Annotated in this window: 54 protein-coding genes (1 of these 54 running past the window's edge); 47 read left to right on the top strand and 7 right to left on the bottom strand. The window is 42.4% G+C overall.

The genetic code is table 11. From position 1 onward, the window contains the following. The 6 genes in view from AB5Z12_RS00270 to AB5Z12_RS00245 are tightly spaced (at most 23 nt apart) and all read left to right on the top strand, a layout consistent with a single transcriptional unit that may run on beyond the window. Positions 1 to 268, top strand: partial view of a DUF6075 family protein gene (locus tag AB5Z12_RS00270; protein WP_002596299.1) — the 3' portion only. 206 nt of this gene lie to the left of the window's left edge; 268 of the gene's 474 nt are visible here — the last part of the coding sequence; its start codon lies beyond the left edge, outside the window; its stop codon occupies positions 266 to 268. Next, complete coding sequence (locus tag AB5Z12_RS00265; RefSeq protein WP_002596300.1) at positions 268 to 444, top strand: hypothetical protein; 177 nt, start codon at positions 268 to 270, stop codon at positions 442 to 444. The genes AB5Z12_RS00270 and AB5Z12_RS00265 overlap by 1 nt, the downstream gene beginning before the upstream one ends. A 23-nt stretch (positions 445 to 467) precedes the next feature. Next, on the top strand, positions 468 to 1,250 hold the full coding sequence (locus tag AB5Z12_RS00260; protein WP_002596301.1) for a ParA family protein: 783 nt from the start codon (positions 468 to 470) through the stop codon (positions 1,248 to 1,250). After that, positions 1,243 to 2,124, top strand: coding sequence for a ParB/RepB/Spo0J family partition protein (locus tag AB5Z12_RS00255; protein WP_002596302.1), 882 nt, complete (start codon positions 1,243 to 1,245; stop codon positions 2,122 to 2,124). Before AB5Z12_RS00260 ends, AB5Z12_RS00255 begins: the two co-directional genes overlap by 8 nt. A 15-nt stretch (positions 2,125 to 2,139) precedes the next feature. Then, positions 2,140 to 3,204 (top strand): DUF6017 domain-containing protein, encoded by a 1,065-nt coding sequence (locus AB5Z12_RS00250; protein ID WP_014081158.1) that lies wholly within the window; start codon positions 2,140 to 2,142, stop codon positions 3,202 to 3,204. Next, positions 3,185 to 3,517, top strand: coding sequence for a DUF6050 family protein (locus tag AB5Z12_RS00245; protein ID WP_038259775.1), 333 nt, complete (start codon positions 3,185 to 3,187; stop codon positions 3,515 to 3,517). The genes AB5Z12_RS00250 and AB5Z12_RS00245 overlap by 20 nt, the downstream gene beginning before the upstream one ends. A 46-nt stretch (positions 3,518 to 3,563) precedes the next feature. Here AB5Z12_RS00245 and AB5Z12_RS00240 read toward each other — a convergent pair whose 3' ends face one another. Then, positions 3,564 to 3,770, bottom strand: coding sequence for a helix-turn-helix transcriptional regulator (locus AB5Z12_RS00240; protein WP_002596305.1), 207 nt, complete (start codon positions 3,768 to 3,770; stop codon positions 3,564 to 3,566). 100 nt (positions 3,771 to 3,870) lie between these two features. Between AB5Z12_RS00240 and AB5Z12_RS00235 the strand changes: the two genes are divergently transcribed. The 35 genes from AB5Z12_RS00235 to AB5Z12_RS00065 all read left to right on the top strand — a co-directional run bounded on the left by AB5Z12_RS00235 (position 3,871) and on the right by AB5Z12_RS00065 (position 48,726). Next, on the top strand, positions 3,871 to 4,032 hold the full coding sequence (locus tag AB5Z12_RS00235) for a hypothetical protein (RefSeq protein WP_002596306.1): 162 nt from the start codon (positions 3,871 to 3,873) through the stop codon (positions 4,030 to 4,032). Positions 4,033 to 4,070: 38 nt separating this feature from the next. Continuing rightward, entirely contained in the window at positions 4,071 to 4,439 is a 369-nt protein-coding gene (locus tag AB5Z12_RS00230) for a hypothetical protein (protein ID WP_014081156.1), read from the top strand. Positions 4,440 to 4,531: 92 nt separating this feature from the next. Beyond that, positions 4,532 to 5,188 carry a hypothetical protein gene (locus tag AB5Z12_RS00225; protein WP_044024707.1) on the top strand — a complete coding sequence of 219 codons (657 nt, stop codon included), beginning with the start codon at positions 4,532 to 4,534 and terminating at the stop codon, positions 5,186 to 5,188. A gap of 78 nt (positions 5,189 to 5,266) precedes the next feature. After that, on the top strand, positions 5,267 to 5,815 hold the full coding sequence (locus AB5Z12_RS00220) for a hypothetical protein (protein WP_002596309.1): 549 nt from the start codon (positions 5,267 to 5,269) through the stop codon (positions 5,813 to 5,815). Between the two features lie 114 nt (positions 5,816 to 5,929). Then, positions 5,930 to 6,355, top strand: a complete 426-nt coding sequence (locus AB5Z12_RS00215) for a hypothetical protein (protein ID WP_002596310.1) — start codon at positions 5,930 to 5,932, stop codon at positions 6,353 to 6,355. Between the two features lie 119 nt (positions 6,356 to 6,474). After that, the gene (locus AB5Z12_RS00210) at positions 6,475 to 6,951 is read left to right on the top strand and encodes a PcfB family protein (RefSeq protein ID WP_002596311.1); all 477 of its coding nucleotides are present in this window, start codon (positions 6,475 to 6,477) and stop codon (positions 6,949 to 6,951) included. Continuing rightward, a complete protein-coding gene (locus AB5Z12_RS00205; protein ID WP_083382899.1) occupies positions 6,948 to 8,801 on the top strand; it encodes a VirD4-like conjugal transfer protein, CD1115 family in 1,854 nt (617 codons plus the stop codon). Before AB5Z12_RS00210 ends, AB5Z12_RS00205 begins: the two co-directional genes overlap by 4 nt. A gap of 107 nt (positions 8,802 to 8,908) precedes the next feature. Further along, complete coding sequence (locus AB5Z12_RS00200; protein ID WP_071144656.1) at positions 8,909 to 9,124, top strand: Maff2 family mobile element protein; 216 nt, start codon at positions 8,909 to 8,911, stop codon at positions 9,122 to 9,124. A 3-nt stretch (positions 9,125 to 9,127) separates the two neighbouring features. Continuing rightward, the gene (locus AB5Z12_RS00195) at positions 9,128 to 10,000 is read left to right on the top strand and encodes a VirB6/TrbL-like conjugal transfer protein, CD1112 family (protein ID WP_038259682.1); all 873 of its coding nucleotides are present in this window, start codon (positions 9,128 to 9,130) and stop codon (positions 9,998 to 10,000) included. A 63-nt stretch (positions 10,001 to 10,063) separates the two neighbouring features. Next, entirely contained in the window at positions 10,064 to 10,459 is a 396-nt protein-coding gene (locus AB5Z12_RS00190; protein ID WP_002596354.1) for a PrgI family protein, read from the top strand. Beyond that, on the top strand, positions 10,419 to 12,869 hold the full coding sequence (locus AB5Z12_RS00185) for a VirB4-like conjugal transfer ATPase, CD1110 family (RefSeq protein ID WP_002596355.1): 2,451 nt from the start codon (positions 10,419 to 10,421) through the stop codon (positions 12,867 to 12,869). The genes AB5Z12_RS00190 and AB5Z12_RS00185 overlap by 41 nt, the downstream gene beginning before the upstream one ends. Further along, positions 12,869 to 15,457, top strand: a complete 2,589-nt coding sequence (locus AB5Z12_RS00180; protein WP_002596356.1) for a CD1108 family mobile element protein — start codon at positions 12,869 to 12,871, stop codon at positions 15,455 to 15,457. The genes AB5Z12_RS00185 and AB5Z12_RS00180 overlap by 1 nt, the downstream gene beginning before the upstream one ends. A gap of 21 nt (positions 15,458 to 15,478) precedes the next feature. Beyond that, positions 15,479 to 15,763, top strand: coding sequence for a hypothetical protein (locus tag AB5Z12_RS00175; RefSeq protein WP_002596357.1), 285 nt, complete (start codon positions 15,479 to 15,481; stop codon positions 15,761 to 15,763). After that, a complete protein-coding gene (locus AB5Z12_RS00170; RefSeq protein WP_002596358.1) occupies positions 15,738 to 17,462 on the top strand; it encodes a CD1107 family mobile element protein in 1,725 nt (574 codons plus the stop codon). Before AB5Z12_RS00175 ends, AB5Z12_RS00170 begins: the two co-directional genes overlap by 26 nt. 3 nt (positions 17,463 to 17,465) lie before the next feature. Then, on the top strand, positions 17,466 to 19,565 hold the full coding sequence (locus tag AB5Z12_RS00165) for a type IA DNA topoisomerase (RefSeq protein ID WP_014081130.1): 2,100 nt from the start codon (positions 17,466 to 17,468) through the stop codon (positions 19,563 to 19,565). 15 nt (positions 19,566 to 19,580) lie between these two features. After that, on the top strand, positions 19,581 to 19,943 hold the full coding sequence (locus AB5Z12_RS00160; RefSeq protein WP_002596360.1) for a helix-turn-helix transcriptional regulator: 363 nt from the start codon (positions 19,581 to 19,583) through the stop codon (positions 19,941 to 19,943). Positions 19,944 to 20,916: 973 nt separating this feature from the next. Further along, positions 20,917 to 21,276: a TnpV protein gene (locus tag AB5Z12_RS00155; protein WP_306467766.1), complete on the top strand. Its 360-nt coding sequence runs from the start codon at positions 20,917 to 20,919 to the stop codon at positions 21,274 to 21,276. 227 nt (positions 21,277 to 21,503) lie between these two features. After that, positions 21,504 to 26,900, top strand: a complete 5,397-nt coding sequence (locus AB5Z12_RS00150) for a DUF3849 domain-containing protein (RefSeq protein ID WP_368366377.1) — start codon at positions 21,504 to 21,506, stop codon at positions 26,898 to 26,900. Positions 26,901 to 26,947: 47 nt separating this feature from the next. Next, on the top strand, positions 26,948 to 29,068 hold the full coding sequence (locus AB5Z12_RS00145) for a recombinase family protein (protein WP_368356816.1): 2,121 nt from the start codon (positions 26,948 to 26,950) through the stop codon (positions 29,066 to 29,068). Beyond that, on the top strand, positions 29,005 to 29,364 hold the full coding sequence (locus AB5Z12_RS00140; protein WP_368368529.1) for a TnpV protein: 360 nt from the start codon (positions 29,005 to 29,007) through the stop codon (positions 29,362 to 29,364). The genes AB5Z12_RS00145 and AB5Z12_RS00140 overlap by 64 nt, the downstream gene beginning before the upstream one ends. 179 nt (positions 29,365 to 29,543) lie before the next feature. Beyond that, positions 29,544 to 30,068 (top strand): hypothetical protein, encoded by a 525-nt coding sequence (locus AB5Z12_RS00135; RefSeq protein ID WP_118662133.1) that lies wholly within the window; start codon positions 29,544 to 29,546, stop codon positions 30,066 to 30,068. Between the two features lie 250 nt (positions 30,069 to 30,318). Then, a complete protein-coding gene (locus tag AB5Z12_RS00130; protein ID WP_199589890.1) occupies positions 30,319 to 30,498 on the top strand; it encodes a hypothetical protein in 180 nt (59 codons plus the stop codon). Next, positions 30,416 to 31,507, top strand: a complete 1,092-nt coding sequence (locus AB5Z12_RS00125) for an AAA family ATPase (RefSeq protein ID WP_368368525.1) — start codon at positions 30,416 to 30,418, stop codon at positions 31,505 to 31,507. Before AB5Z12_RS00130 ends, AB5Z12_RS00125 begins: the two co-directional genes overlap by 83 nt. Positions 31,508 to 31,687: 180 nt before the next feature. Then, positions 31,688 to 32,953, top strand: a complete 1,266-nt coding sequence (locus AB5Z12_RS00120) for a plasmid recombination protein (protein ID WP_368356817.1) — start codon at positions 31,688 to 31,690, stop codon at positions 32,951 to 32,953. Positions 32,954 to 33,071: 118 nt separating this feature from the next. Further along, positions 33,072 to 33,260: a transposase gene (locus AB5Z12_RS00115; protein WP_055228440.1), complete on the top strand. Its 189-nt coding sequence runs from the start codon at positions 33,072 to 33,074 to the stop codon at positions 33,258 to 33,260. 115 nt (positions 33,261 to 33,375) lie between these two features. Next, on the top strand, positions 33,376 to 35,085 hold the full coding sequence (locus tag AB5Z12_RS00110) for a helicase (protein ID WP_195588096.1): 1,710 nt from the start codon (positions 33,376 to 33,378) through the stop codon (positions 35,083 to 35,085). A gap of 205 nt (positions 35,086 to 35,290) precedes the next feature. Continuing rightward, positions 35,291 to 36,280, top strand: a complete 990-nt coding sequence (locus tag AB5Z12_RS00105) for a YhcG family protein (RefSeq protein WP_368356819.1) — start codon at positions 35,291 to 35,293, stop codon at positions 36,278 to 36,280. Positions 36,281 to 36,357: 77 nt separating this feature from the next. Further along, a complete protein-coding gene (locus AB5Z12_RS00100) occupies positions 36,358 to 40,413 on the top strand; it encodes a YodL domain-containing protein (RefSeq protein ID WP_368368524.1) in 4,056 nt (1,351 codons plus the stop codon). A gap of 3 nt (positions 40,414 to 40,416) precedes the next feature. Continuing rightward, a complete protein-coding gene (locus tag AB5Z12_RS00095; protein WP_014081125.1) occupies positions 40,417 to 40,644 on the top strand; it encodes a transposon-transfer assisting family protein in 228 nt (75 codons plus the stop codon). 185 nt (positions 40,645 to 40,829) lie between these two features. Further along, complete coding sequence (locus AB5Z12_RS00090) at positions 40,830 to 42,944, top strand: penicillin-binding transpeptidase domain-containing protein (RefSeq protein WP_014081124.1); 2,115 nt, start codon at positions 40,830 to 40,832, stop codon at positions 42,942 to 42,944. Next, on the top strand, positions 42,892 to 44,133 hold the full coding sequence (locus AB5Z12_RS00085) for a DUF6070 family protein (protein WP_014081123.1): 1,242 nt from the start codon (positions 42,892 to 42,894) through the stop codon (positions 44,131 to 44,133). Before AB5Z12_RS00090 ends, AB5Z12_RS00085 begins: the two co-directional genes overlap by 53 nt. Next, positions 44,133 to 45,404 carry a DUF6070 family protein gene (locus AB5Z12_RS00080; RefSeq protein ID WP_014081122.1) on the top strand — a complete coding sequence of 424 codons (1,272 nt, stop codon included), beginning with the start codon at positions 44,133 to 44,135 and terminating at the stop codon, positions 45,402 to 45,404. The genes AB5Z12_RS00085 and AB5Z12_RS00080 overlap by 1 nt, the downstream gene beginning before the upstream one ends. Positions 45,405 to 45,431: 27 nt before the next feature. After that, on the top strand, positions 45,432 to 46,697 hold the full coding sequence (locus AB5Z12_RS00075; protein WP_014081121.1) for a DUF6070 family protein: 1,266 nt from the start codon (positions 45,432 to 45,434) through the stop codon (positions 46,695 to 46,697). 59 nt (positions 46,698 to 46,756) lie between these two features. Next, a complete protein-coding gene (locus tag AB5Z12_RS00070; RefSeq protein WP_014081120.1) occupies positions 46,757 to 47,197 on the top strand; it encodes a hypothetical protein in 441 nt (146 codons plus the stop codon). 20 nt (positions 47,198 to 47,217) lie between these two features. Next, the gene (locus AB5Z12_RS00065; protein WP_014081119.1) at positions 47,218 to 48,726 is read left to right on the top strand and encodes a hypothetical protein; all 1,509 of its coding nucleotides are present in this window, start codon (positions 47,218 to 47,220) and stop codon (positions 48,724 to 48,726) included. 90 nt (positions 48,727 to 48,816) lie between these two features. Here AB5Z12_RS00065 and AB5Z12_RS00060 read toward each other — a convergent pair whose 3' ends face one another. The 5 genes from AB5Z12_RS00060 to AB5Z12_RS00040 form a co-directional block, all read right to left on the bottom strand. Continuing rightward, complete coding sequence (locus tag AB5Z12_RS00060) at positions 48,817 to 50,613, bottom strand: BlaR1 family beta-lactam sensor/signal transducer (RefSeq protein ID WP_014081118.1); 1,797 nt, start codon at positions 50,611 to 50,613, stop codon at positions 48,817 to 48,819. Position 50,614: 1 nt separating this feature from the next. Continuing rightward, a complete protein-coding gene (locus AB5Z12_RS00055; RefSeq protein WP_014081117.1) occupies positions 50,615 to 51,001 on the bottom strand; it encodes a BlaI/MecI/CopY family transcriptional regulator in 387 nt (128 codons plus the stop codon). A gap of 231 nt (positions 51,002 to 51,232) precedes the next feature. Further along, the gene (locus tag AB5Z12_RS00050) at positions 51,233 to 51,580 is read right to left on the bottom strand and encodes a helix-turn-helix domain-containing protein (protein WP_014081116.1); all 348 of its coding nucleotides are present in this window, start codon (positions 51,578 to 51,580) and stop codon (positions 51,233 to 51,235) included. Positions 51,581 to 51,797: 217 nt separating this feature from the next. Continuing rightward, entirely contained in the window at positions 51,798 to 53,201 is a 1,404-nt protein-coding gene (locus AB5Z12_RS00045) for a relaxase/mobilization nuclease domain-containing protein (protein ID WP_014081115.1), read from the bottom strand. Continuing rightward, positions 53,150 to 53,827, bottom strand: a complete 678-nt coding sequence (locus AB5Z12_RS00040; protein WP_330582779.1) for a MobC family plasmid mobilization relaxosome protein — start codon at positions 53,825 to 53,827, stop codon at positions 53,150 to 53,152. The genes AB5Z12_RS00045 and AB5Z12_RS00040 overlap by 52 nt, the downstream gene beginning before the upstream one ends. A 50-nt stretch (positions 53,828 to 53,877) precedes the next feature. Between AB5Z12_RS00040 and AB5Z12_RS00035 the strand changes: the two genes are divergently transcribed. Together AB5Z12_RS00035 and AB5Z12_RS00030 are read left to right on the top strand one after the other, a co-directional pair. Beyond that, positions 53,878 to 54,039, top strand: coding sequence for a hypothetical protein (locus AB5Z12_RS00035; protein WP_014081113.1), 162 nt, complete (start codon positions 53,878 to 53,880; stop codon positions 54,037 to 54,039). A 3-nt stretch (positions 54,040 to 54,042) separates the two neighbouring features. After that, on the top strand, positions 54,043 to 54,372 hold the full coding sequence (locus tag AB5Z12_RS00030) for a YafY family protein (protein ID WP_002596376.1): 330 nt from the start codon (positions 54,043 to 54,045) through the stop codon (positions 54,370 to 54,372). A 267-nt stretch (positions 54,373 to 54,639) separates the two neighbouring features. Here AB5Z12_RS00030 and AB5Z12_RS00025 read toward each other — a convergent pair whose 3' ends face one another. After that, positions 54,640 to 54,825, bottom strand: coding sequence for a hypothetical protein (locus AB5Z12_RS00025; protein WP_136017837.1), 186 nt, complete (start codon positions 54,823 to 54,825; stop codon positions 54,640 to 54,642). Positions 54,826 to 54,913: 88 nt separating this feature from the next. On the opposite strand from AB5Z12_RS00025, the gene AB5Z12_RS00020 reads away from it, so the two are divergent. From AB5Z12_RS00020 to AB5Z12_RS00005, 4 genes are all read left to right on the top strand, one after another. Beyond that, on the top strand, positions 54,914 to 55,096 hold the full coding sequence (locus AB5Z12_RS00020) for a DUF6462 family protein (RefSeq protein WP_002596377.1): 183 nt from the start codon (positions 54,914 to 54,916) through the stop codon (positions 55,094 to 55,096). Positions 55,097 to 55,203: 107 nt separating this feature from the next. Further along, on the top strand, positions 55,204 to 55,386 hold the full coding sequence (locus AB5Z12_RS00015; protein WP_002596378.1) for a hypothetical protein: 183 nt from the start codon (positions 55,204 to 55,206) through the stop codon (positions 55,384 to 55,386). 46 nt (positions 55,387 to 55,432) lie between these two features. Next, positions 55,433 to 56,665, top strand: a complete 1,233-nt coding sequence (locus AB5Z12_RS00010) for a site-specific integrase (protein ID WP_002596379.1) — start codon at positions 55,433 to 55,435, stop codon at positions 56,663 to 56,665. Between the two features lie 68 nt (positions 56,666 to 56,733). Further along, positions 56,734 to 57,324, top strand: coding sequence for a methionine--tRNA ligase subunit beta (locus AB5Z12_RS00005; protein ID WP_368356821.1), 591 nt, complete (start codon positions 56,734 to 56,736; stop codon positions 57,322 to 57,324). Positions 57,325 to 57,671: the final 347 nt, after the last annotated feature.

The raw sequence follows: 57,671 nt of genomic DNA, 5'->3' as shown, positions 1-57,671 counted from the left end.
AATAACAGAGTGTTTACACGAAGGCTGGCAGACCAGTGGAAGTGTGAGAGTGATCAGAATGGCATTCAATCTGTATTGCAATGGAACACCAAGTGTTTCCGATTATGAAGATGCAGAAGAACAGGTGGACGAGTGCAGGCAGTACACGGTGGAGGAAATATTCTGCTGTGCTTATGCACCATATTTCTGGCAGGCAATTCAGATTCGGTATCCGGAATATGCCACATACAACCATAAGCTGTATGCCTTATTGGGAGGAACAGACTAATGTTAAAAGTCAGATTGATGGGAACAAAGAATGATATTAAGTGGTTCGGAAAGATTTTGCAGAGGAATCCGAAAGTGGAAGTAACGGAGTTTTCCGAGATGTATCCGAATAAGGGAACGAAGAAATTTTACAGGGCGTATGTAGAAGTAAAGAAAAGAAACGTAGCAGAAAAATAGCAGAAAACAAAGGAGAATCTATCATGTGTAAAATAATCGCAATCGCAAACCAAAAAGGTGGTGTGGGCAAGACCACCACAACCAGTAATTTAGGCATAGGATTGGCAAAACAGGGCAAGAAAGTCCTGCTGATTGATGCCGATGCACAGGGCAGTCTGACAGACAGTCTTGGCTTCACAGAGCCGGACAAGCTAGAGGAAACACTTGCAACAGCACTTGGCAATATCATCAATGATGAAGATATGGAAGCGGATTATGGTATCCTGAAACACAAAGAGGGAATTGACCTGATGCCGGGAAACATTGAGCTTTCCGGTCTGGAAGTATCACTTGTAAATGTGATGAGCAGAGAGCTTGTGATGCGTTCCTACATAGAGCTGGTAAAGGATAATTATGATTATATTCTGATTGACTGTATGCCCTCTCTCGGCATGATTACTATAAACGCTTTTGCCTGTGCGGACAGTATTCTGATTCCAGTGCAGGCGGCATATCTTCCGGCAAAAGGGTTGCAGCAGCTTATTAAGACCATAGGAAAGGTCAGGAGACAGATTAACCCGAAGCTGATGATTGAGGGGATTCTGCTGACAATGGTGGATGCTCGAACCAATTATGCAAAGGACATTACTGCATTACTGGTGGAGAATTACGGTAGCAAGGTGCGGATATTTGAAAACAGTATTCCCATTTCCGTCCGTGCGGCAGAGATTTCCGCAGAGGGTGTCAGTATCTACGAACATGATCCGAAAGGCAAAGTAGCCGCTGCTTATCAGTCTTTGACGGAGGAGGTGCTTGGGAATGAGTAAAGCAGGAAGTGCCGCAAAGGTAAAATTAAGCAGTTATGATGATTTATTTGGAAATGCAGAAGAAAAGACAGGGAGCGAAGAGCAGATTATCAGAGCCAAGCTCACGGATTTGCATGAGTTTAGAAATCATCCGTTCCGTGTACTGGACGATGAAAAAATGGAAGAAACAACGGAAAGCATCAGTAAGTATGGGGTGCTCGTACCGGGAATTGCAAGACCGAGGGCAGAGGGTGGCTATGAAATCATAGCCGGACACCGCAGAAAACGAGGTTCAGAACGGGCAGGAAAAGAGGATATGCCTGTGATAGTCCGCAATTATACAGACGATGAAGCTACGATTATCATGGTGGATTCCAACATTCAGCGTGAGGACATTCTGCCAAGTGAGAAGGCGAAAGCTTATGCCATGAAATACGAGGCTATGAAGCATCAGGGCAGAAAAGGAAACGGAAATACGCTTGACGAGGTAGGAGAAGCTGCCGGAGAAAGCGGAAAGACGGTGCAACGGTATATCTGGCTTGCAAGGCTGTCCGATGAGCTGCTAGAGTTGGTTGACAGAAAGAAAATCGGTCTGGTACAGGGTGTTGACATTTCCTTTCTGTCGGAAGATGCACAACAGTGGGTGCTGGTAATCCTTGAGGAAAGCGGAGCAAATATTTCCACAGTACAGTCTGCCAAGCTGAAGGAATATGGGAAAAGCGGCGAACTGACGCTGCCGATGGTGCGTCTGATACTGACCGAGGAAAAGCCGAAAGAGAGGAAAGTTACAATCAAGTCTGAAAAAATCAGCCAGTTTTTTTCAGAGGAATACTCCAGCGAAGAGATTGAGGGGATTATCCTGCAATTATTGGAGGAATGGCAGAAGAAACAGTAAAGGGGGTGCGGTAAAATGGGTAAACAGATACAGTTTGATTATTACTATGGGATTGAAGCAGAACAGTTTTCCTTTTATCGTGTTCCTCGGTTGCTGATTAAAGACGAGCGTTTCAAGGGGCTTAGCAGCGATGCCAAGCTCCTGTACGGTCTGATGCTTGACCGTATGTCACTGTCTATGAAAAATGGCTGGTTGGATGAAGAAAACAGAGCCTATATCATTTATACTCTTGATAATGTCATGGAGGATTTGGGATGTGCAAAAGCAACCTGTGTTAAGATTATGAAAGAGTTGGACAGTGATAATGGGATAGGATTGATCGAAAAGAAACGCAGGGGACTTGGAAAACCGGATATTATTTATGTAAAGAATTTTGCCACAATAGGAGAAGCAGAAGAAGAAACGCCTGCAAATGCTGATGTTTCCACAGAAGTTCAGGATTTGAACCTCAAGAGTTCTAAAAGTTATACTTCCAGAAGTTCAGAAACTGAACTTCAAGAGGTTCAAAAAGCAGACTTCCAGAAGTCTAAAAATTTTACTTCAAGAAGTACAATATCTGAACTTGCGGAAGTTCAAAAAGCAGACCCTAATTATACTAACTATAATCATACTAACCAGAGTAATATTGATAGGAATTATATCAATCCTATCAATCAATCCGGCAGTGAGTTGGAAGGGGAGATTGATGTGATGGAAGATGTCAATGCTTACATGGAAATCATCAAAGAGAATATTGAGTACGAACATCACATGAAATATGGCAGATGGCAGGACAAAGGGCTGTATGAGGAATTGTATGAGGTAATCTGCGAGATTGTATGTGTGAAGCATAAGACTGTTAAAATCGGTGGAAATGATTATCCATATGAGCTTGTAAAATCAAAGTTCCTCAAACTGAATAGCTCCCATTTGGAATATGTGATAGGATGTATGCAGGAAACAACTACGAAAATTGCAAATATCAAGGCATATATGGTAACAGCTCTTTATAATGCACCCTCAACGATGAATCATTATTATCAGCAGGAGGTACAGCATGATATGTACGGAGGTGGCTGGAATGAAAAGAATATTGGTTAAAATTGTGCTTCCGGTATCGTTGCTGGCAGTTTGGATGATAACCTGTTATCCGATTTGCAGAAAAGCAGAAGGATTTGATTTTTTCCTGTATTGGGTACTGGTCGGCTGTCCTTATGGGATCAGAAAAATGTGTATGATTCTCATACCAAAAAATTTCGGAATTGCAGGAAGTATAGGAATACTGGCACTGAACTGTATTGTAGGTGGTCTGATTGGCGGTGTGGTTGTAATTCTGAGAATGGTTATGGTGCTGATGGAGATAATAAAGATAATCAGTGATACTTCTGGACACGATGTCCAAAGGTGCAGATGAAAAGCGAAAATGAAAAAGGCATTGTTCATCAATCAGAACAACACCTTTAATTATCATCCGGGACGTATTCCATAATCTCTTCAATCCGGCAGTTAAGTATCTGGCAAAGCCTGTTTAAAATAAGCGTTTTTACAACAAGGTTCTGCCGAAGCCGCTGAAGCTGTGCTTTATCAATGCCATAATCTTTGATAAGCTGGTACTGGCTGATTCCTTTTTCCTTTAGCGTACGCCAAAGCGGATCGTATTTAATCATACTGAAAGCTCCTTTCCACACTTGTATTCTAAGTGCATGAAACATATAATAATATGGTGCGTGTACGCACCATAAAACATACAAGGAGAGTAAAAAAGTTATGGAACATAATGAGTTTAAGGATCAGCTATACGAAGTATTAGATGAAAATGATGTGGCTTTAGGGATTGAGGATATAGATACCTCTGATGCCGCAAATATTTTTACAATAAAAACAAGGGACGGAAGTGTTTTTGAAATAGAAACACGGAAGATTGAATAAGAGGCAGCACGATGCCTCGAAACAGGAGGTTTGCAACTGTGGAGAAAAGTTACATTACAGACATAGAACGGGAACGGTGCAAAAAGGTTGCCGCAGCCTATGCAGAACTGTATGAGCTGGAAAGCATTTTGGTATTGGATGTAGGACGGTACGGTTTTGTGAAGCTGCAATATTACACACCGGAGTATGGATTTAATGATGTTATAACCTATACAGACAGTGAGAGTATGTTTGAGGACTTATGGCAGGAATGGCTTGATACCCGGCTCTATCTCTTCGCAAAGGGAACGCCGATGCTGGAAATGGGATATGAGGAAATCTTCAAATGTCTGCCGGAGGAAAAACAGAAAGAGCTTTTAGAGCAAAAAGCAGTATTTGCAAAAATGGCAGAAATAGAACTGAAATAAAACAGCGTCAGGGCAGTTATGAATTGAAAGATTTGTAGCTGCCCTTTTTTTATTGCTTTTGGACACGATGTCCAGAAGCGGAAAGGAGCAAAATGGAATCATTACGAGATGTAAAAAGAGTTATGGAACGGGAGATAGAGAAAGGGAGCTGCCCATTACAGTTTGAATATCTGGAATTTGGAGAAAAACCGTTTCAGTTCATAGAATCAGAGGAAAAGCTGAATGAGGTGCTTTCGTATTTGTTGCGGTTGGGGGAATATAGAGGATATACGGAGCATCTTGTAGGAAATAACGTGTATATGGATTTGGATATGTTGTGCCGGAAAATTCAGTTTAAGCGTACCCATTCCCCTGTGGAGCGTAGTGAAATCCAGTGGAAAATACAACGCTATAAAAATAAACTGAAACCGGACTATGCAGGTAAGGTTTGTTTAGAAATAGTGCAGTGCGTTTTCAGTCTGCCGGAAGGAGCAGCGGAGAAGGACCAGATTGTATATGATGGACAGAAAACCTATGCTTTTGCCATGTCAAATAAGTATATTCTGGGACTTTTTACTCATTGTGAAGCCGCAAGAAAATCTGCTGTGGAGGACGGTGTGGAGTTTGTACATCTGCCGGAGAATGAACAGAAAATCGTCAGTCTTGAAAATGTGAGGAATGTGTTGTTTCAGGCATTGCTGCTTGATAATGTTACGGTGGAGAATGGTCTGTTCCATGCACAGATGTGTACGGTTATGCTGTTGAAATAAATGTACCGGAAATATTTGATACAGGCATAAATTTTGTTATAATGGCTTTGAACAGAATTTGTCCGAAAGAGGGATTGTATGAAACCAAATCATCATTCACTGGCATATAAACAGCAGAAACAGCCGAATAAGACCTATAAGGATTTAAAACAGAAGCAGAAGATGAAAATAGCAGACTGGATGTTTCGGGAAACCTGCATTTTCTATAAGGAAAATGGAGAGATACCAAATGAGGAGGTAGCAAAGCAGATTATTGACCGGATTTATGAAAAACTGAAATCTCTTGCAATCTGGGTTCCGTATGAAGAGGTTTACCGAGCATATCTTTTAAAATTGCCACGATATGAGCTTCGTATTGCGGAAAATGGGATACCGGAAGAAAAGCCGCCGAAGGAGAAAAAGGAGGATGTGCCGAAAAAGAAAAAGGGAAGCAGTAATAAGCGGTGTCCGGTATGCGGCAGGAGAATGAAACAGCAGTTTATTGGTTTGCAGCATTGCAAATGTGGAATGAGCTGGAAAAAGGACATCGGCTTTTTTGAGCGAACCGGAGATATGGTGTTTGCCTTGGAGCGGAGAAAAATAGGAAATAAACAAAAACAGTGCCCTGTCATTCGATATAAGGAATAGGGCATGGAAAAACAGAAAACAGCGTCAGGGCAGTTATGAGTCGAAAGATTTGTAGCTGCCCTTTTTTATTGCTTTTGGACACGATGTCCAGAAGCCGGATGGAGGTCAGATGAAATGAAAAAGAGAGAATTTCAGAAAAAAGCAGCCGCAGCGTTATTGGGAAAACTGGCAGATGTTGTGATGGAACTGGAAGAAAATCCAAACATCACAATAACGTCGGAGTATCATAGTAGCTATTTTAAATTGAGAAAGAATTACAATCTGATTCAGATTTCGGTCAAGCAGACAGGAGAGCTGACGTATCAGTTGACGGATATGCTGGGAAACACAGGCAGAAGTCAGATTTATGTACAATATCATGCTGGAGATGATCCGGAACATTTGATAAAGAAGTTTGTTGAGGATTTTGGGCGGCTTTATAAGGATTTTCTTTTAGCGGGAACGCTGCATGATTTTGTTCGTATCCAGTTATCTGTGGATGCAGATACAGAGGAAGCATTAAGGGAGTACGAGGACTGTATCAGAGCAGGCTGCCTGTAAATCAGAATTTTTGGACACGATGTCCAGAAGCGGAAAGGAGAGAACATGAAATATTTACTACATCGGCTGCTTGTTCCGCCCTGAAGGAACAGCAGTAAAAAGGAAAGAAGGAGGTACAGATGCAGGAAGAAGTAACGCAGAAAACAATCGCCCTTGTGATTAAGGCTGCAAAGCTGGATGCCAATATCCTGAAATCTGCCATGAGAATGTATCTGAATCATTGCAGAAAACAGGCACAGAAAACGCATGGGAAAGTGTCGGTTAAGGAACTGGTGGGCGAGGGTGCAGGTGCTTCATCCATTGAAATCACAGATGGCAATATCAAATCCTTTGAGCGGGTAGCTCGTAAATACAATGTTGATTTTGCTGTGAAAAAGGATAAGACCACCGAGCCACCGAAGTATCTGGTATTTTTCAAGGGCAGGGATGCCGATGCTGTGGCACAGGCATTTAAGGAATTTGTTTATGGAAATGAGAAAAAGAACAGTAGGACTTCTGTAAGGCAGAAATTAAAGCATTTCCGGGATGTGGTATCAAAGGATCAGAACAAAGAACGGAGCCGGGAAAAGAATAAGGACAGGGGGCAGAGCCTATGACTAATATCATAGCAGGCATTACCAAAGATTTAAAAGCTGTCCCCAAAAAGCTGAAGGAAAAAGCAAAAAGTGCAGATGTTAAAAAGCTGATACTGCTGAATCTTCCCTATGTGCTTGCCGGGTACTTCTGTAATAAGGCAGCATTTTTATGGAGAGTGGCAGAGGGCAGTAATGCGTCTGACAAGATGATGGTAGTAATGAGCCAAATGGACAGGATGTTTTCCAATCCGTTCCCCAGTTTTTTTCTGAGTGATTTGCTGATTGGAATCGCCGGAGGCGTTGCCTTAAAATTCATTGTTTATTATAAGGCGAAGAATGCCAAGAAATTCCGGCAGGGTGTGGAATACGGTTCTGCACGGTGGGGGAATGCCAAAGATATAGAGCCATATATGGATTCTGTATTTGAAAATAATATTCTTCTGACCGCTACGGAGCGTCTGATGATGTCCGGCAGACCGAAAGAACCGAAGTATGCAAGAAATAAAAATATTCTTGTGATTGGCGGTTCCGGCTCCGGTAAAACAAGATTTTTCGTGAAGCCGAACCTGATGCAGATGCACTCGTCCTATTGCGTCACTGACCCGAAAGGCACAATCTTAGTGGAATGTGGGAAGATGCTGAAGCGGGGCAAGTATAAGATTAAAGTCCTCAACACCATAAACTTTGCAAAATCCATGCATTATAATCCATTTGCTTATCTGCGGAGCGAAAAGGACATTTTGAAACTCGTCAACACAATCATAGTCAACACAAAAGGAGAGGGGCAGCAATCCGGTGAGGACTTTTGGGTCAAAGCAGAAAAACTCTATTATACAGCATTGATTGCATACATCTGGTACGAAGCACCGGAGGAAGAACAGAATTTTGCCATGCTGATTGATATGATTGATGCAAGTGAAGCAAGAGAGGACGATGAAAACTTCAAAAATGCTGTTGATCTGCTCTTTGAGGAGCTGGAGGAAAAAGACCCGAACCATTTTGCTGTAAGGCAGTATAAGAAATATAAGCTTGCGGCAGGAAAAACAGCGAAGTCGATTCTGATTAGCTGCGGTGCGAGGTTAGCACCATTTGATATAAAAGAGCTGCGTGACCTGATGGAATATGATGAACTGGAGCTTGACACGCTGGGAGAGGAAAAAACAGCGTTGTTCGTTATTATTTCTGATACAGATGCTACGTTTAACTTTGTGGTGTCTATCATGTATTCCCAGCTCTTTAATTTGCTTTGCGACAAGGCAGACGATGTTTATAACGGAAGGCTCCCGGTTCATGTGCGTATGCTCCTTGATGAGTTTGCGAACATCGGGCAGATTCCACAGTTTGAGAAGCTGATTGCTACGATCCGAAGCAGGGAAATATCAGCTTCTATTATTTTGCAGTCAAAATCACAGCTCAAAGCGATTTACAGGGACAATGCCGATACCATAGAGGGCAACTGCGACACTACGCTGTTTCTCGGAGGAAAGGAAAAGACCACCCTAAAGGAATTAGCAGAGGTATTGGGGAAAGAAACCATTGACCTGTACAACACCTCGGATACGAGGGGGACGAGCCAGTCCTACGGTCTGAATTACCAAAAGACCGGAAAGGAACTGATGAGCCAAGATGAGATTGCTGTCATGGATGGCGGGAAATGTATTATGCAGCTTAGAGGTGTCAGACCATTTTTCTCGGATAAATTCGATATAACGAAGCACAAGCGGTACAAAGAGCTGTCCGATTATGACAAGAAAAATGCCTTTGATATGGAACAGTATGTGAAACATCTGCACCACTTGAAGGTCACAGAAAAGACAAAGGTAGATGAAGCCTTTGAATGCGGGGAGATTTCCCCGGATACAACTGAATAGGAACATTTGGACACGATGTCCAGAGGTACAGGAGTTTTGCGGATAGAAAGCAATGCTCCTTATTTTTTGCAAAAAATAAATTTTCGGAAAGAACGAGGTAACTGAATATGGCATTTTTTACATCAGCAGTAACAGGATTAAAGACCGTTGTAACCGCAATCGGAGCAGGCGTGGCAGTATGGGGCGTTATCAATCTTCTTGAGGGATACGGAAATGATAACCCAGGGGCAAAATCACAAGGGGTCAAGCAGCTCATGGCGGGTGGCGGTATTGTAATTGTGGCACAGACGGTAATTCCGCAGCTTACAAGCCTGTTTTCCTAAGTCATGGGAGCGATTCTCGACAAGATAACTGAATTTATAAAGGAAATACTGCAAGGGTGGGTCATGGACAACCTTACTACGATGTTTACAGATGTGAATGATAAGGTCGGAACAATCGCAGGGGAAGTCGGCAGGACACCCAGTTCATGGAACAGCGGAGTGTTTTCTATGATAGAGAACCTTTCGGAAAATGTGATGATACCCATAGCGGGCATGATCATCAGTGCGATACTCTGCTATGAGCTGATTACAATGGTCATGGATAAGAACAATATGCATGAAGTAGGAAGCGAGTTCTTTTTCCGTTACCTTATCAAAGCCTGTATCGCTGTGCTGCTTCTCAGCTACACCTTTGACATCACAATGGCGATTTTTGATGTGGGAAACCATATCGTGACCAGAGCAGGCGGTATTGTTTCGGGTTCCACTACCATTGATGTGACGGATACCCTAAAAACCATGTTTGACAGTCAGATTGATACAATGGGCATCGGCGAGCTGATCGGGCTTGGTATCGAAACTATGATTGTCAGCTTATGTATGAAAATCATCTCCCTGCTTATTACCGTCATGCTTTTCGGGAGAATGATTGAAATCTACCTTTATATTTCAGTAGCTCCGGTTCCCTTTGCCACATTCAGTAACCGGGAATGGGGCGGTATCGGCAACAATTATATCAAGGGACTGTGTTCACTGGCGTTTCAGGGATTTTTCATTATGGTATGCGTGGCAATCTATGCGGTGCTGGTATCCGGCATTGCGGTTGCGGACAATCTGCACACAGCACTGTGGTCGGTGGCAGCTTATACCGTTGTTCTGTGTTTCAGCCTGTTCAAGACAGGTTCCCTTGCGAAATCAATCTGGAATGCTCATTAGAACACATTTCAAAGAAAGGAGGGAACAGCCGGGGCTTGCAGTATCAGCTCCGGCTGTGATGTTATGGCAATATCCGTAGCAGTGCCAAAGAATTTAAGCGGCATAAAGACAAAAGTAGCGTTAAATCTGACGAAACGCCAGCTTATTTGCTTCAGCGGTGCAGGTGCGGTAGGGATTCCCTTTTACATTTTTACAAAAGGGTTTATCGGCACACAGGCATCGGCACTTTTGATGGTAGCGGTCATGCTGCCTTTTTTCTTTCTGGCAATGTATGAGAAGGACGGATTTCCGGCAGAGAAGATTCTGTATTTTATGATAAGGCAGAAATTCCTCACACCGGGGATTCGTCCCTACAAATCAGAAAATATTTACAGAAGATTAGAAGAAACAGAGCGTATAAAAGAGGAGGTGCGTAAACTTGAAGAAAAAGCAGGCGGCAGAAAAGCCGGACAGACATAAGAAAAAAGGAAAAACGAAGCCGGGGCTGACCTTTGTGGAGCGGAGAAGGCTTGCGGAGTTAAAACACATGCTTGCCGGAACGAATAAAAACGCAGAAAAGCCCACCACAGCACAGAAGACCATTACCTTTCAGAAGATGTACCGGGACGGTATCTGTCAGGTCACTTCTGGCTTTTATACGAAAATGGTGGAGTTTTACGATATAAATTATGACCTGCTGGAAATCGAGGATAAGGGGGAAATACTGGAGGAATACAGCAGGCTTATCAATTATTTTGACCCGTCTATTAAATTTGAGCTGTTCCTGTTCAACCGACAGGTTAACGAGCAGACCTTAATTGACCAGTTTGACATTCCATTGCAGGCAGATGATTTTGATGATATTCGTGAGGAATACACGCAGATGTTAAAGAAACAGGCTGCAAAGGGAAATAACGGTATTATCAAATCAAAGTATCTGATTTTTGGAATTGAGAGTAAAGGCTTTAAGGAGGCAAGGGCAAAACTTGTCAGCATTGAAGCAGATGTGATTAAAAATTTGACTAATCTGGGCACACACGCTAAGAGCCTTGACGGAAAGGAACGTCTGCGTATCCTGCATGAGTATTTTAACCAGGATACTATGGAGCCTTTCCGTTTTTCTTTTAAGGAACTGGCGGAGTCGGGAAAAAGTGTGAAAGATTACATCGCTCCGCCGGGATTTGATTTTCGCTATCCGAGTCGTTTTAAGGCGGGAAAAATGTATGGCAGTGTGCATTATCTGGATATTATTGCCCCGAAGTTTGATGATGAGTTGTTGAAAAAGCTTCTTGATCTGGATGCGAACCTGACTATTACCATGCATATGCAGACAATGGATCCGGTCAAGGCGATTAAGATGCTAAAAGGTGCTTTGACGAATATTCAGAAGATGAAGATTGAAGAGCAGAAAAAGGCGGTAAGGTCAGGTTATGACATGGACATTCTTCCAACGGACATTATCACTTATGAAAAAGATACCCTTGACCTTTTGGACGATTTAAACAGCAGCAATCAGAAAATGGTAAAGATGACATTTCTTCTGACCTGCTATGGCAGAAACAAGCGGGAACTGGAAAATATCACGCAGAGGGTATCCGGCATTATCCAACAGGCGAACTGCAACCTCAGATGTATGCAGTATTTACAGGAGCAGGGACTGATGGCATCGGCACCAATCGGGTGCAACGATACGGGAATTGAACGGGATTTGACAACAAAGAGTACCGCTATCTTAGTACCGTTCTGTACGCAGGAATTATTTATGCCAGCTCCGGCTATTTATTATGGTTTAAATGCCCTTTCCAACAACATGATTATGGCAGACCGGAAACGGCTTCGTACACCAAACGGTGTGATTCTTGGTACACCGGGAAGTGGTAAGTCTTTTAGTGCAAAGCGTGAGATTCTTTCCTGTTTCCTGATGACAAAGGACGATATTGTGGTCTGCGATCCGGAGGGCGAGTATTTTGCCCTTGTGGGAGCATTGCACGGACAGGTGGTAAGGCTGGCAACCAATTCCAAAGATTATTTAAATCCGATGGACATTCAGCTTTCCCATAAAGGGGATAAGGAAGCCTTAAAGCTGAAATCCGATTTTATCATTACTCTGTGTGACTTGATTGCCGGAGGAAAGAACGGTCTGGAAAATGATGAGAAAGGTATCATTGACGAATGTATCCGTCATATTTACGATGCTTATTTTGAAAATCCCGTACCGGAGAATATGCCTATCCTTGAGGATTTGTATAATGCCCTGTTAGAGCATAAGAACAAAAAGGCAGAACGGATTGCAAACTCCCTTGTGCTATATGTGCATGGTTCGCAGAATTATTTTAACCACAGGACGAATGTAGACAGTCAGAACCGTATCATGTGCTTTGACATCAGGGACTTGGGAAACCAGTTGAAAGAGCTTGGAATGTTAATCGTACAGGATGCGGTCTGGAACAGGGTATCGCAGAACCGGGAGCGTAAGATTGCCACCCGCTATTATTGTGATGAGTTCCACCTTTTGCTGAAGGAGAAGCAGACCGCTATCTATTCGGTGGAAATCTGGAAGCGTTTCCGTAAGTGGGGCGGTATTCCTACGGGGCTGACGCAGAACGTAGGCGATTTTTTGAAGTCGGAGGAAATCGAGGGAATCCTCGGCAATTCCGATTTTGTATATCTCCTGAATCAAAATGCAAAGGATCAGGCAATCCTTGCAGATAAGCTGGGATTGTCAGAAAAACAGCTTGCCCATGTAACCAATTCCGAGCCGGGGTGCGGACTGATTCTGTTTGACAACGTGGTTATTCCGTTCGTAGATAAATATCCGGTAGATACCAAGACCTTTGCGGTTATGAATACCAAACCAGAGGAAAGTGTAAGGCAGGAGGTAAATGAGTAGTGGCGGAGAAAAAGAAACAGAAACCGGCTGCATTTGCACAGGAGAAAAAAACCTTTACCGGAGAAATTCCAAAGAAAGCAAACGAGGGTAAAGGTAAAAAATCCGCAGCATATCAGCCGAGAGATGCAGATACCACTTCTGGACACGATGTCCAGAGGTCGAAAAATACAAAGAAGTATCAGAAAGCAGATGCTTCTGGACAGAATGTCCAAAAGTCCGAGGGAGCAGAAGCCGGAGAGAAGTCTAAAAGCGATTTTATGCAGCCGGACAGCACTTTTACGGAGGAAGCCGGAGAGGAGCAGGGTAGAAAAATTGCCAGCGATGACTACCGCCACAGGGACACCTATCATTCGTCACAGAAAAAGGGCAGGTATCAAAGGCGGGAGATAAAGAGCCGGGAGCGAGTAAAGCAATTTGATTTTGAACAGGATTTCCAGACAAAGGACACTACCTTTACCGAAGAGGCAGAACCGGAATTTCATGGAAGCAAAAAGTTAGACCGACTGCAAAAGAAAGCGGAGAAAGCCAGAAAAAAGACGGAAGCTGCAAGAAAGAAGATTCCAAAGAAAACGGAGTATTCTCTGGAGCGTGTTTTTGATGAAAAGACGGGCAGAACAAAGTATGTATTGACTTCTGTAAAAAAAGAGAAACCATTCAAACCGGACAGTCCGGTAAAAAGAGCGGCTGGCAGGGTGGGAATGGAATCTTCTAATTTTGCCCATAGTAAGGTTGCCGAAGTGGAGAAAGAAAATTCCGGTGTGGAGGCTGCCCACAAGACAGAGCAGAGCGGGGAAGATGTTTACCGCTTTTTCAAAGGGCATTACAAAGGGAAAACGGAAAGACGGAGAGCGAAAGCTGCAAAGCTGGAGAAAAAGCAGATGCAGAAAGAGGTCAATTTCCGTTATCAGAAGTTCTTGGAAGAAAATCCGGAAATGCAGGAAAAGACCATTCAGAAGCAGTTGCAGAAAAGACTGCAAAAGCAGCGTATCAAACGGGAATATGCAAAAGCAAGACGGGCGGGACAGACAGCGAAAGCCGCAAAGGAAACAGCGGCGAAGTCCGGGAATCTTTTTACAGCGGCAGCCAGAAAGATACAGGAGATTGCATCAAAAAATGTTTCGCTTCTGCTTGCCATAGGAGCCTTTTCGGTGCTTCTTGTGATGATTATGACAGCAGTATCTTCCTGTGGGGCGATGTTTGCCGGAGGAATCAGTACCACGCTGGCAGGAAGTTATATGAGCGTTCCGGCAGAAATAGATGCGGCAGATTTAGCTTTTTCTGAACTGGAAAAAGAATTGCAGGCAGAGATTGATGCCATAGAAACCACTTATCCGGATTATGATGAGTACCGTTATAATCTGGCATCTATCGGGCATGACCCATTTGCACTGATCAGCTATCTGTCGGCAGTCCATACGGAATTTACTGCAAGTGAGGTACAGGCAGAAATAGAATATCTGTTTGATGAAATGTATGAGTTGACACTAAATCCTACAGAGGAAACGAGGACAAGGACGGTAACAAAAACAGGCACTCATACGGTAACAGACCCGGTTACGGGGGAAACAACAGAAGAGGAATACGAGTATGAAGTGGAAGAGGAATATACCGTAACCATTCTGGAAGTGACCCTGACAGCAAAAGATTTAAACGTAGTAGTTGCCGGACGCATGAATGAGGAGCAGAGAGAAATCTATGCTTTTTATAACCAGACCCACGGGCTGACACAGCAGTTTTATAAGCCCCTTGATTTATATTGGTACAACTATGTGAGCAGTTATTATGGCTGGCGTATCAATCCGGTCACAGGGCAGGAACAGTTACATCGGGGCGTAGATATTGCAGTACCTACCGGAACAACCGTATATGCGGCGATGGACGGGACAGTAACTACCGCAACTTATGACAGCTATTACGGAAATTATGTAGTGATTGAAGATGAAAAAGGCTACTGCACAAAATATGCCCACATGGATACCTTAAATGTCCGGGCAGGACAGAGCGTGACGCATGGAAATGTGATCGGAACAACAGGGAATACGGGAAGCAGTACCGGAAGTCATTTACATATCGAATGTCTGTATCAGGGGGAATATTATAACCCTCTTTTTTATTTTGAAGCAGGCACGGATACGCTGTATGGCGAAACGCCGGGCAGCGGAAGCGGCGGAGGAAATGTGATACCGCCGGATTCCTATGACGATGCAACCGTGCAGGCACTTATGGAAGAAGCGGCGAGATATTTAGACTATCCCTATGTATGGGGAGGCTCCAGTCCGTCCACCAGCTTTGACTGTTCCGGTTTTGTCTGCTGGGTATTTACAAACAGCGGTGTCCATAACCTGCCACGAACCACAGCACAGGGCATTTATAACCAGTGTACGCCTGTGTCGGCGGCAGATGCAAAGGCGGGGGATATTATCTTTTTTACAGGTACATACAATTCGGGCGTACCAGTCAGCCATGTGGGGATTTACTGCGGAAACGGGGTCATGATTCATTGCGGAGATCCAATCAGTTACGCTTCAATCAATTCGTCCTATTGGCAGAGCCATTTTTATGCGTTTGGAAGATTATCAGGAAATTAAAATAACAGGAAGTGAGGAACGATGACGAAAGAGAGAATTGTAAAGGAGCTTTCCAAAGTCCGGGAACAGCTTGCGGGATTGCAGGCGAGGGAGAGGGATTTGGCGGAACAGCTTCAGATGGCAGAGGATGCGGAGAAGATGAAATTCATTGAAAAGAATAAAATCTCTCTGGATCGGCTGATTCTGTTAAACAAGGTCAGCGAAGAAGAAATTATGCGTCTGCTGAAAGAAAAAGAGCAGAAAGAAGCAGCACAATCAGAAGAAAGGGAGGCTTACAGCCATGAAGAACAGGAAGTTATCATCTAAGGCAGTTATATCACTGATATTGTCCGCTGTGCTATTTACCATGCCTGCGGTAGCGTTTTCTGTAAATGGGAACTACGCAATCAGCGCTTTTGCCGAAGAAACAAAAGAAACCGAAGAATCCAAACCGGAGGAAAGTACGGAGCAGACACCCGGCGAAAGTGAAACTGATGTCAGTACGGAGGAAAATACAGAAAACAGTACCGAGGGAAGCACGGAAGAAACTACGGAGGGCAGCACGGAGGGAAGCACCGAAGGCGGCACCGAAGAGAATACAGAAGGCAGTACCGATGAAAGCACCGGGGATGGCACTGTATCGGGAAATGATAAACCGGAGCCGGTATGTAATTGCGAAGATCAATGCGGTGCGTATGAGTATGACAAAAACTGTCCCGTCTGCGTCACAGATTATAAGCTCTGTACCTATAAAAAACCGAATGTGAGTATCAAAATCAGACAGCCGGAGGAGTGGCATAATGACATTGTTTCCGTTTCTTTCAGTGTAAAAGATACCGCAGATACGGGGAATTTTGAAATCGCAAAGATAGAGGCAAAGGTAGGGCAGAATGGAAGCTGGACAGATGTGACGGAGGAAAAGAAATTAAGGATTTCCGAGAACTGTACCGTGTATGTGCTTGTCACAGACCAGAAAGGCAATACCTATGAGAAGAACCGTGCCATAAAGTGCTTTGATACCGTAAAGCCGACCTTAAATGCGGCAGTCAGTGACGGGCTTTTAAGCATACAGGTACATGATACGGATTCCGGTGCAAAGGCGGTATATGTCAATGGATATGAGTTTACAGATCTGACGGGCGGTACGTTAAATATCCGCCTCCAGCAGTTTGACGCAGGGTATGAGTATTTTACCATTTCTGCAATGGACAATGCCGGAAATATGTCTGAGGTTTATAAAACGAAAAATCCGTACTATAAAGACCCTGCCGATACCAGTGATGGGAATCCGGCGGAGCAGCTCCCGGAGAGTGCGACCCCGACGAAACCGGGGAGTGCTACGGGAACCGTGACGGAGCATACCAAAACAGACAGTAACGGAAATACCACATCACAGACAAGTCCTGCCGAACAGAAAAAGCAGGCAATGAAAGAAGCTGCGGAGGCAGAAAGCGGGAAAACAGAAAGTACGGAAAAATCCGGTCAGGGCAAGGAGTTTTATACTATTCAGACCGCCACGGAGAAAGTTTTCTATCTGATTATTGACCGGGACGGAGAGGAAGAAATGGTATATTTTTTGACTGAGGTTACGGAAAATGACCTGTTAAATGCAACTTCCGATAACAGTGAAACCTTGCCGAAAAATTCCGCTGCGTTGGAATCTGCAATTCCGAATGGGGAGAGTGCATTGCCAAACAACAACGGAGAGCAGGCAGATACAGAGGGAAAGGAAACGGAAACAGAAAAAGGTACGGAAGGTGCAGAGAGTACGGGAAATACAGAGGAAACCGAACCGGAGCCGGAAGTGAAAGAAGCACCGAATCCGATGATTTCGTATGTGCTGATTGGTAGTCTTGCCTTAATCGTTATCGGAGCTGCTTATTATTTTAAGGTTGTCCGCAAGAAAAAAGAGGACTTTATCGAGGACGAAGATGAAGATGAGGAAGATAACGAGGAGTATGAAAACGAAGATGAGGAATCGGAGGAAGATACGGAAGAAGATTTCTTTGACGAACAGGAGGAATAAGGTATGCAGTTGGTGGTTACAGAGAAGCCCAGCGTAGCACAGGCAATTTCCCATGTGATCGGGGCGAAAGAGAGAAAAGACGGTTACATGGAGGGAAACGGATTTCTCGTTTCATGGTGTGTAGGACATCTGGTAGAGCTGGCACAGCCGGAGATGTATTCAGAAGCATGGAAAAAATGGAGCTATGAGAGCCTGCCCATGATACCGGAGCAGTGGCAGCATGAAGTGAAAAAGGAAACAGCAACGCAGTATAAAATCTTGAAAAATCTGATGCACGATACAAGAGTTGAAAGTGTGGTGTGTGCCACCGATGCCGGACGGGAGGGAGAACTTATCTTCCGTCTGGTATATGAACAGGCAGGCTGCCGGAAACCAATGAAACGCCTGTGGATTTCATCAATGGAGGAGAGTGCAATCCGTGACGGGTTTGAAAACTTAAAGCCGGGAAGCGATTATGACAGCCTGTACCAGTCTGCACTTTGCAGACAGCAGGCAGACTGGCTGGTGGGATTAAATGGTACGAGATTATTTACTGTACTGTATGGCGGAAAGGTATTAAAGGTGGGCAGAGTACAGACGCCCACCCTTGCCATGCTGGTAGACCGTGAAGTGAAGATTATGAATTTTGAAAAAGAGCAGTATTACATGGCTCATATTCTGATGGATGGGATAGATGCCATGACAGAACGGATTGACGATAAGGCAAGGGCAGAAAGTATTGCTGCAGCGTGTGAAAGTCAGAGTGGAGTGGTTCGTTCCGTTATAAAGGAAAATAAAAGCGTTGCACCACCAAAACTTTATGACCTTACCACGCTTCAGCGGGATGCCAACCGTATCTTTGGTTTTACTGCAAAGCAGACATTGGAGTACACCCAGAGCCTTTATGAGAAAAAGCTGGTCACTTATCCGAGAACGGACAGCCAGTATTTATCCGATGATATGGAAGAAACTGCAAAAGCGGTAATCGGGGCAGTTTATCAGGCGATTCTCTTTGAGGAACAGACCGGAGCAGAGCCGGATATAAAAAGAGTGTTGAACAGTAAAAAAGTGACCGACCACCATGCAATTATTCCCACCATAGAAATTACAAAGACAGACCTTTCCGCTGTGCCGGAGGGAGAAATGAAAATCTTATCCCTTGTCGCTAATCGTCTGTTATGTGCAACCGGGAAAAAGCAGTTGTATGAAACGGTAAAAGCAGAGTTTTCCTGCGGTGGTTACAGCTTTCATGTATCCGGAAAAACGGTTCTGCAGAACGGGTGGAAAGAATTTGAAGCAGCATTGAAACGTACCTACCGGGTAGAAAAAACAGATGAGGATAAGGAAGAGAAGAAACTGCCGGAGCTTTCTGAAGGCATGACGTTTCCAGTTATCCAGACAAAGGTAACAGAGCATTTCACGCAGCCTCCCAAACATTTTACCGAGGACAGCCTGCTTTCTGCGATGGAACGTGCCGGAGCAGAGGATATGGGCGATGAGGTGGAACGCAAAGGACTTGGCACACCTGCCACCAGAGCTGACATTATTGAAAAGCTGGTCAAAGACGGTTTTGTGAAACGGGAGAAAAAGCAGATGCTTCCCACCGAGGACGGGATGAAGCTCATTACTGTTCTGCCGGATATGGTAAAATCCCCGAAGCTTACAGCAGATTGGGAGAATACGCTGACTTTGGTTGAAAAAGGCGAATACACCATGCAGGAGTTCATGGATGGCATTGAAGATATGGTGCGGGAGCTGGTGCAAACCTACCACAGTATCAGTGACGATCAGAAGTCTTTGTTTGGAACGATGCAGGAAGTGCTTGGAAAATGCCCGAAATGCGGCAGCGATGTAGTAAAAGGAAAATTCGGTGCTTACTGCAAACAAAAATGCGGCATGAATGTGGGTAGGGCAATGGGAGCAACGTTTTCCGATACACAGATGAAAAGTCTGCTTGAAGGGAAAAAGACCCTTGTGAGAGGATTAAAAGGGAAAAAGGGAAGCTACGATGCGTACCTGATTCCGGAGGGAATTGAGGATTATTCTTATATCAAAGACGGAAAGGAAATCAAAGGTTCGCAGTACAAATTCAAGATGGAATTTCCACCGAGAAAAAGCAAGTGAAAAGGAGACAGAAAAATGAATACAGAAATGAAAAAGACCGTTGTTTACAGCACCGGAGATAAAATTTTAAACATTATGAAAGAGCAGGATATGGATATTCCAGAACTTTCTTTGCGGTGCGGTGTCAGGGAAGATGTATTGATGGATATTCTGGCAGGTATCCGGGAAGCAGATATAAGTACGCTCTGCAAAATTGCAGACGGACTGGAGATTTGTGTACGGGAGCTTTGCCCTGATGAAGAAAGCTATGTCGTTCCGGTGGAAAAAGATATCCTTGCAAAGCTCATTGTGATCAGCGAGCTGAAGGAGATGGAATTGGAGGAGCTGATTGGCACAATTCTGGAAAACGGTATCGAAGAACACGGTTTTTATGAATAAGGCGGCGGGGGTTATCCCCTCCGTCATTTTGGAGGAATGCTTATGGTAACAAAATATCAGATGATTTCCTATCTGGCGGAGGATACCGCAAAAGAGATAGCGAAAAACGGGCAGGAGTGGACAAGGTATCTGACTACCGCTGCAAGGCTTTATAAATATCCGTTCAATGAACAGATACTTATTTTTGCACAACGACCGGATGCAACAGCCTGTGCGTCCCTTGAACTATGGAATGAGAAGATGAATTGCTGGGTAAACCGTGGAGCAAAGGGAATTGCCCTGCTGGATACGGAAAATTCCTATACAAGATTGAAATATGTTTTCGATGTGTCCGACGTACATAAGGCAAGGCGGATAGGACGTGATCCGAATTTGTGGGAGTTGCGTGAGGAGCATAAAGAAACAGTCCTGGCACAGCTTGAAAAGACATACGGAGAAACGGATAAAAACAGCTCCTTTGAACAGCGGATAATGGAAATATCCAATCGGATTGCTTTGGATTATTATGAAGAACTTCTGCCGGAAATCGAATATGTGAAAGAGGGCAGCTTTTTAGAGGAACTGGACGAGTTAAATGTAGGTGTCAGGCTTCGTGATACGCTTTCTTCCAGTATTGCTTACACCATACTGTCACGATGCGGTGCAGATATGGAACTGTGGAAAGACGAGCAGGGATTTGAATATATCAGCGACTTTAATACGATGAAAACCCTGTCTGTTGTTGGTACAGCCACCACAGATATGTGCAAGCCGCTTTTAATGGAGATAGGCAGAACCATAGGAGCGTATGACCGCCAGATTGCCCGCAGGAAGGCACAGGAAAAAGCTAATGCAGGACGCACACAAACTTCTTTGGAAAATACGGAGAAAGTGCTTGCAAATGAAGCAGATACAGACTATAATGCTTTAAAGCGCGAAAGCGAAAAGGAGCTACAAAACAATCAGGAGATAGAAATACAGAGCAAAAAGGAGGATGCGGCACATGAAACTGACATACGAAAAGAACGGGGATTATCTGATTCCGAACCTGACAGCGAACGAGGAACCGGAGGGAACGCTGACGAAGTACGGTATGATGCGGAAGAACTTCTTACAGGAACACCGGAAAGGGATTTATCAGGGCATGATACTGGCGGGCGAGCTGAAAGCACACTGTCTGGAGATACAGGAGCAGGCAGAGCAGAGAATGGAAGCCCTGAGCGAACAGATGGCGAAAGCAGAGGGAGTGAACGAGGAACTGAAAGCAGCCGATCAGATGAAGTGGGTAGCGAAGATGAACAACATCAGACATTCAGCGGAGGAGATCGTGCTGACGGAACTGATTTACAGTTAGAAAATGACATACAGGAAGAAGAAATACCAGAACCGGATAGTGGAGAACATTCATTATCCGGTTCTTTTTTTCCGAAGCTGTCTGAAACAGAGCAGGGGGAGGACTTACAGCGTGGTATTTTATGCAGTGATGAGTTCCTGAAGCATAAAAGACCGGAAATAGCTGGGTATTTTCAGATAGAGCAGGATGCAAAGATTCAGGCGGATTATCTGAGAAATTCGTTCCGCATGGAAGAATACACCGAGTTCAATATCGGGGAAATGCGGGGCGGCTACCGTGCCGATGAGGACGGTATTACCTTATGGAAAGGCAATTATCTGACCCGTGAAGCGGAAAGCAGGCTGTCATGGGAGGAAGCACGTTTTCTTGTCAATTCCTATATGGAGGACGGAGTATATCTTCTTCCAGGAGAAACCGCAGAGCGGATTGAAACAGCGGGAATGTACCAGCAGCTTGACTTATTTTCCATGTTTACGGAGCAGGCTGGCAATCTTGCCATGAAACAGGCGGAAACAGTGACACCGATACGGTCAGAAACAAAGATACCGCCGGAGCAGATAGCGGATATTCTGCGGAGCGGCGGAGGCAGGGATAACAGCAGAAAGCGTATCTACACCAAATATCAGCAGGGAAAGACACCGGAGGAGATGGCTGCTTTCTTACAGAAAGAGTATGGAACAACCGGAAAGGGCTTTGAATTTGACGGAAAGCAGTTAGCGGTATGGTTCAATGAGGATGGGATGCGTGTCGGATATGGCACATCGACAGAGCGTCCGGTGCTTCAGATGAACTGGCAGGAGGTGGAAGCAAAAATCCGCTCACAGGTAGTAAACGGTACCTATATGGGAGCAAATGAAGCTTATCTGACTGACGAAGCAGAACGTGACCGGATTGCAGGGCATCTCTTTTTCTTTTTCCGGGATGGCATGGGAGAACTGCCGGAGGAGCTTGGGCTAAAAGCAGGAAATTATCCGGAGGCTCATGCAAGAATGATAGAATACCTTTCTACAAAAGAAGGAGTTGAGCTTGTGGCTTCCCACATGGATCAGGCACTTCATCAGCTTGAAACCGGAGAGAAAAAGCTACGTTTCCGTTCAGTTATGCCAAAAGAGGAGCTGCGGGAGGAACTTGACAATCTGCTGATAGAAAAACAAATCTTTCCAACCGCAGACCATGTGGAAATAAAAAGGGAGGATTTTATTACTCAGGACGAGATAGACCATAATCTTGGCAGGGGAAGTGGATATTCACATGGTTCTTTCCGCATCTATGATTATTTTCAGGAAAAGCATGACAGCAAAGAAGCAGCGGAATTTCTGAAAAAAGAATATGGCATTGGAGGCGGCTCTCATGCACTTGCCGGAGCAGACCATAGCTGGCAAGACCACAACTTTAAAGGGATTGAATTAAAAAAGGGAAATATCTGCGAACCTTATGCGAAAGTGCTGCTGTCTTGGAAAGTAGTCGAAAAGCGTATCCGAAAGCTGGTGGCGGAAGATAAGTATTTATCTCCGGCAGGGAAAGAAGCCTATGCCCGGTACAAAGAGGAAGAAGCACAGAAAGCGCTGGAAAAAGCACAGGCGGTAATAGAACGGAAAACGAAGGTTGCCTGTAAAGAAGCCATTGAACGGACGATTTCGGAAAAATTTGACGGGTATCGTCTGCCGAAAGATACACCGGATGAAGTAATCCGAAAATATGGTAGCGAGCGTGTCAGCTATGTACTTGCCAATACTGTCATGCACCTGACGCACGATGGCAGATTTTCTCCCGACAATAAGGCATGGGCAAAAGAAATAGAACCGTATGCCAAGTATGAGAACCGTGATTTGATTGTTTCTTCCCATCCGGCGGTCTTAAATGGATTTATCAATCAGACAAGACGGTATATGGAGCAGGAAAAGGAGATTGCGGCACAGCAGATTACCATTGACGGGCAGTTGTGTTTAAAGATTGATGAATGGAAGTCGGAAGAAAATAACTATGTGCTTGGAAATTCCATGCAGGACAATGCGTTCTTTTACGTACTCATAAACGAAAATGTCCATTTTGAATATGATTACAAACCGAGCAGGGAAGAAATTGAAAACGATTATTTGAATCTCATTGCAATGGAAGATATAGACCGACACGAAGCGGAGGTATTTTCACGCATTGAAGGAACGGAAGATGTAGCGGAAACAGAATCACGATTCTCAGTTGAGGAAACCAGCGATGCCTTTGAGCCGGGACAGGATTTTGCAGTATGGGATCATGGCAGGGAAGATTATTATATAAAAGAGGACGGTACAATTCCCACCTTTGAAACAAAAGAGGAAGCGGAACACTATCTGCAAAGCATGGAACCGGACACTTCTGGACACGATGTCCAAAAGTCAGTGGAAGAACCTGCCATAGAAAAGCCTGTGAAGCAGCCTGCACCAAAGATTGATAAATCCAATGCGGTCAATTTCCACATTACAGACGATGCGTTAGGAGCAGGCAGTGCGAAAGAGAAATTCCGACGAAATATAGAAGCAATCCGTACTTTGGAAAAGGTGGAGAGCGAGAACCGTATCGCCACACGGTCGGAACAGCAGATTTTATCACAGTATGTTGGCTGGGGCGGGCTTGCCGATGCCTTTGATGAAAGCAAATCTGCATGGGCGGGAGAATATCAGCAGTTAAAGGAATTGTTATCGTCGCAGGAGTACGCTTCTGCAAGGGAAAGCACCTTAAATGCCCACTATACCAGTCCTGCCATTATCCGCAGTATTTATGATACCTTAGACCGTATGGGATTTGAAAAGGGGAATGTATTAGAGCCTGCAATGGGTATCGGAAATTTCTTCGGAATGCTGCCGGAGAAGATGCAGGAAAGCCGACTTTATGGTGTGGAGCTGGATGGTATTACGGGCAGGATTGCAAGACAGCTCTATCCGAAAGCGGATATTAAAATATCCGGTTTTGAAAAAACAGACTATCCGAATGATTTTTTTGATGTAGCAGTCGGCAACGTGCCATTCGGACAGTATAAGGTAGCGGATAAACAATATGATAAAAATAATTTCCTGATTCATGATTATTTCTTTGCAAAGACATTAGATAAAGTCCGTCCCGGCGGTGTGGTTGCTTTTGTTACCAGTAAGGGAACAATGGATAAAAAAAGTCCGGAGGTCAGAAAGTATCTGGCTCAGCGAGCGGAGCTTATGGGGGCGGTCAGACTTCCGAATACAGCATTTAAGGAAAATGCAGGGACAGAAGTCACTTCGGATATTTTGTTTTTTAAGAAGCGTGACCGTGTGATGGACATAGAACCGGATTGGGTACATTTATCAGAAGATGCAAACGGTATCGCCATGAATACCTACTTTGCGGAACACCCGGAAATGATTGTTGGGAAGATGGAAATGGTCAGCGGTCCCTATGGCATGGAAAGCACCTGCCAACCGGATGCCACAAGACCGTTTGCAGAGCAGTTAATGGATGCGGTCAGCCGGATTGACGGGGAAATCGAAGCAGTGGAGACGGACGAGCTTGCGGATGAGCTGGCAGATGCCACCATTCCGGCAGACCCGGACGTAAAGAATTACAGCTACACACTGGTGGAAGATAAGGTATATTACCGTGAAAATTCCATTATGAAGCCTGTGGATATGTCAGAATCCATGCAGGAACGCATAAAAGGCATGGTAGGAATCCGAAACTGTACGCAAGAGCTTATCAATTTGCAGTTGGAAGAATATCCGGATACTGTGATTAAGGAAAAGCAGAAAGAATTGAATACCCTTTATGATACGTTCAGCAGAAAATACGGTTTAATCAATTCCCAGACCAACAAAAGAGCCTTTAATCAGGACAGCAGCTATTGTCTGTTATGTTCTCTGGAAAAGCTGGATGACGAGGGAAATTTCAAAGGCAAAGCGGATATGTTCACGAAACGTACCATTAAGAAAGCGGAAGTGGTTACAAGCGTGGATACAGCAACGGAAGCTCTGGCAGTATCTTTATCAGAAAAAGCAAAAGTTGACCTTTCTTATATGGCGGAGCTGACCGGAAAAGAGATTGATACAATCAAAGAAGAACTGACGGGCATTATCTTTCAGAATCCGGTCACAGACAGGTGGGAAGCAGCGGACGAGTATTTAAGCGGCAATGTCCGGGATAAGTTGCAAACAGCGAAGATTTACGCCGAAAACCACCCGGAATACAACATAAATGTGCAGGCACTTACACAGGTGCAGCCCACAGAACTGGATGCCAGCGAGATTGAGGTGCGTATCGGTGCCACATGGGTTGAACCGAAATATATTGAAGATTTCATGCGTGATGTTTTTGAAACACCGCAGCATCTCTTCAACCGGAATACAATGGGGATTCAGTATTCCGATGTGACAGGACAGTGGAATGTAAAAGGAAAAAGTGCGGATTACGGAAACAGTCTTGTAAATATGACTTATGGTACAAACCGGAGAAATGCTTATCAGATTTTAGAGGATTCTCTGAATTTAAAGGACAGCCGGGTGTACGATACCGTGATAGAGGACGGAAAGGAAACGAGAGTCCTGAATAAAAAGGAAACCATGATTGCCAGTCAGAAACAGGAGGCAGTCCGGGAAGCCTTTAAGAACTGGGTATTTGAAGATCAGGAACGTAGACAGGACTTGGTGGCGAAATATAACAAGCTCTTTAATTCTACCAGACCAAGAGAATATGACGGTTCCCATTTGAAATTCCCTGGCATGACACCGGACATCGACCTTAGACCGCACCAGTTAAATGCGGTGGCACACCAGCTTTACGGGGACAATACCCTGCTTGCTCATTGTGTGGGAGCAGGAAAGACTTTTGAAATGATTGCTGCAGCAATGGAAAGCAAGCGGTTAGGGTTATGCCAAAAGAGCCTGTTCGTTGTTCCCAATCATTTGACGGAACAGTGGGCGAGTGACTTTTTGCGGTTATATCCCGGAGCAAATATTTTAGCGGCAACGAAGAAAGATTTTGAGCCAGCCAACCGGAAGAAATTCTGTTCCAGAATCGCCACCGGAGATTATGATGCTGTCATTATCGGGCATAGCCAGTTTGAAAAAATCCCGTTGTCGCAGGAAAGACAGATAGGCATTATCGAAAGACAGATTGATGAGATTGAGCTTGCCATAGAGCAGGCGAAAGCAGATAACGGGGAGCGTTACACCATTAAGCAGATGGAAAAGTCCAGAAAATCCCTTATGACAAGACTGGAAAAACTCAACGATACTTCCCGGAAAGATAATGTTGTAACCTTTGAGCAGTTAGGTGTGGACAGGCTGTTTGTAGATGAAAGTCACAATTATAAGAACCTTTTTCTATACACGAAAATGCGGAATGTGGCGGGCATTGCACAGACGGAAGCACAGAAGTCCTCCGATATGTTTGCTAAGTGCCAGTACCTTGATGAGCTGACTGGCGGAAAGGGCATTACGTTTGCTACGGGTACGCCGATCAGCAACAGTATGACGGAGCTTTACACCAATATGCGGTATCTTCAGTATGGTACGCTTCAGAAGATGGGATTAGGGCATTTTGACAGTTGGGCAGCTTCTTTTGGAGAAACACAGACCGCCATTGAGCTGGCACCGGAGGGCTATACTTTAATAGGACGATAAAATTAACTGTCCTAAATTGAAAATACATAAGGAAGGAGGTTAAGAGAATGTCAAGGACTTCAAAGATTACGGCACTTTACGAGAGATTATCAAGAGATGATGATTTGAATGGCGAGAGTAATTCTATTACCAATCAGAAAAAATATCTTGAAGATTATGCCCGTAGGAATGGCTTTGAGAATATCCGCCATTTTACTGACGATGGTTTTTCGGGTGTGAATTTCAATCGCCCCGGCTTTCAAGCGTTGATAAAAGAAGTTGAAGCAGGCAATGTCGGAACATTGATTGTTAAGGATATGAGCCGATTAGGGCGAAACTATCTGCAAGTCGGATTTTATACGGAAATTCTGTTTCCGCAGAAAGATGTCCGTTTTCTTGCAATCAATAACAGCATTGACAGCAACAATGCTTCGGATAATGATTTTGCTCCGTTTTTGAATATTATGAACGAATTTTATGCCAAAGACACGAGCAATAAAATCAAGGCTGTGTTTGACGCACGAATGAAAGACGGAAAGCGTTGTAGCGGTTCAATCCCTTATGGGTATAACCGATTGCCGAGCGATAAGCAGACGCTTGTTGTTGACCCTGTGGCTTCTGAGGTGGTAAAGCGTATCTTTCTGCTTGCCAATGAGGGCAAAAGTCCACGAGCCATAGCGGAAATACTGACCGAAGAAAAGGCTTTAATTCCTGCCGCATATGCAAAGGAATATCACCCCGAACAGTACAACGGGATTAAGTTTGCAGACCCTTATATTTGGGGCATATCTGCCATTAGAACGATTTTAAGCAGGCAAGAATATCTTGGGCATACTGTTTTGAGAAAGTCGGTCAGCACCAATTTCAAACTGCATAAGAGAAAGACTACCGATGAAGATGAGCAGTATGTGTTTTATAACACCCACGAGCCTATCATATCGCAGGAACTTTGGGACTGCGTTCAGAAGCGAAAGAAACGAGTGAACAGAGCTGCGGCAAGAGGTACACATACAAACCGATTAAGCGGCTATCTATATTGTGCCGACTGTGGCAGGAGAATGACTTTGCAAACGCATTACAGCAAGAAAGACGGTTCTGTTCAGTATTCTTACCGTTGCGGCGGGTATGCAAGCAGGGTTAATTCCTGTACTTCCCATACGATTAGTGCTGATAATGTTAAAGCCTTGATATTATCGGCGGTCAAACGCTTTTCAAAATTCGTTCTGAATGACGAAAAAGCCTTTGCTTTGGAACTACAATCTTTATGGAAAGGCAAGCAAGAGGAAAAGCCGAAGCACAATCAATCGGAGTTAAAACGCTGTCAGAAACGCTATGACGAACTCTCTACGCTCATTCGTGGCTTGTATGAAAATCTTATATCGGGATTACTGCCCGAAAGACAATACAAGCAACTGATGAAGCAGTATGACGATGAGCAGGCGGAGCTGGAAATGAAAATGGAAGCGATGAGAAAAGAGCTTTCCGAAGAAAAGGACAGCACTATGGATATTCAGCATTTTGTTTCGCTGATACGAAAGTATAAAAATCCTACGGAAGTTTCCGATTTGATGTTTGGCGAACTCATTGATAAGATTGTGGTGTATGAAGCCGAGGGTGTGGGAAAAGCAAAGACACAAAAGGTTGATATTTACTTCAATTATGTCGGACAGGTCGATATTGCCTACACCGAGGAAGAACTTGCCGAGATAAAAGAGCAGGAAGAACAGGAAGAAAAGAAGCGATTGGAGAAACAGCGTCAGCGTGAAAAAGCCTATCGAGAGAAGCGAAAGGCGAAAAAACTTGCTGAAAACGGTGGCGAAATCGTCAAAACAAAGGTATGTCCCCATTGTCAGACAGAGTTTACCCCTACAAGCAATCGACAGGCATTCTGTTCAAAGGATTGTTGCTATCAAGCAAGGCAGGATAAAACGAAAGCCGACAGAGAAGCGGAAAAAGGTGATCACTATTATCGTCAGCGTGTATGTGCTGTGTGTGGCAGTACCTACTGGCCTACACACAGTCAGCAGAAATTCTGTTCCGAGGAATGTAAAAAGGTAAACCACAATAAGAAAACCTTGGAGTTTTACTACAAGAAGCAAAAGGAGAAAGAACTATGCAAAGATTTATTACAGACGAAAGAACAGGTATCCGATACGAACTCATCGGAGATTACTATTATCCCTGCCTGACAGTAGAGGAAAGTCCACCCCTTTCAAAATACGGGCGGTTACGGCAACGATATTTGAGAGAACACAAGCGTGTGCTATATTTTAATCTGCTGACAAGTGGAAAGTTATATGAACACCTTGCTGAAATTGATACTTCGGCTCGTGATATGGCGGAGTATCTAATAAAGGAAATGGCAAAGAAGCAGGGTGTAACGGAAGAACTGAAAGCAACGGATATGATGAGATGGATAGGATTGATGAATAACATTCGAGCCTGTGCCGATGAGATTGTATTGAATGATATTGTGTATTCCTAACGGATACCAACCGAAGAAGAACTGCTGTCAAACCGATGGCAGTTTTTCTTTTTCGGCAAGTATTCAAGAAGTCATTAAGTTGTGAGTATAGTCGAAGTGGTTGAAAAATTCGTAAAGATGTGGTATAATGTTTTTGTTTGTGAGCGACAAATCGGAAGTTGACAAGGAGTTTTGATAGCGTGAAAAAAATATTTCTTAAAATTGTGATAGGGGTTGTTCTTGTTTGTATTTTATTTGTTTGTTTTCTTTATACGAACAATGAGATCGGCGTGACTTCATCTAAGCTGGAGGCAGATATTCGTTCGTCGCAGAAGATTAAGGATGATTGGACGGTCGATGGAAGCGTTTCCAGCACGATGGCTGCATATATTTCTTACCCTCAGGATTTGAGTGACCATTCTTTTTCCGTCTATGTCAACCGCCCTGGTCTTTCCTTTGGATACTTTTTCCGTGGGGGTGGAAACCTTTCGGGGGTTCAAAGAGGAATTGCCGAGTACACCGTAGAAGGATATAATGAGCGAGCATTTATTTCTATGAATCAGCAACAGGTAACACAGCTTGAAATAGATGACGGCAACACAATTCAAGTGCTTGACATTGACAGCAATAAACCTTTTGCGATTGTTTTGCCTATAAATGCGGGAACCATTACATTCTATGATGTGAATGGCAATACTGTGGAATACTGGAACAATTCTCTTTGACAACTTCAAGTTTATCAGTATCAAAAATAGAATATGAACAACAAAAAACATCGTAGCAATACGGTGTTTTTTGTTACCCCAAACCCTACAATTTTATACATAACCACAGGTTAGTACAAATACCTTGTGTGATTTTTTGAAAGGCTTAGAAAGGGATATTTACCCCGTTTTTCGCCCCGAAAAATGACACAAACAAAGCTTAATGTATCTTTCCTGTGGTTTTTATTTTCAGATGGAAAGGTGGATTGATATGCCGAGAATGAGCAAGAAACGGAAACAAGAGTGGGCGTTGTTTCTGAATGATCGAAACCGCATTACCTACAACGAACTTTGCAGAAAATGCAGGAATGACTGTAAGCAGAGTTTCCGCTGTATTGTGGTGCTTTGCCCGAAATATTTATCGAAAAGGAGAACAAAGAAAAATGATTGAAAATGAAATGACTGTCAGCGTGCCTCTTGAAGTTGTCAAGGCGAGTGAAATCGAGCCGAAAGAAGTGAAATGGCTATGGTATCCATATATTCCGGTTGGCAAGGTTACGCTGTTGCAGGGCGATCCCGGCGATGGAAAAAGCAAGCTAATGCTTTCCATTGCCGCCCTGCTCTCAAAGGGCGAACCTCTGCCCTTTACCGAAACGGAAGAAAACGAGCCTATGACTATCATCTATCAGACAACGGAAGATGACGCCGATGATACGGTAGTCCCTCGCTTCAATTCGGCTGGTGGGAACGGAGAAAACCTCATCTTCATCAAGGAAGATGAAAAATCTTTGTCCTTTGGGGATAACCGTATTCGTGAAGCGATTGAGATGTACCACGCAAAACTTTTAATTCTTGACCCGATGAGTTCCTATATCGGAGAAAGTTGTTCGATGAACAATGCCAACGAAACACGAGCCGAGTTTAATCATCTGATAGCGGTTGCGAAAGATACAGGCTGTGCGATTGTGATTATCGCTCATATGAACAAGATGAGAGATACCAATCCCCTTTACCGTACTAACGGTTCGATTGACATTGCGGGTGCTGCAAGAAGTATTCTTGCAATCACACGCACACCGAACAAGGAAGTACCTGCGGAAAGATATTTGGTGCAGGTAAAATCCAACCTTGCCCCGACAGGCTCTGCCATTCTGTTTGAAGTATCTGAGAAAGGTGTGGACTTTATTTCCGAAATGGAAATGACAGCGGAAGAAGCGTTCCAATCCCTCGCCCCGAAAATCGGCAGACCCAACGATAAGGAAGTCAAGGCGAAAGCATTTCTGATTGAAATGCTGAAAGACGGAGAAATGCTTTCTTCGGATTGTGAAGAAAAACTTGAAGCCGCAGGGTTCAGGAAATCGACCATTAAAAAGGCAAAGAAGAACGCAGGAGTTATCTCCCGAAAGAAAGGTTTTCTGTGGTACTGGTCTTTGCCGATGGGCGATATACCGAGAGAATAAATGCAGGCTGTCTGCTGATGGGACAGTCTGTTTTTATGATTGAGGTATCAAAGGAGGTCAAGGGGGAACACCCTTGCCCACGACATCTTTGCAGACGAAGTCTGAAAGTGTCATAGTGGGTTACACACATTCAAAGAATGTTGTGTAATGGCTTCGCCCTGCCGAGAAAGGAGAGCAAAAATGGCGAAAAACAACAAGGCGGATATGAGTTGTGCAAGGGTTAAAAAGTACACCGCTTCTGATGTGAGCAAGGCAGAAAGGCACAACGAACGCAAGAATGAAACCTATGAAAATATGAATGTGATTGAGGAACGCATACCCTATAATGTGCATTTCAAAAAGCCTTTTGCCCCGACCTATATGGAACAATTAAAGCAGATGGAAACTGACGGTATGGTGTCGTTTCGAGGGCTGAGGAAAGACGCAACGCTGTTCAATGAGATTGTGATTGATGTGAACACAATGTACTTCGAGCGTAACGGCGGCTACGAATATGCAAAGCAGTTTTACGAAGAAGCATTCCATTTTATCGAGGAAAAATTCGGTGCTGATAATGTCATATCGGCTGTTATGCACGCTGATGAAATCAATGTAGCGGCAACCGAGGAACTTGGAAAAGAGGTTTACCACTATCATCTTCACGCTATGGTTTTGCCTGTGGTGGAGAAAGAAATCCTATGGAGCAAGCGTTGCAAAGATGAAAAACTGCGAGGAACGGTTAAGGAAGTTGTTCATCAAATCAGCCATTCAAAGAAATGGAAATCGGATATTCCGCTGACCGACGAAAAAGGCAATCCGCTTCTCAGAAAGAACGGAAAACCGATGTTCCGAGCTTCATACAGTATTCTGCAAGATGAATTGTTTAACCATATGACGGAGCAAGGCTTCAAAGGCTTTCAGCGTGGCGAATACGGAAGTACAGCAGAACACCTGACTTCCCTGCAATATCAAATCAAGCAGGACAAGGAACGCTTGGAGAAGTTGCAGAAGCGCATTCAGCGTGAACAGATAAAATATGAGCCTGCCCGTAATGTTTCTAAAACCTATAACGAGATTGACCGTATGGGGCAGAAAACAATCACAGGTAAAATGGCAATCTCCAAAGAGGATTATTCTGAGCTTACTGCCCTTGCCAAAGAGGGCATTACAAGTCGTGCGGAAATTAGCGAATTAGAACAGAGTGCCAACTATTACCGACAGAAATATTTTGACTGTGCAAACGCACTCGAAAGAATGAAAACTAAATACAACGAACTGAAAGAAAAGTGCAGACCTTTTCTTCAAGCGTTGGAGCATTTCCCCGAAGTTGCTAAACTTTTTACCGAAAAAGTGAAGCAACTTTTTTCTTTTAAGGAAGCACAGGAACGAGCCGAAAAAGAAGCAAGGGAAAAAGAACGACAGGAGCGTATCAAGGCTCGAAGAAACAAGCGTGGTATGGAAAGATAACCATTTCCATTATACTCACGACTTAATGACTTCTTGATATATTGAAAATCTGCGGTTACTGGGTGCTCTAATGTGAATGCCCAGCAATCAAATTTTATGAAAGAGAGGAACTGACTATATGAAAGAACAGAAATATTCTTATTCACAGCGAATTGGAAAGACAACATTCATCGTAAATGTAAAGCAGTCCGAAAGTGCCAAAAAGCCTTTGAATACGGTGTTTCAGGACATCTGCAAGCACGAGGTTTTGGGCGGCTTTTTTACGGACAAATCGTTTAATTTAGAAAATCCACAAAAAGTATCTTGACAAACTCGACCCCGAGGGAACAGGATACCGGGCAAAGACAAGATTTGCAAAATTCTTCAATCTGCCGGAGCTGATTGCACTTTTCAAGGAGAGTGCGGATATCCAGACACCGGATATGTTAAAGCTGCCTGTGCCGGAAGCAGAATATGAGAACGTGGTGCTGAAACCCAGCGAATATCAGAAAGAGATGGTAACATCGCTGGCAGATCGGGCGGAGGCAGTGCGTAACAGACTGGTAGAGCCGCATCAGGATAATATGCTCAAGATTACCAACGATGGAAGAAAACTGGCACTCGACCAGCGTCTGATCAACGATATGCTCCCCGATGAGGAACATTCCAAAGCAAAAACCTGTGTGGATAAGGCATTTGAGATTTGGGAAGATACCAAAGGGGAGAAATCAGCACAGCTTATTTTCTGTGATTTATCGACACCGAAAGGAGATGGTACATTTAATGTCTATGAGGATATAAGAAATAAACTGATGGAAAAAGGTGTTCCCGCAGAAGAAATCGCCTTTATACATCAGGCAAATACGGAGCTTAGGAAAGCGGAGCTGTTCAGTAAGGTAAGAAGCGGACAGGTTCGTTTTTTATTGGGTTCTACTGCAAAAATGGGAGCCGGGACAAACGTGCAGGACAGACTGATTGCTCTGCACCACCTCGATGTACCGTGGCGTCCGTCTGATATTGAACAGCAGGAGGGGCGTATTTTGCGGCAGGGCAACAGGAATCCAAAGGTTAAGATTTTCCGGTATGTGACAGAGGGAACATTTGACAGCTACTCATGGCAGCTTATCGAGAATAAGCAGAAATTTATCGGTCAGATTATGACAAGCAAATCTCCGGTGCGAAGTTGTGAGGATGTGGACGAAGCAGCACTTTCTTATGCAGAGGTTAAGGCTCTGGCAACGGGGAATCCCTATATAAAAGAAAAGATGGATTTGGATATTCAGGTCAGCAAGCTGAAACTGATGAAAGCCAACCACACCAGTCAGAAATACCGTCTGGAGGACAACATTGCAAAGCATTATCCACAGCAGATAACCATTCTGAAGGAGCGTATCAGTGGCTTGCAGGCAGATATTCAGACTGCAAAAACCAATCTCCCAGCAGATAAGGAGTTTTTCTCTATGAGGGTCGGGAATAAGGTCTATACGGATAAAAAAGAAGCCGGAACTGCACTTGTGGAGATGTGCAAAGAAATCAAGAGCGTTAATGCTCCGGCAGTCATTGGAGAGTATGCAGGCTTTAAAATGGCGGTGTCCTTTGATTCCTTTAACCATAAATTCGTTATGAACATCAAAGGACAGCTCAGTCATAATCTGGAGATTGGTGTTGACCCGCTGGGTAACATTTCCCGTATCAACCATGCGTTGGAAGCCATGACAAAGGAACTGGCAGAAGCATCCACAAAGCTGGAGAATGTGGAGCGTCAGCTTGAAACAGCGAAGGTAGAGGTTACAAAGCCATTTGCACAGGAAGCAGAGCTTTCAGAGAAGTTAGACCGCCTTTCTGCCTTAAATGCCCTGCTCAATATGGACGAAAAGGGAGATGACGGAATAGGTATGGAAGATGATAAATCGGAACTGGGTACTGAGCAGGTGGCAGATACCAGAAAACCGTATCCCATAGAAAATACCCGACATAATTATGCTGTGGAGAATGGAAATCCGCAGGGAATGAGGCTCACAGCAGCGATGGCGGATAAGCCGGCACAGAGGGTATCCTTGAAAGAAAAGCTTGAGACTATGAAAGTAAAGGCTGCGGGGAATAATATAGAAAATTCCGTGCAAAGAGATAAGGGGAAGGAGGAGTATTTGTAATTATTATATTTCTTTTTATGCAAATATGAAATATAATATTAGTTCAAGGGAAATATAGTGATAGAGCGATTTGGAAAAAGCTAAAGAGAAATGGAGACAACGTAATACATAAAAATGGAAATTGAATTTGTCAGACACTGTCTGACAAATTCGGAAAGGATATATTATGAATGATTTAGAGCAGACAAATATGCTTCAGCCATTGGTGGATGAGATTGAAACAGCAGTTTCAAATGCCAAAAAAGAGATAGCTGAAAAAGTAAACAGTGTAATTACAGAGACGTATTGGAAAATCGGAAAATATATTGTTGAGTTTGAGCAGGATGGAAATGTTAAAGCAGCATACGGTTCAAAATTATTAACAACACTCTCGCATCAATTAACTTTGCGATTGGGACGAGGATACAGCCGCCCAAACCTCAACAATATGCGGAAGTTTTATCTTTGTTATGAGAATTGTCAGACGGTGTCTGACAAATTGACATGGTCGCATATTTGTGAGCTGATAAAGATTGATGATGAATTAGAAAGAAGTTTTTACGAAAAAGAATGTTATAAGGAAAAGTGGGATGTAAGAACACTCAGGCGACAGATGGATTCCGCTTTGTTTCTTAGATTAGCTACAAGCAGAGATAAAGAAGGAATTCTGGCACTTGCCAGAGAGGGAATTACTTATGACAAGCCAGAGGATGTTATCAAGGATACTTACACATTAGAATTTTTGGGACTTCCGGAGAAAGAGCGTTATAGTGAGGAAGACTTGGAGCAGAAAATAATAGATAATCTCCAAAAATTCTTGTTGGAATTAGGAAAAGGATTTACCTTTGTGGGCAGGCAGTATCCCTTAACTGTAAACAATATTCATTACCATGTGGACTTGGTATTTTACCACAGAATTTTGAAATGCTTTGTGCTGATTGATTTAAAGAAAAATTCCGTCCAGCATATAGACATCGGTCAGATGAATATGTATATGGGGTATTTCGCAAAAGAAGAAAATATGGCAGATGATAACCCACCGATTGGCATTATCCTGAGTCATAACAAAGATGAACTGCTTGTAGAATATGCAACTTACGGTATGGACAGCAATTTATTTGTTTCAAAATATGAATTGTATCTGCCAAATCGCAATGAACTCCAAAAATTAGTGAACAATATTTTAGAGAAGGATACAGAAAAGAAAGAAGAGTAATAAAAAAGCAATCTAAAAAAGATGCAAATTGAATAGGCATATCGAAAAAGACAATCAGAGATGGTTGTCTTTTTTGCGTGGAAAAAAGAAAGGACAATCGAATTATGGAAGATAAAAATACCGTTTACATGAGTGAAAAGCAAAAAGTCAAAGAGATTACGGATAAGCTGGAAGCTGGTTTGAAAGAGCTTTTTGAGAGTGAAAAATATAAAAGCTATCTCAGTACCATGTCAAAATTTCATAATTACAGTTTTAATAATACGCTGCTGATTGCCATGCAGAAGCCGGAAGCTACGCTGGTGGCAGGTTATCAGGCGTGGCAGAAGAACTTTGAGCGGCACGTCAATAAAGGAGAAAAGGCAATCCGTATTCTTGCACCAGCTCCTTATAAAATCAAAGAGGAACGTGATAAGTTAGACCCTGTAACGGGAGAAATGATGTTTGATGAAAACGGTATGCCGCAGAAAGAGGAAACAGAGGTTACCATTCCTGCCTTTCGTGCGGTATCTGTTTTTGATGTATCGCAGACGGATGGCAAGCCTATTCCGGAACTGGAAGTGAATGAGCTGTTATCTACGGTGGAGGGATATGAGGATTTTGTCCAGGCGCTTATGAATATTTCTCCTGTTCCGATTGCATTTGAAGATATTCCCGGCGATTCCAAAGGGTATTTCAGTACAGCAGAAAAACGGATTGCTGTTCAGGAAAATATGAGCGAAAGCCAGACTTTGAAAACAATGGTGCATGAGGTGGCTCATTCCAGGCTGCATGATAAAGAAGTTAATCAGAGCATGGATATTCCGGTAAAGGACAGGAATACAAAGGAAGTGGAAGCGGAGAGTGTGGCTTTTACAGTGTGCCAGCATTTCGGTATAGATACATCCGATTATTCCTTTGGATATATCGCAGGCTGGAGCAGCGGCAGGAATATGAAAGAGCTGAAATCTTCCCTTGATACAATCCGAAAGACAGCTTCAGAACTGATTACAGGCATTGAGGGGGCAATGCAGGAGCTTCAGCTTAACCGGGAGATGGAGCAAGAACATGGAAAGGAAAGCATTCTGCTGGTACATAACGAGGATTTTTCAGAATACAATCTTGTCAGTGTCCGTGGAATGGACAGTGCAGAACTTATATCCGCTCTTTCTACCATGAATGAAGAGGATAAATCGAATATATCATCTTATCTTGAAAGCAAAGGAGCATGGACTACCGAACTTGCTGACGAGCAGACGGAAGAAGCGGAGGAATATCATATTGATGTCCGCTATAACATGGATACAGACGAGCTTATTGATGTAAAGGAAAGAATGGAACACCCCATTGATACCAATTTATCTGTCATGGGGCAGGCAGAACAACTTATCAATCAGTTGGAAGCAGAAAAAAATATTTTCACGTCTGAGGAGCGAAATCTGATTGTAAATTATGCCTATAAACTTGATGATATGAATAAAACAAGGGAACTTGCAGAGAAACTGGCATATAGGGAGCAGTATGCCCAACAGGATGTGGCATTGACCATAATTGATGCAAAGGCGGAGATTGATGCCCTGCCTGATCCGATGATTGGTTTGTCGGAAATGAGGGAATATGGCTATCAATGGAATGAAATGCTGCCATTAACACAAGAGAAAGCATTGGAATTATTTGAACATGATTTGCCTGTATATTTGCTTCATACTGACGGTGCGGAATCATTGGCAGAAAGCAGGGAGCGTATAGAAGAGCATGAAGGTATCTTTGGGGTTGAAAAGGAAACATGGAATAAAGCATTGAAACAGCAGACTAAGATTACACTTATCTTAATGGACGAACAGGAGCGAGAATATACATACCCGTATCCAGTTGTGGCTGTCGATATAGAAGAAATGGGTGGGGATAGAACTGCGGTATTCAAGACCTCAGAGCCTATTTCAGATACTGATGTGGCAGAAATTCATAATGCTTTTTATGGAACTGATTTGGAATTTGAAATAGAAAAAGAATTAGGTATCACATGGGTGGAATCTATTAACTATGAGGACGGATCTGTTATTACACCTGAAATGGCAAGAAAAGAGCAGCTCCTATATGCTAGTACTGATAAATATGGAATTTATCAATTAAAGCCTAATCCGGAATTAGATTCCTTACGTTTTGAGGGGACGGAATCCTTAAAGCGTATGGGCATTACAAAAGATAATTTTGATGCAATTAAACCAGAGAATTATACACTTTTATATGTGGGCGAATTATCTGAACTGCAAAAAGAGACGCAGGGGGCAACTTTAGAGGCAATCTTTGAAAAATTCAACCTTGACCACCCAGAAGATTTCAGAGGACATTCGCTATCTGTCAGCGATATAGTGGTGCTTCATCAGAACGGACAGAATACGGCTCATTTTGTGGATTCTTTTGGATATACGGAAATACCGGATTTTTTACGGGAGCAGACACCGGAAAAGGAAGAAATGCAGGACTCTTCTGGACACAATGTCCAAAAGACAGAACCGGAAATAGATGGAGATGAAATCATTGATCTTGGCGATGAAACAGAACAGGTGCTTGCGGAAATGAAAAAAACTTTGGAAAGTGAACAGGAAACAGAACTGGCATTTTCTATTGCAGACCGTTTTATCAGCATTCAGGAAGTGGATGGCGGTTATGATTATTCCATTATGGGAGCTGATTATAAGGAGATTGACGGAGGAATTTATGATAATCCTGATGTGACGATAAGGGAAGCCTTGCATGATATTTTAGAGGATTTGAAGTCACAGCCGGATTACAATGGTGCAAAAGGAAATATCCAAAGAGAAGATGAACTGATACCGATGGATTATGATGGACTGATGGAAAAAGCAGAGGAAGCAAATCGTATTATTCCGGAGAGTACACCAAGCAGTGTGGTGGCAGATTTTAAGGCAAAGACCGGGGAATTATTCCACGATATTAGTGAAATGAATCCGGAAGAAATCGAGGAAACTGTGAAATGCCATGTGCAGGCGAAGATTGAAGAGTATGATATTAATGCAACAATCGTGGATGTTGCTGTAACAGGAAGCAGATGCAGGGGATTAGAGCATGAAGGTTCTGACCTTGATGTGGTGGTGGAACTTTCCACAGCGGAACGGGAGGACGATTTATTTAATGCCTTTAATGAGGATGGACTTCATATCGGAGAAGTAAAAGTTGACATCAATCCAATTACAGCCCAACGAACAGGTACGCTGGAATCCTATCTGCCACAGATGGAAGAATATTTGGAGGGCGTCAGACAGGTAAGAGAGCAGGAAAAGGAGAGCGCAGAAGTAACTTTAACTGTTTCGGAATGTGGAGAATTTCATAATCTTGGTGAGTGTTATGAGAATATTCCTACGGTGGATGAAGCTATAGCAATCTGGAAGCAGATACCTTCAGAGCGGATGAATGGTATTCCGGCAATCGGAATCAATATCCTAGGGAGAGGGGCGGAACCCTTCGAGGATTACGAGATTGATGTTTTATCTGGAAAGAGGATTGACCTTGGGGTTTTGGACTATGTTCCTGATATTAAAAACAATCCGCAGGCAATGGAAGTCATTACGGAACTGGTGGCTAAATTGCCCGATATGGAGATAGATGGCGTGATGAGTGAAGAAATGGAAGCAAGAGTGTGGGAACTGCGTATGCCGGACTTGCCACAAGAGGAACAGCTTGCAGTAGAACTTGACCGACTTTCCTACGATTATGATACTGTACTGTATCACGATAGTACAAGAAATATGACCGAGAATGTATCAGAGCTTGCAGAATCCATAAAACAGGGCGATACCGGACATTTAACAACGTGGCTTGCAGACATTATTTCGGAGGGAGCTGTACCAGAGGAAATAAAACGAGCAACGGAGCTTCTGGAAAAACTGACAGAGTATAAGCCGCTTGCCAAGATTGAGGAGGCAGAAGAACAGAATTATAATATGATTGATAATGTGCTGAATAATGGTGTTGGGGAGAAAGCCCAAAGGGAAGAAAATAAGAGAATGGAGGAGAAGCCTACGGTAAGGCTTTCCTTAAAATCCCGTCTTGCGGAGAAAAAATCACAGGTAGAAGGGCAATCGAAAGAACATGATGTTCAAGAAAATGAAAAGAAAAGTCAGAGGGAGATGTAAGTGATGAATAAGAGATTTACCGTAGAAGAGAGTAATTTAATCAGTATTTTTATGGAAGAAGGTATAGATTCAGATGTGGGAGGCAGAAAAAATGTCATAAATGGTATCAATAAGACACTGAAACATCTGGAGGATGATGAGATGGTTGAATTGTCATTATGTGTCCTTGCAAAATTAAAGGAATTGACGGATCATGAATTTATGAAGATGGAGTTTGTAGCGGCAGAGTAACATCAAACGTAAGGCAGAACATGGCTTTTGGTGGCTGTGTTCTGTCTTTTTGAATAAGAACTTGACTGATAAATATTACGGGTGTAATATTTATAACGAAAGGGAGTAAATTTTTTTGCTTCAAAATCTTACATTTGTAATATATAAGCGTAGTACATTGATACGAATAAGAAATGGAGGTAACGATGAAGGCAAAACATAGAACCAAAAGAATACAAAGATATAGAAAAATGTTGGGCATTATAGTGTTAATGTTAACAATTACTTTGATTGGAGTAGTTGTGAGTGCAACAGTATTATATAAAAGAAAAAATGCGTGTAAAACACCAGATACTATCTTAGTAGAGTATATGATGCATATTCCAAAACAAGAATACGAAGAAATGTATGCAATGATTGATTTGGAGTCATCTGGATATATCAGTAAGGAAGATTTTCTGAAGAGAAATTCCACTATTTATGAGGGAATTGAAATGCAAAACATGTCGATAAAAAATGTCGAGTATGTGGAGGAAGATAAAAAAGTAACATATTTGACTTCGTTTGATACAGTGGCAGGAACTATCAGCTTTGAGAATGAGGCATTTTTTATAAATGGAGAAGAAGGATATAAATTGGTTTGGGATGATTCCATGATTTTTCCTAATCTGACTTCTGCAGATAAAGTAAGAGTTTCTACTACACAGGCAGAGCGAGGAGAAATTCTGGATAGGAACGGACGTGTCCTTGCAGGAAAAGGTACAGCATCTTCAGTTGGAATTGTTCCGGGCAAGTTGGAAAACAGAGAGGAAGCAATCGCACAGATTGCAGGACTATTGGAAATCACAACGGAAGCGATAGAAAAGAACCTGTCTGCAAAGTGGGTAAAGGATGATTCTTTTGTACCTATTAAAACGATTCCAAGAGTGGAAGAAATTGAGTTAATGTCTATCAGTCCAGAGGAAGAAGTTTTAAAGGAGAAAGAAAGGCATGATAAGTTGCTGGAGATTCCCGGAGTGATGATATCTGATGTTGAAGTGCGTGAATACCCATTAGGGGAAGCCGCTGCGCATTTGGTCGGGTATGTTCAAAGCGTTACTGCGGAAGATTTAGAGGAACATGCAGGAGAAGGTTATACAGCCAATAGTGTAATCGGCAGAAGCGGAATGGAGGGCTTGTTCGAGAAAGAACTGAAAGGCCAGAACGGTTGCAGGATTTACATTGTAAATTCGGAAGATAAAGAGAAGGAGGAACTGGCTTGTATCCTGGTACAGCATGGGCAGGACATCCGGCTTACGATAGATACTGATTTGCAGGTTTCCTTGTACGAACAGTTTAAGGAAGATAAAAGCTGCTCGGTAGCCATAAATCATTATACCGGAGAGGTATTGGCTTTGGTCAGCACACCGGCTTATGACAATAACGATTTTATTATGGGATTATCGAGTGAGCAGTGGACTGTACTTAACGAGGACGAGAATAAGCCAATGTATAATCGGTTCCGGCAAGTGTGGTGTCCGGGATCTACCTTCAAACCAATTATAGCTGCGATTGGTTTACAATCAGGAGCAATCGATCCAATGGAAGATTACGGGAACGTAGGATTAAGTTGGCAAAAAGATGCATCGTGGGGTTCATATCATGTAACAACGCTTCATGCGTATGAACCAGTCATTTTAGAGAATGCCTTGATTTATTCTGATAATATTTATTTCGCAAAAGCAGCATTAAAGATTGGATCGGATGAGTTGGAGAATTCTTTGATACGGCTTGGTTTCAATGAGGAACTACCATTTGAGATTAAGATGGCAGAATCTCAGTATTCCAATACAGAAGGCATTGAAACTGAAATACAGTTAGCTGACAGCGGTTACGGACAAGGACAGATTTTAGTGAACCCGTTGCATATGGCATGTATTTATTCTGCTTTCTGTAATGAGGGAAATGTAATAAAGCCTTATTTGGTATATCAGAATGAAGCGGAAGTTGAGTATTGGATTCCGGGTGCCTTTTCTAACGAGACAGCAAGTCGTGTATTGGAAGGAACAAAGAAGGTTGTGAATGATTCTAATGGAACTGGATATGCAGCCCATCGAGATGACATTCTTTTAGCAGGAAAAACAGGTACGGCAGAAATAAAGGCATCGAAGGATGATACTTCGGGTACAGAATTAGGATGGTTTGCAATTTTTACAGCAGAAGATACGGAATGTCCTATATTGATTATCAGTATGGTAGAAGATGTGAAAGGAAGAGGAGGAAGCGGATATGTTGTTAAGAAAGACAGTCTGGTTCTGGAAGAGTGGTTTAGCAGTCATTAGTTTTGTACTGATGTTTAGTATTTCGGGGTGTAGCGATACACCACCGGAAGAAGATACAGTTTCGGAAACAGTAATTGATGTTCAGGACGTTTCAGAAGAAGAACAGGAGAATGAAGAAGAAATTATAAACATCTGCATAGATCTTTATGACAAGGCAGCAGAGGAAAATAAGTTAGATGATTTGGAAATAATTCGGAGTATTGTAAATCGTCTTGGAGAAAACGAGTATCCTGCTGTTGACAGCAGAAATCAAGTGAATATGACGGAAGCGGAGCAGGTACTGGAATTTTGTGAAAAGGTGGATGCACAGGAAGAAGCAGATATAACGATTCTTGAAGTCGGCTATTTGGGCGGATTTGTAAAATACGATTTGCACACAAAAGACGGAAATGTAGATGTGGTCAGAAGCTATTATGGATACGAAAATGGAGAAATACAGAAAGAAGTTACTGGGAGGTATCAAGCAGAGTATTGGAATTATACAGAAGAAGGTTACCTGATGTTTTCTGGTGTCTGGTTTTCAGAAGAATTATACGTTCTTACATTGAGTGGAGCAGAGGAGCATACCGCATTACGAGTACAGCCATTGGATGAAACATATAGGGAACTGAGTCGGAAATATCTTCTTCCAATCAGCTTTGAACAGAATAATATGTTTATTGTGGATTGGAGTGAAGAAGATTTTGGGGATTTGAATTTCTATGATATGTATGACATTCTTTATCCAAAAGTGAATGGTCAGTATGTTCCTTATGTTGCAGATGACAATTTGTCAGTCAGTGCAGTTTATCGGATTCCAAAAGAGGAATTTGAAAGCGTTATTATGAAATATTTCAATATTGATAGTGAAACGCTGCAATCCAAAACTGTCTATGATTCGGAGGATTCGACCTATGAATACAAACCGAGAGGCTTCGAAGAAGTAGAGTATCCGGAATACCCATATTCAGAAGTAATCGGGTATACGGAGAACAGTGATGGAACAATTACACTTACTGCTAATGTGGTATTTCCATATTCGGGAAATTCCAAAGTATATGCCCACGAGGTTGTGGTTCGTCCTTTGGAGGATGGCGGGGTACAATATGTATCCAATCGAATTATACCCTCCGAGGATAATTCTGAGGAAACATGGCATACGCCACGGTTGACGTTAGAAGAATGGGAAGAATTATACGGAGGCGAATAATGGAAGATGTGAAATGGCTGCTTAGAAGATGTGGTCTTCCGATTTTGCTGCTGTTGATTTTCGTAATAGCCGGAGTGGTCTGTTGGGGAGAACTGCATACAGAAAAGCAAAAGGTGGCAGAAGAAGTATGGGAGCCACCTGTAGAAATCGAAAATAGCGAAGCAGAAACAGAAGAAGCCGAGAATGCGGAAACTTCCACAGAGTCAGCATATTGGTTTATTCCGCAAGCCAGTGATGATCTCCTTACAGAAGAGGAGAAGGAGCAACTGCAGAGTACGGTTTTGTCAGCAGCAGAATCGGTCAGAGAAATCTATAAGGATATTGTAATTGCAGATGCACCAAGCTACTCTTCCGGTATTGGCGAATTTACCAAAGAGCAGAGGAAAGCTGTGGTGGAGCAATTGGGCAGAACCGGTCTGGTAAGTGTTGAAGAAGATACTGCTATGCAAAATCATGAAGCAATCGAAGCATTTTATGCAGATTACCTGGATGGACAAGACTCGATGGTTACGGTATTTGAAGTACAGAGAGATGGGCTGATTGGAGCAGTTACCTTTATCTATCGGAAAGGTGAGTTGCAGACCTATTACATAGGAATTCGGTGGAGAGAAGGTGGTATGCCAGAAATACAGGGAACTTCGGTAAGTAATGTGGCTGAGATTAAACTGACCGAAAAAGGATATTTTATCTACGCATATGAATATGTGATTGCACATGCAAGTTTGAGACAGTATTGGAGAATAGAACCGCTACCAGAAGACTGCCGGGAATTAACGCAAGAATACATATCAGGACTAAGTTATGTGAATTACAATCTGCTCGTTACCGATTGGGATAGCAGCAATGTGGAGGACATTCTGATGCCTTGTATGTATGAAGATGTTTATAGGATTTCTACGGGGGAAAATCTGAAAACTGAGGGTTGGAAGATTCCGGCAGAGGAATATGAAAGGATAATGACTACTTATTTTCCGGTATCGGTAGAACAGTTGAGAGAGCATTGTGGATATGATGAGGGCAGCAATAGCTATGAATATGAGATGATTTATGCCAGTCCATACCCACCTTTCGGAGAAGTAGTTGACTATACCCAAAATGCGGATGGAACGATTACACTTATCGTGGATGGAGTATGGCCGGATTATAATTCTGATCTCGCTTTTCGGAATACGGTTGTGGTCCAGCCATTTGAAGACGGAACTTTCAGGTATCTTTCCAATTCTATAGAACAAATAGAGTTGGAACTGCCGCCAATAGCAAAAGCACATTAAATTTGCTTTGAAAGAAAGGATGATATTATGGCATTAAAGAAAAAAAGCATTTTGCTGATTATGGCATTTCTGATTGGATGCTTCGTATGTGCCTGTGGAAAAGAAGATAGTATTGTGGATGAATCTCTTGTGGAAGATACGGAAGATGTATCTTCCACGGAGGAGATAAAAAGTGCCGAGGAAGAGGCTGCAGAACAATGGGAAAAGGGCTACGACCTTCCGTTAGATGAACAGGAAAGGGAAGAAGCTGAGACTGACTGTAAAAAGCAGATGGAACTTTATCTTGACATTTATGAAACTGCAGATAAAGGGATAGCATCTAATGTTGCTTTGGATGATCAAACAGTTTTGGAAATGCAGAGGAAGCTAAAGGATGCAGGATGTCCGGTTACAACAATGGTAACATATTCTAACATGGAGAATTATGAAAGTGTTGACAGTTTTCTGAAAGAATGTATGGAAGGGAAAAGTGGTTCTGCAGTAATTTATGAAGTCCACAACGATGGTGGATTGGGCAGAATGAAATTCATTTTTGATGGAACAGATATGTATGTTGTAAGTGCAAAAGGAATCTGGAATGCTGATAATAAGCCGGGGATTTCATACATTTCCTATACAAGACTAAAAGAGTGGAAATATACAGATAAGGGATGGTTCTGCTACGAGTTGTGTGTGCCGGAGCCACCGGAGGTCAGTGAAATTGTGGATGGAAGCAGCGTGATTAGAATAAAACCTATGACAGAGGAACAGCGAGAGATGTCTGAGCGCCTCGTCTTGGGACTTGGATATCAGGGACAGAACCTTTTGTGTTCCAACTGGAATACGGAAAATATGAGTGAATTGGATTATAACGGAATGTTTGAATATCTGTATGGAATGAAATATGGAGAAAAGTTCAATTCCGAAGATTATCCAAATGGTATTCCAAAAGAAGAATTCGAAAGTCTGATTATGGAATATCTTCCGATAACAGCGGAGCAGATACGAGAGTACGCAGTATTTGACGAGGAAAACCACACATATGATTGGGCTCGATTAGGATGTGGAAATTATGCACCTACTTTCTTTGGAACTTCTTTGCCAGAGGTCACGGATATCAAAGAAAATGATGATGAGACAGTCACGTTAACGGTGGAGGCGGTTTGTGATATGGTTATTTGCGATGATGCAGTCATAACCCATGAACTTACGGTAAGGTTTGCAGAGGATGGCAGTTTTCAGTATTTGGGGAATAAAATCCTAAATGACGGAATTATGCAGATACCCGATTATCAATACCGAATTAAAGAATGATTTGATAATAGTTGTGTTTTGTGGTAATCTTACAGATGTAAGAAAAGGAAGGAGGACACATGAAGAAATTAAAACTAGTTGGAATATTGGCAGCAGTTGTATTAATAGGCGGTGTGATTTCAATTCCGCTTATAAATAACCACACTGCTTATAAAGTGGAAAAGAAATTATGTGAAACACCACTGCCAGAGAAAACGGAATTGATAGAGTCAATATCACGGGCAGGGAAGCTGACAGGTAACGGAAATGGAATGCAGTATTTCGGAGCAATTCTAATTCGAAGTGACTTGTCTTTGGAAGAATTGGATGCTTACTATTCAAGGTACAGAAGTAATGAGTGGGAATGTTTGGTGAAAATTCAGGAAGGGCAGTCCATTGAGGGGATTGATCACGGGACACTACAATTTGCGGAAGAAATAAAGGACAGGGGTTATTACATTGTATATTCTTGGGGAAGTGAAAATTCTCTATTGGATGAATTGGATATACGTGGACACTAAAAACGAGATGGAGACAAATTATGAAGAAAATTTCTAATATATGTGGTTTTATTGGAATTGCTATATATGCGGTGCTGATGATTCGCATTTCAAATCTATGTCAATACGGTGGGACGAAAGTGGACTTGATTCCAATATTGATTTTGGGTGTTGTTCTTATAGCAACAATCATTTTTGGAATTGTTAGCAGTAGAAAAGAAGAAAAAATTGAAAAAGGTAAACTGTTCTGGGGAAAATGTATTGTAGTTGTTGCCCTGACCATTTTGTTTGGAGGCAGGATTATTTATTCGGCAATCCCTTATAATGGTGCATTGTCATGGAAGATTGACGAATGGCGTAACCAAAAGAAAATTGAACTTACTCATACCAACTTCTTTGAGACAGGTGTAGAAGGAATCTTGGAAGACATTGAGACAGAGTTGGATTTACCGGATGAACTTTATGTTCAAAATAAGTTCCAGCTTTCCTTTGACAAAGATGGTGAAATTCAGAGTATTTATACTTATATGTATGGAAGATATGAAAATGGAGACGAAAATACATTCCTTATTGACTATGATGTGGATGCAGATTCAAAAATGACTGTGTGTATTAATGGAGTTGCGAGCAAATCTTACGATGATGACATGAGATTACAGCCGATGCTTGAAATTTTGAAAAACGCTGATTACAAAACAAGAGTAAATAACTGGGCTGTGGAAGGATATGCAGACGATTATGAAATTCTCTATTATGGCAAGCGGGAATTTAACACAATGGAAGGATTTGTATATCTTCAAGGTGATGTGGATGGTGACGGAGTGGACAACACAGACAATGCCATTTATTCGGAACTGAATGGTGGAGCTGTTTATGGATATGAAGTCTCGCTTCATATTCCAAGTGAATCTGAGGTGACTCCGGTACGTTATTTTATGGAACCGGAAGTGATTCCGTTAGAAACTATCATCGACAGGGAGGAAGAGCAGACTATTGATGATGCTAAAGAAACAGAATCCTGGTATGTAGATAATTCCAACGGTTCTGTATATTACTGGTTGTCTGAGAATAAAGAAATTGGATGGAGATTAGTAGTTACTGATGCGGCAGCAGGAAGCCGTTATTATGAATTGGAAAAGTCATCAGATGGTGGTGAAACATGGAATGTGATAAATGCCAATCCGTTTAACAACAAGATTGGCGTGGCACTGGGAATAGAATTTTACGATGAAAATCTTGGTGTGATTGGTATGACAGGCGCTTCACAGGATGCCTCAACTTTATATGTGACATCAGATGGCGGAGTTACTTTTACACAGATGGAATTTCCAATGGAAGAGGTTACGGAACTGCCGGATATTGCTGATGAACTAGGATACACAATCGCAGATTATGATTACGCAGAGATGCCACAAGTATCCGATGGACAATGGACTGTAATCATCAAGGCAGAATACAGCAGTTACGGAGGCTTGAGATTTACATCTAACGACAATGGAAAGACATGGATGTATGAGGGATTAAGTACAGGCGAAGGTGATTTACAATAAGAAATAAAAGATACGAATAGTGTTAAAACACAAAAAATCGGGTAAAAGATTGTACGACTGACTATGACCTTTACCCGATTTTATTATGTTTTATTTCCAGATATTCATGTCTGACAAGATAGACATGGTTATTTCAGTTGCGTTGCCTCCGGTAGCATCGCTGTCTGCACTAATGTTGGTGGCAAAAAAGTATGTATTATCTGCAGTTTCGATATAACCGATGAACCATCCGTTTACATCCTGTCCATTAACACGGCCAGTTCCGGTTTTTCCGTAGAATGTTCCGGCATCGGAAGCTGAAAGGCAGATGGCATCTTTTACTGCATTGATATTTTCAGGGGCGAAGCCGAAACTGTTATTCTGCAGCTTGGTTAAAAGTTCGACCTGTTCTATTGGAGAGATTTCCAAGGAGGATTCCATCCAATAAGAGGAGAAATCGCCACTCATGTTTTCGTTACCATATCCGATTTCTTGAACATAGCTGTAAACGTCAGAGGTTCCAAGCTGTTCGTCTACTGCTTGAAAATACCAATTCACAGAGGAGTTCATTGCAGACTGTAAGGTCTGATCTGCGTTCCATGCTTCAAATGGATAGGTTTCTCCATTCCATGCAATGAACGAATTTTCTGGTGTAATGACGCCTTCTTCCAATCCGAACAAAGCATCGTATATCTTGTAGGTGGAGTTTGGAGCAACCCGTAAGGTGGCATGCTCCATGTCATGTATACTCCATGCATCGTTTTCCAAATCGTATAAAACAAAGCTGCCTTCGTATTCTCTGAAGTATGTGGAGAGGTCTACATAGGAAATATTCTCAGAAGAGGAATCCCATTGGTAGTGGCTTCCATCTGCTGCGTATGTAGAAATAAAAGGTGCGAATCCAAGGAGAAGGACAGCAGTCAACATGAATGCAGTCATACCTTTTACTCTTTTTATAAATGTCGGCTTCTCATAAGATGCAATGTTGATAATTCTCCGTTTCATCTGCTTCATGTTTCCACCAAGACCGGCGGCAAACGGAAATGGAGTAAGTGAAATCTTTTCCGCAAAATTGATCAGTGTATTACCATAATCTGCATAATCATCCTCCTCAAGCATCTTTAAAACAGAGGTGTCACAGGCAACCTCTCTGTCATTACGCATTTCTTTCAGAGCATACCAGACAAGAGGATTGAACCAATATATTACTCCGGCAAAGTTCATTAGATAGTTGGCAATAGCATCTTTGTGCTTATAGTGCTGTAGCTCGTGTAACAGCATGTATCGCATGTCCGATTCGTTATAATCTGAGATGAGATGAATCGGCAGATAAATACAAGGTTTCAAAAGCCCCACAATAATCGGAGATTTCAAAAATGCAGTACTGTAAACATGGATATTTCTGTTAATTCCCATTTCTTTCATACATCGATGATATAGTTTTCGGACTTCCGGGTTCTGAAGGGGAAGTGCAGATTTTTTCAAGTTCTGTAAGCGGATAGAGGACTTGATTACCAATATAATCATTGCAAGGATGCCTACAAGCCATATTCCAAATAGTATGTATCCGATGCTGGATGGAGTCTCACTATTTACCGAAAGGGCAAAGTCATTCATCCAGTCTGCATTTCCGGCTGGATTGATCCCAACAGCTTCTCCTATGGCGGTTCTGGTGCCAGAAGTAGGAGAACTTTTCAGGCTACTGAGCCACGAGAGGATTTGCGGAAACCCAATTAAACGGAACGGTATAAAAGGAACTACCAACAATCCAAGTAGCAGGAACCATAGATTATACTGCATCCGGCTGGATAGGTTGACTTTGAATATCCGCTTGGCTATCAAAAGAATTCCGATGATACCGCTGATAAATACATTGCATATTAAAAAGCGTATCATAAAATCAGCCATGTTAATTACCTCCTTTTTTTGACCTCTTGGAAAGAAGAGAGCGGAGAGTGTCTATTTCCGTTTCGGACAGTCTGTCATTTTCTATATATGCAGACAGCATGGCAGTGATGTCTCCATCGTAGTATCGTTCTAGAAAAGAGTTACTTTCCTGACCGATGTATTCACTTTCTTTCACAACTGGAGTGTAAACAAACACCCGACTTTGTTTTTCATAAGTCAGAACGCCCTTGTTCACTAGACGTTTAATTAGAGTTTGTATTGTTTTTGGACTCCAGTTCGTAGTCTGTAATAATTTATCAGTTATTTCATTGGTGCTGATCGGCGCATGTTTCCATACGATTTTCATAACTTCAAATTCAGCTTCAGAAATCTGTGGTAAATCGCTCATTTCAAATCCCTCCTTAAATCTTACGGCTGTAATAAAAATATTATAGATGTTATTTGTGTAGTTGTCAATTTAAGAGAAAATAGATTGACTTGAAATCTTACTTATGTAATAATTCAAATATTACATAAGTAAGAATTTAAAAAAGGAGTGGAATCAGGATGATTGAAATTGTAAATAAAGTGCTTTGAAAATAAGAAAACCAATAGAGTCACAAGGAGTCTATTGGCATTCTTACAGAGTTGGATGGTCTTGCTTGTGCAGCAGATCAAGCAGATAACGAACCATAGGCAATAAATCCGCAGCCTCCTGTTCCGTGCAGTCATTCAGCAGGGTCAGGAGTTTTTGGAGATTTGGCTGTTGGTTTGCGTTGGCTGGGTAGAAAATCTTATCGGCGGGTATCTTCAGATATGTAATCAAAGGATACAGCTTATCATATTTGGGGTTACCACGTCCGGCTTCAATATTTAGTATGGTGCGGGTATCCATATTAAGAGTTTCAGCCAGCTTTTCTTGTGAAAGTCCGAGTTCGGTACGGGCTTCACGCACTGCAATGGCAAGAATTTGTTTTATGTCATGCATTATAATTCACCTCGATAGTAGTTTACAATACCTATTAAAACGAGTGAATTGCAATAGAATACAGTGTAGATATGGAGTGTAATACATGGATGTAAAGTATGTGAAAATACATAGAAAAAGAATAGTGAAAAGTTTTGAGATAGCAGCATATTACACACTAAGGTGTATCGCAAAGAAGTATAAAACTTCAACGCGATACACCTTTTTTGTGGGGAAATCAGAGCGTTGTAAAGTCTTTTTCCGGTTTGCGGTTTGTGGTCTGTTCCTGTCCCGGAGTCCGGTCAAGATACTGGTTCAGATTATCCAGTTTTCGGTTGAGAGCCTGTATGTCTTTTTCAGCAGATTTATAGGTTTTCTGCAAGGCTTCTTTCTTGGCATACAGAGCATTGTAATCATTACGAAACTTATCAATATCAAAATGTTTTAAGCTGATTCCAAAGCGTTTCAGCATATTTTCTGCACCGTCATGGAGCAGGAGTTCTGTTTCATGGTGGCGGAGATAAGCGTCAGGGTCTTTCGATTTCCGGTAACGGATGTGATAGATATGATTGCTCTGATATTGTTCAGCGTATTTCAATATCTGTCCTAAATCCTTTAGCTGACGTTCTGTTTCCACAAGACTGTTCCGTGCGGTTTTTGCAAGAACAGACTTACTTTCAATCTGTTTTTCAAGCTCGATGATAGAACCTGCTTTACTGTAACTGCTGGCAGCGATTTTGAGATTTTCAATCGCTGCCCAATGCTGCAGACCGGGGCTTTGCGTGAACTTTTCTTCCGAGGTGTCAATGAGCGTTCGGGAAGAATAATCCTTGATAAGAGGTTTTTTTCGGGCAGGGAATGGGACACGTTTTTGTGTCTGTGCTAAAGCCTTTGTTTCTACCCGTTCCTTAATCCGTTCTTTGGTGTATTCTGCACCCAAAGACTTTAAGCTGCCACGGACAAAATGCTCCCGGTCAAGGGGGCGGAAGGAAATGTACTTTAAGGCGTTTTCTCCAATGGTTTCGCCTTTGATTTCATAACCTTTTGCCCGTATCAGCTCCATGCACTGTTCATATGTATCAGCGTTTTGAATTGCTTCATCAATGTCCTGCTTGAGCTTGATTTTCCACGAGGTGCCATTTCTGCCGGATGTCCATTCTTTATAACTTTTACCACGCTGGTTTGTGGGAGAAATGACGGATAACTGATGCTTGGAACACAGCTCATCATTCAGGCGGCGAATGTGGTAGTAGGTCTGTTTACAGTCATGATATTTTTCGTGATTCACATTATCTGCGGCACAGAAAATGATGTGGTTGTGAACGTGACCTTTATCAATATGAGTGGAAACGATATAAGAAAATTTCCCCTCTAACAGCTTGTCGGCAAGCTCCACACCGATCTGATGTGCTTCCTTATAAGATACCTCTCCCGGAGCGAAAGCCTGTATCAGATGAAAGGCTTTGTTGGGGTCTGCCTGATTTGTTTTTGACAGAGCAAATTTGAAGTCAAAGGCAGCGGTTTCAGGACTGCATCCGAAGGAAGAAATGAGACTACTTTCATCTGTTTTTTGGGAATTACAGATATAGTTTACTGCCTTATGGACGGTTGCCTGGATAGCATGGATTTTTGTGATTGCCATACCTGTTTCATCAGCTCCTTTACTTCGTTTACATCGGCTTTATAGACATTGCCAGTAGCATTCATCCGCTTGGCAATCTGGTTCAGATTATTGCCGATACGGGCGAGCGTGGTGTTGTATTCCCGCAGGTGTTCGTAGTTTACATCGTAGACATAGCCATACAAAATCAGATGCCGAATAAATGCGGATTTGCTCTTCATGCCGGAGGCTTTCCATTTCTGATCTAAGATGTATTGCTCGTCATCGCTGAGATAGATTTTAAGTTCATTTTGTCTTTCTCGGTTTGCCATTGCAGTATCAGTCCTTTCCTTATTTGTATAAAAGATTTTCAAATATGCCGTAGCCGGCGGTTGTTTTTTGCTTTTAGGGGGACAGGGGGATATGCCCCATGCAAGCCAATTTCTGCAAGTTTTCACTTGGTAGAAATTTGCGGAAATGGTGCCTGTGAGGGAACACAGGCAGTGCTTGCTATTCTTCTGCAAATTACCCGTAGGGAATTTGCGTGTTGCGTGAGTATAGGCGAGCGGTTTGCAACACAGTAGGGCGTTACCGCCCTTGTTATGGATAGCGTTGATAATTCGACTTTGCAGTTGGGCAGAAGCAATAAAAAAACTGCCACGGTTCATAAGGGCATTGATTGCCCGTAAAAACTCCATAGCAGTTTGTGTGACTTTTTATGATTTTTGATTCTATCCATAATGATTTTATCAATGGGAAAGGGGAAAGTCAATGGCTGGAGAGAGATAAAAGATTTACAGAGAAATTTAGGGGAATAAGCAAAGATACTGCATATTCTGCATTTAAAATTAGAATTGGAAAACCAGAAGAGAGGGGGTGAAGCATGAATACCGTACATCGTAGAACGGAAATAATCAATATTCTTATTATCAGACGACATACAACAGCGAATGAATTGGCACAGGAATTTGGCGTTTCCATTCGCACGATACAGTATGATATTCAGGCTTTAACTCCGGTTTATCCGATTTATACAAAACAGGGAGAGAACGGAGGAATTTTTATAAGAGAGGATTACAAGCCTTATGCCAATTCGCTGACACCTATGGAAGTAGCTGCCTTGCATGAATTATATGATTGGACGGAGGGCATACATAAAAAAGTTTTATTTCAAGTCCTAAGAAAATATGGACCGGATAAATTACAACTTTGATCTTGTCATTCTGATAAAGCACATAATTTTTACAGAACCGTTCATAGCAGACGGAAGTGTGCTTATGTGCTTTTTAGGCTGACAATTTCAGCTTTGATTTTATCCAAAATGCAGACGATGTCTGCGATTGTACCTTGACAATTTCATAAACCAATGCGTACAGGACGTGTGGAATATGTGGAGCCGCTTTGAGGATACGCCATAAGACACCTGCTTTTGCCTTTGGCAGAGGTGGATACGAAGGAATATTGAAAGCAGATATTGAAGTTAAGGTGTGGAGCGAGAAATATCCGGCATAAATGTGTAGCAGTTACACGGAGGCGTTGATACATATTTTTGATAATGATACTTCCGGCTTAGTCCGGTCAGATAAGATGACGGTGCGATACCGATGTGGGTAGTGTAATGAGCTGCTACCTGTACGGATTTTTTAATATCTTCCAATAAAAGCATATTTGTTTGTTAAGTATGTTTTTATTGGCAGATATGCCATAACCATAGCAAGAGAAAAAGAACACACTTTGAAAAGGTAGGTGGAAGAATGCAGGCAAAAGTGAACACAAAAAATTTTATAAGGTATGACGAGGGTGCGGAGAGGTATTCTATGAGTAAACACAGCTTTATGAAATTGGCACAGGATGCTCGTGCTGTTTATAAAATTAACCGTATCACATTGGTAAACGTGAAGATTTTTGAGGAGTATTTGGAATCTTTTCGGGCGTAGACATGATAAGAAAGAGGAAAACGAATTATTGTATATCAAAAAGTATTTGACTTTTTGATATACAAGTAGTAAAATGAAGTCAGGTTATGAAAGGCAGGTGTTGACGGATGGCAAGAATGGGTAGACCTAAGTTAGAAAATCCGAGAAGTGAAGGTGTATTCATCCGTCTTACAAAAGATGAGCATACAGATATAACAGAGTATGCCAGCTCTCATGATCTGACCATAACACAGACGCTTGTTCAAGGATTTAGAAAGCTGCAAGAGCAGGATAATACCGAGAATGAGTAATGGCATTTGTGACCTCTTTCTTATATTGAGAGGAAGGTGGTACATAATGTCAATGTCGAGAAAAGATTCAAAAGGCAGAGTATTAAGGAAAGGCGAAAGTCAGAGGAAAAACGACGGAAGGTATATCTACCAGTACACCGATTCGACAGGTAAAAGGCGGGTCGTTTATTCAAATGACCTGTTGGAGTTAAGGGAAAAGGAAAAAGAACTTGTTCGCAATCAGTTGGACGGTCTTGAAAGCTATTGCAGTGGAAAGACAACTTTGAACTATGCATTTGACAGGTATATTTCAACGAAGTATGATTTGAAAGAACACACACGGGTAAATTATAAGTATATGTATAACCGTTTTGTCAGAGATACTTTTGGAAAAAGAATCATCAATGATATAAAGTATTCTGATGTGAAATTCTTTTATTGTTCGTTGATGAACATATTGGGGTTACAGGCGAATACATTGGATAATATTCATACGATTCTGCACCCAACCTTTCAGATGGCAGTTAGGGACAATGTGATACGCAATAATCCGGCAAGCGGTGTAATGGCAGAAATCAAAAAGGCGAATGGAAAGAATAAGGGCATAAGACACGCACTTACATTGGAACAGCAGAGAGCATTTTTGAACTATGTATCGAACAGTCCTGTGTATTGCCATTGGTTGCCACTGTTTACAGCACTTTTTGGAACGGGATGTCGCATAGGAGAAATGATAGGGCTGCGTTGGGAAGATTTGGATTATGAGAATAAAACCATTAGTATAAACCATGCGGCTATCTATCGAGTAATGGAGAATGGAAAGAGTGAATTTCATATTTCTTCGCCAAAGACAGAAGCCGGGATTCGTACTATTCCGATGATGCAGGCTGTAGAACAGGCATTTAAGGATGAATACGAAGCACAGAAAGAAACCGGTTTTAATGTGCAAGTGGTTGATGGTATGAGTGGGTTTATCTTTTGCAATAAAGACGGAATTATCCATAAACCCAGCGTAATCAACAGTGCAATCAAAAGAATTTACGAAGCCTACAATGCCGAAGAAATTATTAAGGCAAAACGGGAGAGCAGACGCCCGGTATTGATTCCTCATTTTTCGTGTCATCATATCCGACACACATTTTGCACCAGATTTTGTGAAAATGAAAGAAATCTGAAAGTGATTCAAAGTATTATGGGTCATGCAAATATTGAAACAACGATGGATATTTATGCGGAAGCAACAGATGTGAAGAAAAAGGAAGCAATTAAAGCTCTGGAAAATAATAGTGATATATTTTAGGAAGAAGTCCTTGCAAGGGGACGATTTCCAAGACAAACCTGACATCAAAAAAGTCAGAATACATCAAAATGACATTAGTTTGTTGGATTTTGGTGGACAAATATGGACTGGCGATATATAATGAAAATCGTGTAAAAAAGCGTTTATCAACTTATTTGGACTGTGGTGGATTAGCTTCGGTTATATTCCCGACAATGAGATCTCTTGATGCTGACAAGGCTTCCTCAAAGTCAAAAAATGGCACTGATTCAGCACAGGTTGCACCTGTAGTTGAAGAGAAAATTGATTTCTCCAAGGTACAGATTGAGCCGCTGTTCACTGATTATGTAGACTTTGATACTTTCAGCAAGTCAGATTTCAGAGCCGTTAAGGTTAAAGAGTGTGTTGCAGTTCCGAAGAGCAAAAAGCTCCTTCAGTTTACACTGGATGATGGAACAGGCACAGACCGCACCATTTTAAGCGGAATCCACGCATTTTACGAGCCAGAAGAACTGGTTGGCAAGACACTGATCGCAATTACAAACCTGCCGCCAAGAGCAATGATGGGAATTGAATCCTGCGGAATGCTTCTCAGTGCAATCCATGAGGAAGAGGGAGAAGAAAAACTTCACCTTCTGATGGTTGATAACCACATCCCAGCTGGTGCTAAACTGTATTAATAAAAGAATATCAAAAAATAACACTATGCTTTGTACCAATTTTCGAGAGTTTGTACCAATTTTGTACCAATCATTCGGAGATTTTTGAAGAAGTATGGTAGGATATGTGAATGGAAGAGACTGGAAATTTGAATTCTGGTCTCTTTTTTTATATCTTCAAATCTGTAGCAAGGTGTAAATATTTAGATATACTCATAGAAGGGAGAAGTGGAACCAGAGCAGGTTCGGAACATTATGGACAGTATGATAAGAAAATTGTATGACATGGAGCTGGAAGAACTGGGACGGAGCGGCTGGCAGGATGAAAAATTACTGTCAGAAGTCAGAAAACTTCTGGAAAATAACAA

Origin of the sequence: Ruminococcus sp. RTP21358st1_G6_RTP21358_211008, assembly GCF_040908885.1 — a bacterium.
In the GTDB taxonomy this organism is placed as follows: Bacteria; Bacillota; Clostridia; order Lachnospirales; family Lachnospiraceae; genus Blautia_A; species Blautia_A faecis.
The sequence above is the reverse complement of the archived record's forward strand: the minus strand, read 5'-3'. Positions and strand labels throughout refer to the sequence as shown.

What these genes read in the sequence shown, in the direction of transcription:
- AB5Z12_RS00265 (WP_002596300.1), top strand. Translation starts at nt 268, where the DNA reads ATGTTAAAAGTCAGATTGATGGGAACAAAGAATGATATTAAGTGGTTC.
- AB5Z12_RS00260 (WP_002596301.1), top strand. Translation starts at nt 468, where the DNA reads ATGTGTAAAATAATCGCAATCGCAAACCAAAAAGGTGGTGTGGGCAAG.
- AB5Z12_RS00255 (WP_002596302.1), top strand. Translation starts at nt 1,243, where the DNA reads ATGAGTAAAGCAGGAAGTGCCGCAAAGGTAAAATTAAGCAGTTATGAT.
- AB5Z12_RS00250 (WP_014081158.1), top strand. Translation starts at nt 2,140, where the DNA reads ATGGGTAAACAGATACAGTTTGATTATTACTATGGGATTGAAGCAGAA.
- AB5Z12_RS00245 (WP_038259775.1), top strand. Translation starts at nt 3,185, where the DNA reads ATGAAAAGAATATTGGTTAAAATTGTGCTTCCGGTATCGTTGCTGGCA.
- AB5Z12_RS00240 (WP_002596305.1), bottom strand. Translation starts at nt 3,770, where the DNA reads ATGATTAAATACGATCCGCTTTGGCGTACGCTAAAGGAAAAAGGAATC.
- AB5Z12_RS00235 (WP_002596306.1), top strand. Translation starts at nt 3,871, where the DNA reads ATGGAACATAATGAGTTTAAGGATCAGCTATACGAAGTATTAGATGAA.
- AB5Z12_RS00225 (WP_044024707.1), top strand. Translation starts at nt 4,532, where the DNA reads ATGGAATCATTACGAGATGTAAAAAGAGTTATGGAACGGGAGATAGAG.
- AB5Z12_RS00220 (WP_002596309.1), top strand. Translation starts at nt 5,267, where the DNA reads ATGAAACCAAATCATCATTCACTGGCATATAAACAGCAGAAACAGCCG.
- AB5Z12_RS00215 (WP_002596310.1), top strand. Translation starts at nt 5,930, where the DNA reads ATGAAAAAGAGAGAATTTCAGAAAAAAGCAGCCGCAGCGTTATTGGGA.
- AB5Z12_RS00210 (WP_002596311.1), top strand. Translation starts at nt 6,475, where the DNA reads ATGCAGGAAGAAGTAACGCAGAAAACAATCGCCCTTGTGATTAAGGCT.
- AB5Z12_RS00205 (WP_083382899.1), top strand. Translation starts at nt 6,948, where the DNA reads ATGACTAATATCATAGCAGGCATTACCAAAGATTTAAAAGCTGTCCCC.
- AB5Z12_RS00200 (WP_071144656.1), top strand. Translation starts at nt 8,909, where the DNA reads ATGGCATTTTTTACATCAGCAGTAACAGGATTAAAGACCGTTGTAACC.
- AB5Z12_RS00195 (WP_038259682.1), top strand. Translation starts at nt 9,128, where the DNA reads ATGGGAGCGATTCTCGACAAGATAACTGAATTTATAAAGGAAATACTG.
- AB5Z12_RS00190 (WP_002596354.1), top strand. Translation starts at nt 10,064, where the DNA reads ATGGCAATATCCGTAGCAGTGCCAAAGAATTTAAGCGGCATAAAGACA.
- AB5Z12_RS00175 (WP_002596357.1), top strand. Translation starts at nt 15,479, where the DNA reads ATGACGAAAGAGAGAATTGTAAAGGAGCTTTCCAAAGTCCGGGAACAG.
- AB5Z12_RS00170 (WP_002596358.1), top strand. Translation starts at nt 15,738, where the DNA reads ATGAAGAACAGGAAGTTATCATCTAAGGCAGTTATATCACTGATATTG.
- AB5Z12_RS00165 (WP_014081130.1), top strand. Translation starts at nt 17,466, where the DNA reads ATGCAGTTGGTGGTTACAGAGAAGCCCAGCGTAGCACAGGCAATTTCC.
- AB5Z12_RS00160 (WP_002596360.1), top strand. Translation starts at nt 19,581, where the DNA reads ATGAATACAGAAATGAAAAAGACCGTTGTTTACAGCACCGGAGATAAA.
- AB5Z12_RS00155 (WP_306467766.1), top strand. Translation starts at nt 20,917, where the DNA reads ATGCGGCACATGAAACTGACATACGAAAAGAACGGGGATTATCTGATT.
- AB5Z12_RS00150 (WP_368366377.1), top strand. Translation starts at nt 21,504, where the DNA reads ATGGAAGAATACACCGAGTTCAATATCGGGGAAATGCGGGGCGGCTAC.
- AB5Z12_RS00145 (WP_368356816.1), top strand. Translation starts at nt 26,948, where the DNA reads ATGTCAAGGACTTCAAAGATTACGGCACTTTACGAGAGATTATCAAGA.
- AB5Z12_RS00130 (WP_199589890.1), top strand. Translation starts at nt 30,319, where the DNA reads ATGCCGAGAATGAGCAAGAAACGGAAACAAGAGTGGGCGTTGTTTCTG.
- AB5Z12_RS00125 (WP_368368525.1), top strand. Translation starts at nt 30,416, where the DNA reads ATGACTGTAAGCAGAGTTTCCGCTGTATTGTGGTGCTTTGCCCGAAAT.
- AB5Z12_RS00120 (WP_368356817.1), top strand. Translation starts at nt 31,688, where the DNA reads ATGGCGAAAAACAACAAGGCGGATATGAGTTGTGCAAGGGTTAAAAAG.
- AB5Z12_RS00115 (WP_055228440.1), top strand. Translation starts at nt 33,072, where the DNA reads ATGAAAGAACAGAAATATTCTTATTCACAGCGAATTGGAAAGACAACA.
- AB5Z12_RS00110 (WP_195588096.1), top strand. Translation starts at nt 33,376, where the DNA reads ATGTTAAAGCTGCCTGTGCCGGAAGCAGAATATGAGAACGTGGTGCTG.
- AB5Z12_RS00095 (WP_014081125.1), top strand. Translation starts at nt 40,417, where the DNA reads ATGAATAAGAGATTTACCGTAGAAGAGAGTAATTTAATCAGTATTTTT.
- AB5Z12_RS00090 (WP_014081124.1), top strand. Translation starts at nt 40,830, where the DNA reads ATGAAGGCAAAACATAGAACCAAAAGAATACAAAGATATAGAAAAATG.
- AB5Z12_RS00085 (WP_014081123.1), top strand. Translation starts at nt 42,892, where the DNA reads ATGTTGTTAAGAAAGACAGTCTGGTTCTGGAAGAGTGGTTTAGCAGTC.
- AB5Z12_RS00080 (WP_014081122.1), top strand. Translation starts at nt 44,133, where the DNA reads ATGGAAGATGTGAAATGGCTGCTTAGAAGATGTGGTCTTCCGATTTTG.
- AB5Z12_RS00075 (WP_014081121.1), top strand. Translation starts at nt 45,432, where the DNA reads ATGGCATTAAAGAAAAAAAGCATTTTGCTGATTATGGCATTTCTGATT.
- AB5Z12_RS00070 (WP_014081120.1), top strand. Translation starts at nt 46,757, where the DNA reads ATGAAGAAATTAAAACTAGTTGGAATATTGGCAGCAGTTGTATTAATA.
- AB5Z12_RS00065 (WP_014081119.1), top strand. Translation starts at nt 47,218, where the DNA reads ATGAAGAAAATTTCTAATATATGTGGTTTTATTGGAATTGCTATATAT.
- AB5Z12_RS00060 (WP_014081118.1), bottom strand. Translation starts at nt 50,613, where the DNA reads ATGGCTGATTTTATGATACGCTTTTTAATATGCAATGTATTTATCAGC.
- AB5Z12_RS00055 (WP_014081117.1), bottom strand. Translation starts at nt 51,001, where the DNA reads ATGAGCGATTTACCACAGATTTCTGAAGCTGAATTTGAAGTTATGAAA.
- AB5Z12_RS00050 (WP_014081116.1), bottom strand. Translation starts at nt 51,580, where the DNA reads ATGCATGACATAAAACAAATTCTTGCCATTGCAGTGCGTGAAGCCCGT.
- AB5Z12_RS00045 (WP_014081115.1), bottom strand. Translation starts at nt 53,201, where the DNA reads ATGGCAATCACAAAAATCCATGCTATCCAGGCAACCGTCCATAAGGCA.
- AB5Z12_RS00040 (WP_330582779.1), bottom strand. Translation starts at nt 53,827, where the DNA reads ATGAACCGTGGCAGTTTTTTTATTGCTTCTGCCCAACTGCAAAGTCGA.
- AB5Z12_RS00035 (WP_014081113.1), top strand. Translation starts at nt 53,878, where the DNA reads ATGATTTTTGATTCTATCCATAATGATTTTATCAATGGGAAAGGGGAA.
- AB5Z12_RS00030 (WP_002596376.1), top strand. Translation starts at nt 54,043, where the DNA reads ATGAATACCGTACATCGTAGAACGGAAATAATCAATATTCTTATTATC.
- AB5Z12_RS00025 (WP_136017837.1), bottom strand. Translation starts at nt 54,825, where the DNA reads ATGCTTTTATTGGAAGATATTAAAAAATCCGTACAGGTAGCAGCTCAT.
- AB5Z12_RS00020 (WP_002596377.1), top strand. Translation starts at nt 54,914, where the DNA reads ATGCAGGCAAAAGTGAACACAAAAAATTTTATAAGGTATGACGAGGGT.
- AB5Z12_RS00015 (WP_002596378.1), top strand. Translation starts at nt 55,204, where the DNA reads ATGGCAAGAATGGGTAGACCTAAGTTAGAAAATCCGAGAAGTGAAGGT.
- AB5Z12_RS00010 (WP_002596379.1), top strand. Translation starts at nt 55,433, where the DNA reads ATGTCAATGTCGAGAAAAGATTCAAAAGGCAGAGTATTAAGGAAAGGC.
- AB5Z12_RS00005 (WP_368356821.1), top strand. Translation starts at nt 56,734, where the DNA reads ATGACATTAGTTTGTTGGATTTTGGTGGACAAATATGGACTGGCGATA.